Here is a 49,670-nt window from a genome sequence, read left to right as displayed (position 1 = left end):
TGGGCGGAGGCGTGGGGCTCGGGGTACGGCACGGCGGGAGGGGCCAGTGGTGGCCGCCCGCGACCGCCACCGCCGTCGGGCCGTCCGGGCCGGTCGAGGCGTAGGCGCACGCGTCCGCCGACGCCGCGCCCGCGGGGGCGCCCACGAAGATCCACGCCAGCGTCATCGGCGTCAACAGCCGTATGAGGAAGGCGGATCGGGTCCGTTCGGATCGATGCACGACGGAGATCATGGGCCCGCGTACGCCGGTGCGCGCCGAAGCCCGTGGGAATTGCCCCGAAGGAGGGGATCGCGGCGGGCGCGGATTGACCGACACGGCTGTGACCGGGGAGGCGGTGCGCGGGACGCGGTGAGCGGGCGGGTGGCCGAGGTACGTCGCACAATCAGGGAGGAAAGGGGCGGACCGGTGGAACACGTCGGGCCGTCCCCGCTGTGTCCGTGCTCTCCGTGCGACCCGGTCGAACCGCCCCAATAGCCTCGATGTCCCATCGAAGACCACACGCCGTGACCGGGAACGGACGGTCAATTTCCGTTTCTGCTCGCTCTGTTGGCGGACGATCAGTAGCCTCGGCTCGAACACCGGATCGTCCGCACCCGCCGCCTACGCCTTGGAGAGCTACATGGAGCGTCCCGCCTGGGCCCCACGGAGCATCGACGTCTCCGTACCGAGCGTGTCCCGCATGTACGACTTCTACCTGGGCGGATCGCACAACTTCGAGGCCGACCGGGAGGCGGCGCGCACGGCGATGGAGCACATGCCGGGGCTCCCCAAGATCATGCAGGCGAACCGGGCGTTCATGCGCCGCGCGGTGCGCTTCGCCGTCGAGGAGGGCATCACGCAGTTCCTCGACATCGGCTCCGGCATCCCGACCTTCGGCAACGTCCACGAGGTGGCCCAACAGGCGGACCCGGGCGCGCGGGTGGTGTACGTCGACCACGATCCGGTGGCGGTCGCCCACAGCCAGGCCGTCCTCCAGGGCAACGACACGGCGGACGTCGTCGCGGGCGATCTCCTCAAGCCCCGGGAGATCCTGGCGAGCCCTCAGGTGGAGCGGCTGATCGACTTGAACCGGCCGGTCGCGCTTCTCCTCGTTGCCATACTGCACTTCGTGGAGGACGCGGACGACCCGTACGGTGCGGTGGCCGAGCTGCGCGACGCGCTGGCGCCGGGCAGTCTGCTCGTTCTCACGCATGCCGCGTTCGAGGGAGGCCCGCTCCCGCAGGAGCGGGCCGAGGGCGTCGTGGACGTGTACAAGAACATCCGCAATCCGCTGATCATGCGCTCGCGCGACCAGATCGCGCGGTTCTTCGAGGGGTACGACATGGTGGAACCCGGACTGGTGCCGATGCCGGACTGGCGGCCCGACACGGTGACCGGGGACGAGGACCCGTATGCCTTCTCCGGGTTCGCCGGCGTGGGGCGTTCGGCGTGAGTGCGGAGCCGGGGGGACCGGAGGACAGACTGCGCAGGTTCGCGACGATCTGGAGCCGGGCCGTGTTCCCGGCGACCTCGACGTCGCTGACCCGGCCGGAGTTCGAGGAGCAACTGCTGCCGCTGGCACGGCGGTTGAGCGACGCGTTGCGGGCCAGGGCGTTCGACGCCGCCGTGGCCAGGGAGATCGGGGCTGCGCTGATCGCGGTCCACTGCACGGACCCGGAAGCCCTCAGCCGCACGCTCGACTGCGTCGACGCCTATCTGGTGCTCTACTGCGGTGACCCGGACGCCTCCGCGCAGACGCAGGAGGCGCTCAGAAGCCGTTCATCGCGGCTCCAGCACGCGATGGCCGCCGGATTCGCCAAGGCGCTCAAGGAACGCACGCTGGCCGAGCAGGAGTCCATCTCCCAGGCCGCGTTCCACGCCCAGCGCATGGTCGCGCAGGCGCTGCACTCCAGCGAGGCCCGGTTCCGAGCCGTCTTCGAGGGCGCGGCCATAGGGATCGGCATCGCGGACCTCGACGGCAAGATCCTCGAGGTCAACGGCGCGCTGCTGCGGATGTTCGGCGGCTCCGAGCAACTGGTGCGCGGTCGCCTCATCACCGAGTGGACCCACCCCGAGGACGCGCCGCACATCTGGCGCCTGTACGACGAGTTGGTCCGCGGTGAACGCGACCACTACCACGTCGAGAAGGCCTTCTACCGGCCTGACGGAACGGTCCTGTGGACGAACCTCACGGTGTCGCTGCTGCGGGACGCGGACGGCCGCCCGCAGTACCAGCTCGCGCTGATGGAGGACACCACCGAGCGGCGCCTGCTGAACCTGCGGCTGCGCTACGAGGCCACCCACGACGCGCTCACCGGGCTGCCCAACCGCACCCTGTTCTTCGAGCGGTTGGAGAAGGCGCTCGCGGCGGGCGAGGGCCAGCGGTTCGGCCTGTGCTACCTCGACCTCGACGGCTTCAAGACCGTCAACGACAGCCTCGGCCACGCGGCAGGCGACCGGCTCCTCGTCGAGGTCGCGGACCGGTTGCAGACCTGTGCGACGGCGCCCGGCGAGATGGTCGCGCGGCTCGGCGGCGACGAGTTCGTGGCGCTGATCACCGGGGCCGACACCGAGCGCGGAGTGGACGAACTCGTCGGCCGCATCATGAACGCGCTGGTCACCCCGATCAGCGTCGACGGACGCGAGTTGACCGTGCGCGGCAGCATCGGCGTCGTGGAGGGGCCGGTCGGGGAGCGCGGACCGGCGGAGGTGCTGCGCAGCGCCGACATCACGATGTACCGGGCCAAGTCCGCGGGCGGGAACCGCTTCGAGGTCGCGGACCCCGAGGCCGACGCCCGCGCCATCACCCGCCACGGGCTGACCACGGCACTGCCCATGGCTCTTGACCGGGGCGAGTTCTTCATCGAGTACCAGCCGCTGGTGCACCTCGGCGACGGCACCGTGCACGGCGCCGAGGCGCTGGTGCGCTGGCTGCATCCGCAGCACGGTGTCCTCGGCCCCGACCGCTTCATCCCGCTCGCCGAGCACACCGGGCTGATCGTGCCGCTGGGGCGCTGGGTGCTGGAGGAGGCCGTGGGACAGGCACGCGCATGGCAGGAGCGGCACGCACGGACCGGCCCGATGCGCATCAACGTCAATCTGTCGCCCTGCCAGCTCACCCATCCGGGTCTGGTCTCCGACACCGTCGACATCCTGGAGGACGCCGGTCTCGAACCGGACGCGCTCTGCCTGGAGGTCACGGAGTCGGCGCTCATCGGGGCGGACGACGACCTGCTCAAGCCGCTGCGCCGACTGGCCGAGATGGGGGTGGACATCGCCCTGGACGACTTCGGCACGGGCTACTCGAACCTCGCCAACCTGCGCCGGCTGCCCGTGAGCATCCTCAAGCTGGACCGTTCCTTCACCCAGGGCATGCAGCAGTACCCGGCCGACCCCGTCGACCTCAAGATCGTCGAGGGGATCGTCTCCCTCGCCCACAGCCTGGACCTCGCGGTCACGGTCGAGGGCGTGGAGACCGGCGCCCAGGCCGAGCAGTTGCGGATCCTCGGGTGCGACACGGCCCAGGGCTGGTACTACGCCCGTCCGGGCCCGCCCGACCGCCTGCACGAACTGGCGCTGGCGGACGCGAGGGGCTGAACCGCCACCGCGTACGGGCCGGGCCGGGGCTCGCGCCCCCCGCCTCAGCGCTCCAGCAGCATGCGCTGCAGCTCCCGCGCCGCCCGAGGCGGTGCCACATCGCTGCGGTGGGCCAGCGCGATCGTCCGGTGCAGTCCGGGCGAGGCCAGCGGGGTCACGCGCAGATTGCGCCCGGACCGGGTCGCGACCATGCGCGGCACGACGGCGACCCCCAGCCCCGCCCGTACGAAGCCGAGGACCGCGTCCATCTCGCCGCCCTCCACGGCGAAGTCCGGCTCGAAGCCCTCGGCGCGGCACGCGGCCACGGTCAGCTCCCTCAGGTCGTAGCCGTGCCGGAACATCACCAGGCGCTCGCTCTGCAGATCCGCGATATGGACCGTACGACGGCCGCCGCCGGGCCGCGGGGCCTCCGGCGAGGACACCACCACGAGGTCCTCGCGCAGCAGCTCCACCGTGGTCAGCGCGGGGGAGGCGGTGGGCAGCGGCAGTACGACCAGGGCGAGGTCGAGGGCGCCGCGCGCCAGTTCCCGGACGAGATCGTGCGAGCCGCCCTCCTCGATCAGCAGCCGGATGCCGGGATAGCGGTCGTGGAAGGCGCGCAGCACGTCCGGCAGCAGCCCCGTGCACAGGCTCGGGGTGGCGCCGAGCCGCACCCGGCCGCCGCGCAACTGCACCAGCTCCTGCACCTCGTGCCGGGCCGTGTCCGCGTCGGCGAGGATGCGCCGGGCCAGCGGCAGCAGCGCCTCGCCCGCGTCCGTGAGCGTGATGTTGCCGCGTGCCCGCAGGAACAGATCCGCTCCCAACTCCCGCTCCAGCGCCTTGATCTGCTGCGAGAGCGAAGGCTGGGCGACATGCACCAGGTCGGCGGCCCGGGTGAAGTGCCGGGTCTCGGCGACCGCCACGAAGTACTGAAGCTGTTGGAACTGCATCCTGCAATCATAGGTGCTGGCTATCGAAACAAGCCGGACCATGTCTTGGACCGATGGGGCCCTTCGGCCCTAGCGTGCTGACCCATGGCTCTGGCAACCCGGACGGACCGACGGCCGTCCATGGCCCGCAGCGTGTGGGGCAGCACCGTCGGCAAGAAGACAGTGATGGCGGTCAGCGGCCTGATCATGCTGCTGTACCTCGTCGCCCACATGATCGGGAACCTCAAGATCTACTTCGGGGCGGGCGAGTTCAACCACTACGGCCACTGGCTGCGCACCGTCGGCGAACCGTTCATGCACTACGAGTGGACGCTGTGGCTCATCCGCGTCGTCCTGGTCGTCGCGGTCGTCGCCCACGCGGTCTCCGCGTACCAGCTCAGCCGCCGCGACATCAAGGCGCGCCCCAGCAAGTACGTGCACGCCCGGCCCCGGGCGAGCTACGCCACGCGCACCATGCGCTGGGGCGGGATCATCCTCGGCCTGTTCGTCGTCTGGCATCTGCTCGACCTGACCACCGGCACCGTGCACCCGGGCGGCTTCCAGGAGGGGCACCCCTACCAGAACGTCGTGGACACCTTCTCCACCTGGTACGGCAATGTCATCTACATCGTCGCCATGCTGGCGCTCGGCCTGCACATCCGGCACGGCTTCTGGAGCGCGGCCCAGACCCTCGGGGTCGGCAGCCGCACCCGCGACCGTGCCCTGAAGACCATCGCCAATGTCCTCGCAGCGCTGCTCACGGTCGGCTTCATCGCCGTGCCCGTGGGCGTCATGACCGGAGTGGTGAGCTGATGACTGCGTCCGCCGAATACTCGGACTACGCGACCGGAGCGCCGGTCGTCGACACCAAGGCCCCCCAGGGGCCGATCAACGAGCGCTGGGACACCCGCCGTTTCGAGGCCAAGCTGGTCAACCCGGCCAACCGGCGCAAGCACACCGTGATCGTCGTCGGCACCGGCCTCGCCGGTGGCTCCGCCGGCGCCACGCTCGCCGAACAGGGCTACCACGTCGTCCAGTTCTGCTACCAGGACTCCCCGCGCCGCGCCCACTCGATCGCCGCGCAGGGCGGCATCAACGCCGCGAAGAACTACCGCAACGACGGCGACTCCATCCACCGCCTCTTCTACGACACCGTCAAGGGCGGCGACTTCCGGGCCCGCGAGTCCAACGTCCACCGCCTCGCCCAGATCTCGGTGGAGATCATCGACCAGTGCGTGGCACAGGGCGTCCCGTTCGCCCGCGAGTACGGCGGCCTCCTCGACACCCGCTCCTTCGGCGGCGTCCAGGTCTCCCGCACCTTCTACGCCCGCGGCCAGACGGGCCAGCAACTGCTGCTCGGTGCCTACCAGGCACTGTCGCGCCAGATCGCGGCGGGCACCATCGAGATGCACCCGCGCACCGAGATGCTCGACCTGATCGTCGTCGACGGCCGGGCCCGCGGCATCGTGGCCCGCGATCTGATCACCGGGCGGATCGACACCTACTTCGCGGACGCGGTCGTCCTCGCCTCCGGCGGCTACGGCAACGTCTTCTATCTGTCGACCAACGCGATGAACTCCAACGCGACCGCCATCTGGCGGGCGCACCGCCGCGGCGCCTACTTCGCCAACCCCTGCTTCACACAGATCCACCCCACCTGCATCCCGCGCACCGGCGACCACCAGTCCAAGCTCACCCTGATGAGCGAGTCGCTGCGCAACGACGGCCGGATCTGGGTGCCCAAGGCCAAGGGCGACGACCGGCCGCCGAACCAGATCCCCGAGGACGAGCGCGACTACTACCTGGAGCGCATCTACCCCTCCTTCGGCAACCTCGTGCCCCGTGACATCGCCTCCCGCGCCGCGAAGAACGTGTGCGACGAGGGCCGCGGGGTCGGCCCCGGCGGCCAGGGCGTCTACCTGGACTTCGCCGACGCCATCCGACGCATGGGCCGGGCGAAGGTCGAGGAGAAGTACGGCAACCTCTTCGACATGTACGAGCGGATCACCGCGGAGAACCCGTACGAGGTGCCGATGCGGATCTACCCCGCCGTGCACTACACGATGGGCGGACTGTGGGTCGACTACGACCTCCAGACCACGATCCCCGGCCTGTTCGCGATCGGCGAGGCCAACTTCTCCGACCACGGCGCGAACCGCCTCGGCGCCTCCGCGCTGATGCAGGGCCTGGCCGACGGCTACTTCGTCCTCCCGTCGACGATCAACGACTACCTCGCCCGCAACCCGCACCATGACGAGGTCACGGCCGAACACCCCGTAGTCCAGGAGCTGTTGGCAGAGACCGAGGACCGGCTCCACACACTGCTCGCCATCGACGGAGACCGCACCCCCGACTCCTTCCACCGCGAACTCGGCGAACTGATGTGGGAGTTCTGCGGCATGGCACGTACCGACGCGGGTCTGCGCAAGGCACTCGAGCGCATCCCGCAGATCCGCGAGGAGTTCTGGCGGCGCATCAAGGTCCCTGGCACCGGCGAGGAGTTCAACCAGTCGCTGGAGAAGGCCAACCGCATCGTCGACTACCTCGAACTCGCCGAGCTGATGTGCCTCGACGCGCTGCACCGCGCGGAGTCCTGCGGCGGCCACTTCCGCGAGGAGTCGCAGACACCCGACGGCGAGGCCGCCCGCCAGGACGACAAGTTCTCCTACGCCGCCGCCTGGGAGTTCACCGGCACCGGCGAGGCCCCCACCCTGCACAAGGAAGACCTGGTCTTCGAGTACGTCCACCCCACCCAGCGGAGCTACGCATGAAGCTCACCCTGCGCGTCTGGCGGCAGCAGAACGCCGCCGCCGAAGGCGCCATGTCCACGTACGAGGTGGACGGGATCTCCTCCGACATGTCCTTCCTGGAGATGCTCGACACCCTCAACGAGGAACTCATCCTCAAGGGCGAGGATCCGGTCGCCTTCGACCACGACTGCCGCGAGGGCATCTGCGGCGCGTGCAGCCTGGTGATCAACGGCGACGCCCACGGCCCCGAGCGCACCACCACCTGCCAACTGCACATGCGGTCCTTCAAGGACGGCGACACCATCGACATCGAGCCCTGGCGGGCCGCGGCCTTCCCGGTCGTCAAGGACCTCGTGGTCGACCGCTCGGCCTTCGACCGCATCATCCAGGCCGGCGGCTACGTCACCGCCCCGACCGGCGCCGCGCCCGAGGCCCACGCCACGCCCGTACCGAAGGCGGACGCGGACTTCGCCTTCGAGCACGCCGAGTGCATCGGCTGCGGTGCCTGCGTGGCGGCCTGCCCGAACGGCGCGGCGATGCTCTTCACCTCGGCGAAGATCAACCACCTCAACGTCCTGCCGCAGGGCGCGCCCGAACGCGAGAGCCGCGTCCTGGACATGGTGGCGCAGATGGACGAGGAGGGCTTCGGCGGCTGCACCCTCACCGGGGAGTGCGCCACCGCCTGCCCGAAGGGCATCCCGCTGGTCTCCATCACCAGCATGAACAAGGAATGGCTGCGCGCGACCCGCAAGTCGGGCCGCCGCTAGCAGGAGACTGGTCGGCGCCGCTGCCGCAGGCGGCGCACGGCCGTATCACGTTCGCCGACAGGGGGCGGACGGGCGGGACCGGGCGTGGTGCTCGACCTCGGTCCCGCCAAGTACACCTACCGTGGCAACCCGATGGAGAACAGACGTTCTCCCTACGGAGGTTGCCATGACGCACGCACCGCGCCCGCCGTTCCCCCCGTTCACCCGGGACACCGCCCTGGAGAAGGTGCGGGCGGCGGAGGACGGCTGGAACTCACGCGACCCCGAGAAGGTCGCCCTCGCCTACACGGCCGACTCCCGCTGGCGCAATCGCGCCGAGTTCATCAACGGCCGCGACGAGATCGTCGCGTTCCTCACCCGCAAGTGGCGGCGCGAGCTGGAGTACCGGCTCATCAAGGAACTCTGGGCCTTCGACGGCGACCGTATCGCCGTGCGCTTCGCCTACGAATGCCATGACGACTCGGGCACCTGGTTCCGCTCCTACGGCAACGAGAACTGGGAGTTCGACGGCGACGGTCTGATGCGCAGGCGCCACGCCTCCATCAACGACCTTCCGATCACGGAGTCGGAGCGCCTGTTCCACTGGCCGCTGGGCCGCAGGCCCGACGACCACCCGGGCCTGAGCGAACTGGGCCTGTGACGGCGCGGGAGCCGTGGAAGTGCGGGGAGCCGTAAGAGTTCCATCAAAGGGGTGAACATCCCCGTAAGGGACCCGTCAACGGAAGTCGAATCCGGCCGGAAACACGCTTCTCTCGAACCGTTGCTGTCCCATTCGAACTCATCCCAGGAGCTCACGATGGCCGATCTGGCCTTCGTCATCGCCACGGTCGCGGTCTTCGCGCTGGTGGCCCTCGCCGCCAAGGGGGTGGCGAAGCTGTGACCGTCGAGAACATCGTCGGCCTGGTCGTGGCCGTCGCCCTGCTGGGCTATCTCGTCCTCGCCCTGCTCTTCCCGGAGAGGTTCTGAGAGCCCGATGAGCCCCGTACTGGCCGGTGTGCTCCAGTTGCTCGCCCTGATGGCGGCACTGAGCCTCGCCTATGTCCCCCTGGGCACCTACATGGCCAAGGTCTACTCCTCCGACCGGCATCTGCGGATCGAGAAGTGGATCTACCGGGGGATCGGCGTCAACCCGAACGTCCGGATGAGCTGGCCCGCCTATCTGCGCGGCGTCCTCGCCTTCTCTGCGGTCGGCGTTCTCCTTCTCTATCTGCTCCAGCGGCTCCAGGGCGTCCTGCCCCTCTCGCTCGGCTTCCGGTCCATCGAACCCGCGCAGGCCTTCAACACCGCCGCCTCCTTCGTGACGAACACCAACTGGCAGTCGTACGCCGGTGAACAGGCCATGGGCCATGTCGTGCAGACCGCCGGGCTCGCCGTGCAGAACTTCGTCTCCGGGGCCGTCGGCATCGCCGTGGCCGTGGCCCTGGTCCGCGGCTTCGCCGCCACGCGCGCCGGCGCCCTGGGCAACTTCTGGGCCGACCTGGTCCGCGGAGTCGTCCGCATCCTGCTGCCGATCGCGATGATCGCCGCGATCGTCCTGGTGGCCGCGGGCGCCCTGCAGAACTTCTCCGGCATCCACGCGGTCGGCCAGTTCCTCGGCGGCTCCCAGCAGTGGAACGGGGGCGCGGTCGCCTCGCAGGAGGCCATCAAGGAGCTGGCCACCAACGGCGGTGGCTACTTCAACGCCAACAGCGCGCACCCCTTCGAGAACCCGACCCCCTTCACCAACCTCTTCGAGATCTTCCTGATCCTGGTGATCCCGTTCGCACTGACCCGGACGTTCGGCATCATGGTCGGCTCGGTCCGGCAGGGCTACGCGATCCTCGCCACCATGGTCACCATCTGGGTCGGCTTCGTCGCCCTGATGATGTGGACCGAGTTCGCCCACCACGAAGGGGCGCTGCGGCTCGCGGGCGGCGCGATGGAGGGCAAGGAGGTCCGCTTCGGCGTCGGCGCCTCCTCGATCTTCGCGGTGTCCACCACCCTCACCTCGACGGGAGCGGTCGACTCCTTCCACTCCTCGTTCACCGGGTTCGGCGGTGGCATCGCCCTGCTCGGCATGATGCTCGGCGAGATCGCGCCCGGCGGCGTCGGCTCCGGTCTCTACGGCATCCTGATCATGGCGATCATCGCGGTGTTCATCGCCGGTCTGATGGTCGGCCGCACCCCCGAGTACCTGGGCAAGAAGATCCGCACCCGGGAGATCAAGCTCGCCGCCGTCTACATCCTGATCACCCCGGCGCTGGTCCTCGTGTGCACCGCGGTCTCCATGGCCCTGCCCTCGGCGCGGCACTCGATGCTCAACCCCGGCGCGCACGGGTTCTCCGAGATCCTGTACGCCTTCACGTCCGCCTCGAACAACAACGGCTCGGCCTTCGCGGGCCTGAACGCGAACACGGACTGGTTCAACACCATGACCGGGCTCGCCATGCTGTTCGGCCGCTTCCTGCCGATGGTGTTCGTCCTCGCGCTCGCCGGATCGCTGGCCGAGCAGCAGCCGGTACCGGTCACCGCGGGCACCCTGCGCACCGAGAAGCCGCTGTTCACCGGGCTGTTGGTGGGCGCGATCCTGATCATCGTCGGGCTGACCTACTTCCCGGCCCTCGCACTGGGCCCGCTGGCCGAGGGGCTGGCGTCATGACCACCCGTACCAAGAACCCAGAGGTTCCCATGCCCACCGTCACTCCGAGCCGGGCCCCGCACAGCGATGTCCCGAGCGGGCGCAGGTTCGCCAAGGGCCGTGTCGGCGCGGGCCTGTTCGAACCCCGCCAACTGGTCAGGTCGCTACCGGACGCGCTGCGCAAGCTCGATCCACGGGTGATGGTCACCTCGCCCGTGATGTTCGTGGTGTGGATCGGCGCGGTGCTGACCACGGTCTTCTCCTTCCGGACCCCGAGTGACCGGTTCGGCTGGGCGATCAGCGCCTGGCTCTGGCTCACCGTCGTCTTCGCCAATCTGGCGGAGGCCGTCGCCGAGGGCCGCGGCAAGGCCCAGGCCGACACCCTGCGCAAGGCCAAGACGGACACCCTGGCCAGGCGGCTGACCGGCGACCGCGAGGAGCAGGTCCCCGGCACCGAGCTGCGCATCGGTGACCTGGTCGTCTGCGAGGCCGGTGACATCATCCCGGGCGACGGCGATGTGATCGAGGGCGTCGCGAGCGTCGACGAGTCCGCGATCACCGGCGAGTCGGCGCCCGTCATCCGCGAGTCCGGCGGCGACCGGTCCGCGGTCACCGGCGGTACGAAGGTGCTGTCCGACCGGATCGTCGTCAAGATCACGACGAAGCCGGGGGAGACCTTCATCGACCGGATGATCGGCCTGGTCGAGGGCGCGGCCCGGCAGAAGACACCCAACGAGATCGCGCTCAACATCCTGCTGGCGGCGCTGACGATCGTCTTCCTCCTCGCCTGCGCCACGCTGCCGCCGTTCGCCGAGTACGCGGGCACCCGTCTGACCCTGGTCGTCCTGGTGGCCCTGCTCGTCTGCCTCATCCCGACGACGATCGGCGCGCTGCTGTCCGCGATCGGCATCGCCGGAATGGACCGGCTGGTGCAGCGCAACGTCCTCGCCATGTCCGGCCGGGCCGTCGAAGCCGCCGGTGACGTCTCGACCCTGCTGCTCGACAAGACCGGCACCATCACGCTCGGCAACCGGCAGGCATCCGCGTTCGTGCCGGTGGGCGGCGCGAGCGCCGCCGAGGTCGCCGACGCCGCCCAGTTGTCCTCGCTGGCCGACGAGACCCCCGAGGGCCGCTCCGTGGTCGTCCTCGCCAAGCAGAAGTACGAGCTGCGCGAGCGCGACCAGGGCGAGCTGGCCGGGGCCGAGTGGATCGCCTTCACCGCCCAGTCCCGTATGTCCGGCGTCGACGTGGACGGCCGCAGGATCCGCAAGGGCGCGGCCGGTTCGGTCATCGCCTGGGTACGGGAACGCGGCGGCGAGGTGCCGAAGGACGCGGACGCGGTCGCCGACCGGATCTCCCAGCAGGGCGGCACCCCGCTGCTCGTGGCCGTCGAGGACGCGGACGGGGCCCGGGTCCTGGGCGTCATCCACCTCAAGGACGTCGTCAAGGACGGGATGCGCGAACGGTTCACGGAACTGCGCCGCATGGGCATCAGGACCGTCATGATCACCGGCGACAACCCGCTGACCGCCAAGGCCATCGCCGAGGAGGCGGGCGTCGACGACTTCCTCGCCGAGGCCACCCCCGAGGACAAGATGGCGCTGATCCGACGGGAGCAGGCGGGCGGCAAGCTGGTCGCGATGACCGGTGACGGCACCAACGACGCGCCCGCGCTCGCCCAGGCGGACGTCGGGGTCGCGATGAACACCGGTACGTCGGCCGCCAAGGAGGCCGGCAACATGGTCGACCTCGACTCCAACCCGACCAAGCTCATCGAGATCGTGGAGATCGGCAAGCAGTTGCTGATCACCCGCGGCGCGCTGACGACGTTCTCCATCGCCAACGACGTCGCGAAGTACTTCGCGATCATCCCGGCGCTGTTCGCCGCGGTCCATCCGGGCCTGGACAAGCTCAACATCATGCGGCTGTCCTCGCCCGACTCCGCCATCCTCTCCGCGGTGATCTTCAACGCACTGATCATCATCGTGCTGGTGCCGCTCGCCCTCAGAGGCGTGCAGTACAAGCCGGTGAGCGCCGACCGGATGCTGCGCCGCAACCTCGGGATCTACGGCCTCGGCGGACTGGTCGCCCCCTTCGTCGGCATCAAGATCATCGATCTGCTCATCTCCCTCCTCCCCGGGCTGCACTGATGCGGAATGCGCCTGTACTGATGCGAAAGCGTGCTGAATCGCCATGAACAACTCCCTCAGGAACACCGCCCGGTTGCTCGGCGCGGGCCTGCGCGCCCTGCTCGTCCTGACCCTGGTCACGGGCGTCGTCTACCCGCTGGTCGTCACCGGCGTCGCCCAGGCGTTCTTCCCCGGCAAGGCGAACGGCTCCCGGGTCGGCGCGGACGGCAAGGTCGTCGGCTCCTCGCTGATCGGGCAGTCGTACGACCTGCCGTCGACGAAGGGCGACCAGCCCCCGGCCCCCGACCTGAAGTGGTTCCAGGGCCGCCCGGCGCACGGCCTCGGCACCAACACGGTCAACACCCGGTACAAGCTGCTCGTGTCCGGAGCCACCAACCTCGCCGCCGACACCAAGGCGCTGCGCGAGCAGGTCGAGGCCGCCAGGGCCGCGGTCGTCGAGGACAACTCCGTGCCGGGCTACACGGTCGAGCCGTCGGACATCCCCGCCGACGCGGTGACCTCCTCCGGCTCGGGCCTGGACCCCGACATCTCCCCGCAGTACGCGCGGATCCAGGTCCACCGGGTCGCCGTCAGGAACGGGCTGCCGGTCGAGCGGGTGGCGAAGCTGGTCGAGGAACACACCCAGGGCCGCACCCTCGGCTTCATGGGCGAACCCCGCGTGAACGTCCTCGCGCTCAACACCGCCCTCCGGGACCTCACGGCCTAGGGTCTTTCGTTTGGATCAGGCCGGATCAGGGAGCGGGGTCTGGTGCCGTACATCGCAAGGCGGAGGAGGGCGGCAGGGCGGAGTCCTGCCAACCGACGACAACGCGGCTGGGGGTCCCCCCTGCTCGAAGAGCTTGGGGGAGCGGCACCAGACCCCGCGAGCCCGGCGTGATCCAAACGAGAGGCCCTAGCACTGACCGCCCGCGCGTCGCACTCCCTCGCCTGCCGTAGTCCGGGACGCGGCCCCGGCCCCGGCGGGTGACACTGTTGCCGACCGTCCGCCCAGCCGTGATGAGGTCCCGATGGCGTATGGCCTGGCACGTCGTGAGCTGAGCCCCCGGGTCCCGCTCCGCCCGGGGGAGGGGGAGCGGGACCACCTCACGAGCCTGGAAGGCCTGGCCGCGCTGTCGCTGGACGCGCTCAGCTCGGTGGCGTACGGCCCCGAGGCGATCGTGCTGGGCCTCGTCGCCGCCGGGACCGGCGCGCTGACCGCGACCCTGCCCATCACCCTGGTGATCACCTTCCTGCTCGCCGTGCTCGTGGTCTCGTACACGCAGGTGATCGCCGTCCACCCGGACGGCGGCGGCGCCTACGCCGTCTCCAAGAAGGACCTGGGCGCGAAGGTCAGCCTGCTCGCCGCGGCCAGCCTCGTCGTCGACTACGTCCTCACCGTCGCCGTCAGCCTCGCCGCGGGCACCGACGCCCTCGCCTCCGCCTTCCCCGCGCTCGCGGGCCACAAGCTCGTCATCTGCCTCATCGGCCTTGCCGTGCTGACGGCCGTGAACCTGCGCGGCGTCACCGACAGCGCCCGCGTGCTGATGCTGCCCACCGCGCTGTTCATCGCGGCGATCGGCGGTGTCATCGTCGTCGGCCTGCTCCGCGCGCACCCGGCCGCCGTCGTGGGCACCGCACAGTCCCACCCCGCGCACGAGGCGCTCGGGATCCTGCTGGTCCTCAAGGCGTTCTCCTCCGGCTGCTCGGCCCTGACCGGAGTGGAGGCCATCGCCAACGCCGTCCCCACCTTCCGCACCCCACGCGTCCAACGCGCCCAGCGCACCGAGCTGATGCTGGGAGCGATCCTCGCGCTCCTGCTCATCGGCCTGGCCTTCCTCATCCACCGCGACCATGTGGCCCCCCGCGGGCAGGTCACGGTACTGGCCCAGCTCACCGCCGGTTCCTTCGGCACCGGCCCGGCCTACTACGCCACCAATCTCCTGGTGACCCTGGCCCTGCTCCTCGCCGCGAACACCAGCTTCGGCGGGCTCCCGGTGCTCATGAGCCTGCTCGCGCGTGACAACCGGCTGCCCCACCTGTTCGGGCTGCGCGCCGAACGGCCCGTCTACCGCTACGGCGTGGTCGCGCTGGCGCTGCTGGCCGCCCTGCTCCTCACCGCGGTCGACGCGAGCACCCACCGGCTGATCCCGCTCTTCGCGATCGGCGTGTTCATCGGCTTCACGCTCAGTCAGCTCGGTCTCGTACGGCACTGGGCCACCGAACGCCCCGCCCACTGGAAGCCACGCGCACTGATCAACGGCACCGGGGCGCTGCTCACCACCGTGGCCACCGTCATCCTCCTGACCACCAAGTTCCTGCACGGCGCCTGGGTCGTCGTGGTCGCGATCCCGCTGATGATGCTGCTGTTCGCCCGCATCCAGCGCTACTACGCGGAGGTGGGGCGGGAGTTGGAGCTGGGCCGCACCCCGGGTCCCCCGGCCCTGCGCGAGCGCAGCCTGGTGATCGTGCCGCTCGGCGAGGTCAGCAAGCTCGCCCGGCACGCCGTGAGCACCGCGCTCGCCTTCGGCGGTGACGTGGTCGCGGTCGCCGTCCACTCCGACCCCGACCGGGCGCGGGCGCTCCAGGAGGCGTGGCAGCGCTGGAACCCGGGCGTACGCCTCGACATCATCGACAGCCCGCACCGTTCGCTGGTCCAGCCGATCGTCGAGTACGTGGAGCGCGCGGCCGGGGACGGCCGGCAGGTCGCCGTGCTCATCCCGGAGGTCGAACCCCGCCATCGGCGCTACGAGATCCTCCAGAACCAGCGGGGTCTGCTGCTGGCCCACATCCTGCGGTCCCGTACGGACGTGGTGGTGTGCATGCTGCCGTACCGCCTGAGCGTATGAGCGCGGCGGTGGCCCGCTCAGGCCTCGGTGGCCCGGTCAGGCCTCGGCGGCCCGCCGCCGGGAGGCCTCGATCTCCGCGTACGCCTGGTCGCGGCCCTCCCAGTGGGAGCCCTCGACCGACTTGCCCGGCTCCAGGTCCTTGTAGACCTCGAAGAAGTGGGTGATCTCCAGCCGGTCGAAGACGGGGACGTCCCCGATGTCCTGCACGCCCTCGTAGCGCGGGTCGTGCGCGGGGACGCAGAGCACCTTCTCGTCCGGGCCCGCCTCGTCCTTCATGACGAACATCCCGACGGCACGGCACCTGATCGCACAGCCGGGGAAGGTGGGGTCGCCGACCAGGACGAGGGCGTCCAGCGGATCGCCGTCGCCGCCCAGCGTGTGCTCGATGTAGCCGTAGTCGGCCGGGTACCGGGTGGAGGTGAACAGCATCCGGTCCAGGCGGAGTCGGTGCAGTTCATGGTCCATCTCGTACTTGTTGCGCGAGCCTTGGGGGATCTCCACGATCACGTCGAACTCCACGACGGCCTCCTTGCGTTGCCGGTGAGCCGCTCAACAGCCTTGCGTACTCGGCCTGTTCAGCCGGTCCCGGAGCCTGCGCAGCTCGTCCGCGGGGCGGCCGAGGCCGTTCAGCCGCAGCCGCGCGGCCTCGGTCCACGCGTCGGCGTGCGCGGTGAACGCCAGGTCCATCGCCTGGCGCACCATCCACTGGTCGTACGCCAGCAGCCGACCCGCGTGCGCGCGTGCCGCGGCGAGATCTGGATACGTCATCGGCAGGCTGTGCAGGCGCCCGCTGAGCCGGTGCAGGGCCACGGTGTGCCGCCCGCACGTCCGCGCGGCCTCCGCGCGCACGGGTCCGGGCTCGCCACAGGCCGCCACCGCGAGGTCGGCCCCCACCTGGACGGTGACCGCCTCGTCCAACAGGGCGGTCAGGGCCCGGAGCTGGGCCTGGTGCGAGGCATCGTCGGTCGCCGGACGACGGCGACCGAACAGCCGAACGAAACGATGTCGCACGTCTCCAGTGTGCCCCCGGCCCGGCACACCGGCACCCGGACCGGCCCTGAGCCGGTCCGGCTGCCGGTGGGACCGTGGCCTCGCCGGGCGCAGCTCGGATGGGATGTCGTCGTCCAGGCCGTCGAGGTGTGGGCGAGGACGCCGGTGAGTGCGTCCATGTGGACGGCGAGCCAGCCGGAGTACGTCCGGCTGGACCTGGCGTCTCAGCGCCGACCGCTAGAACTCAAGGCCGCCAGAAGAAGGGGCCTACGCTTGTCGCTGTCCCGGCGGACGTCTCGGCGTAGTGGCAGTTTCGGGAGTAGAGGGCCGAATGGTGAGCTGTCGCGCGTAGCCCGGCAAGGGGGAGCCAACGAGACGGCCACACCTGACGTCGCAAGCATTCGACGGGGACGCCTCCTCCGGTCGGGGTGGGATGACGCGCGTCCAGGTCTGGGCGGCGGCGGTGGCAGCCTGTGTCAACGAGCCGACAGTCCGGCGCCGGTCGCCGCTCGTGATCATCGAGGACAGCGTCGCTCTCTCCGCTCGGCCGCCTCGGCCTGGCGGCGGAACTGGCTGGGCGAAGCGCCATAGGTATTCCGGAAAGTACGGGCGAATGCGCTCGGGTCGTGGAACCCCCAGCGGGCGGCGATGGCCTCGACCGAGTAGTCCCGTTGGTCGGGACGGGACAGGTCGTCGCGGCAACGCTCAAGCCGTCGGCGGCGAATCGATCCTGAGACCCCTTCGCGCTGTTCCTTGAACAGGGTGTACAGCGTACGCAACGATATGTGATGGTGTTCCGCCATCTGGCGTGGTGTCAGGTCCGGGTCCACCAATCGGTGTTCGATAAAGCTGTTGATCTGCCGGAGCAGCGCCTGGGACCGGACGGGAGCCCTGACGTCTTCCTCCTGGTCACATTGCTGGGCCATGCAGGAGACAGCGAGTTCCAAGGCTATGTCGCCAAGACCGGTCAAGTCGCCGGGCCGGCAATCGGGACCATTGCCCGCGACAGAGACCAGGATGTCGGACAGTACGGCCGGGAAGCCGACGCCGCCCCGGACGGGCCGAGCCAGAAGGCGTTGCGCTTCTCGTGACGGCAGGGGCCACGCGGTCTTGGGGATCTGCAGGACGAACACTTCGACGTCGCCGCCGTCCATCCCGGATCCGGATTCGTAAGGGAGCGAGGTATCCCAGAGTGCCATGTCCCCTGCCTGCAGCTCGGCTTCCGCGCCGTTCTGGGAAAACCACGCGGAGCCCCTCGACACCAGCCCCAACTGGTACTGCTCAGGATCACCGCGACGGATCAGCGCCGGCGTGCGCTTGGAACGCAGCAGTGAGTAGATGAACCTCGTCAACTGTGCGCGGCCCGGGTCCAGGACAGCGCCTTCGGCGTAGAAACCGTCCGGATCGCGCGGCATGAACGTCGAAGGCATCAGTGCATTCGACACCGCGTCACAGGGTCACCCGCTCATCACCGAAGACGGACTGTGGGGCCCGCAGACCAAAGCTCAGGTCCAATGGTTCCAAGGACTTTTCCATGTCCAACCCGACGGTGTCGTGGGCCCGTTCACAGGGGACTACGTCCTCTACTACGGCGACCAGTACTACGGCGGGACCAGCGGCTACTGCTTCACCTACGTACCGAGCGACTCCGGCCTCTTTGAATGACCTCCTTCTCGGTCCGGGGCCGAGGAATCTCCGCCCGACGGCCGCCACCTTTACGGGTGGCGGCCGGCTCCGGCCGGGGTTCCTGCTCAGCGGGGCCGCGCCGGGACCGCTCGCAACTCTTCCCTCCGGCGACAGCAGAGCTGAAGCACACGTGGTTCGTCGCAGGGCGACGTCCGCCGTCAATTCCCCTCCGGCCCGAACCGGCGCTTGTATGCCGTCGGTGTGATGCCGGTCTCGCGGCGCATCAGCGTGCGCAGATTGGCAGCGGTGCCGAGCCCGCTGCGTCGCGCGACCACCTCGAACCGGGACTCGCCTCGCTCGATCAACCGGCACGCCAGGGCAAGCCGTTCTCCCGTGAGCCACGTCAACGGCGTCGTGCCCAGTTGCGCCTGAAAGCGGCGATGCAGCGTTGCCGGACTGACCGTCGCACGTGCCGCAAGGTCAGCCACAGTGAGCGGTGAGTCCAACCGTTCCTGGGCCCAGGCCAGGACAGGCGCCAGGGACTCGTCCGGCAGGTCGGGCATGGGACGCTCCACGAACTGCCGCTGCCCACCGTCCCGTTGCGCCGCGAAGACCAGTCGCCGGCTCACGGAGTTGGCGACTTCCGCACCGTAGTCGCGGCGAACCACATGCAACCCGAGATCGAGCGCAGCCGCACTCCCTGCCGCGGTGAGGATGTCTCCGTCATCCACGAACAGCACGTCTGCTTCGAGCTGGACGGAGGGGAAGCGCGCTCGGAAGGAATCAGCCCACTGCCAGTGCGCGGTGGCCCGGCGCCCGTCGAGGACTCCGGCCTCGGCCAGTGTGAAGGCGCCGCTGCAGAAGCCGATCAGGCGGGCACCGCGGGCGTGTGCCCGGCGGACGGCATCGAGCACGGCGGGACGGCGGGGCACTTCGATGTCCGGGCGGTTGGGGACGATCAAGGTATCCGCGGTGTCGGCCGCTTTCAGGTCGGCGACTCCCGTGAGCGTGAAGAATCCGTCTCGCATCAGGGTGCGGGGCTCGGGGGAACAGAGCCTGAAGTCGTAGAGATCATGGCCGATCTCTGGTCTGCGCAGGCCGAATACCTCGGTCGCGCAGCCGAGCTCGAAGGGGTTCGAGTTCTCGTCCACGATCACGACGATCCGGTGTACGCCCGCCGCGTGAGCTGTGTGCGAGGATTCTTTCGCCATATGCAATTCCTAGCACTCACGGCGGCTATGAGAAACGGCTCAGGATGAGCCCATGAGCAGCGAACCCATCCCCCTCAGCAAGGCTCTGGCCTCCTTCGATGCCCTGTGGAGCCCCCGCATCGTCACGCGTGTCAACGACTATGACGTCCGCATCGCCAAGGTCGAGGGCGAACACATCTGGCACGTCCACGACGACACTGATGAGTTCTTCCTGGTACTCGATGGCGAACTGCACATCTCCTTGCGCGGGCCCGACGGGGAGCGCACGGTCCTGCTCCCGCAGGGGGCGGTCTTCACCGTCCCCCGAGGCACAGAGCACAAGCCGTACGCCCCGTCCGGCGCCGCGATCCTCATGTTCGAACCCACCGGAACACCGACCGTGGGCGATCGCCACGACGAGATCCCAGAGCACGTCGACTCAACGACCGGACACGCGCTCAACACCTGACCTGACACGCTTCGGACGAGGCGGTGGCCGCGGCCGGACTTGTCGCGGCGCAGTGCCCGGGAGTGAACCCGTGGAGTGTTCCGGTGCCTTGGCGTCCGGCCATCAAGGCCGCGCAAGAGACCTGTTGGCGGACCAGCGCGACCACTGTTACCTTTCCGGAGGCCGTGCGAGAAGACGAGGAGGTGGTACCCGTGAACGCAGTACCGACATGGGTGCTCCCCTCCAGGGTCACGGTCGGGCGACAGGTCGTCCGGGAGCGCCGTTCATGAGCACTCCCGAAAGGCACGACCATGCACTTCACGTCTGAACAGCGTTTCGACGACGGTGTCCTCGAGCGTGAATTCACCCTCGGCGAGATCCCCGGCATCCTGTGGACGCCCGCGTCCACGTCCGCACGTGCGCCGCTTGTCCTGATCGGCCATCCTCCGCTCGGACTGCGCAAGATGTACTCCCGGCTGGCGGAACGGGCCCGGCACTACGTGGCGGAGTACGGCTTCGCCTCGGCCACCATCGAACTGCCCGGGAGCGGTGAGCGGCCCCGTTGGGCCGCCGTCGAGCAGGCCCGCGCCGACCTGCGCCGGGCTATGGAAGCCGACGAGCCGGTCGGCGGCGAGATCATCGACGCCCTCGTCCTCCCGCTCGTCGAAAAGTCGGTCCCAGAGTGGCAGGCAGCCCTGGACGCTCTCCTGTCGCTGCCCGAGATCGGCGGCCCGGTCGGGTACGACGGGGGAGTGATCTCCATCGGCATCCGGCTGGCGATGGTCGAGCCGCGCATCGTGGCCGCCTGCTTCTTCGCCGGGAGTCTTGTGCCCGCCGCCATGTTCGAGGAGGCCCGCCAGGTCACCATTCCGCTGCAGCTCCTGCTGCAGTGGGACGATGAAAGGAACGACCGGCAGGCGGCCCTGGACCTGTTCGACGCCTTCGGCTCCAAGGAGAAGACGCTGCACGCCAATACGGGCGGGCATACCGGCGTCCCGCAGTTCGAGGTCGACGCCGGGGCCCGGTTCTTCGCCCGGCATCTGAGGTGAGCCGGGTCGTCAGACCACCAGCCGACGGTAAGCCGTGTCGGCAGGTCCCGGCGATCCCCTTCTGTCTGTGCCGCGGCCTCTGCCAACTCGGACGTTGTTGGTAAATCCGCCCCGCCGGATCTCATCCAGCGGGGCGGAGCGCTGCGAAGGGTGAGATGCGGGTACGGGCGAGCGGTCTGCCGGTGAGGCTGCACTCGCGCAGCTCCGAGCCCTCCGGCCCGCTGCATTCCCAGCAGTCCGCCACGTACTGACGGGGCATCCGCGCAGCAACTCGCCGCTGGGCGACGACAAGTCCAGCGCTACGGGTCTTCGTGCCAGGGCGCGTTCCTGGACGCCCGCCGTGCGGACCTCACCCGCACCGCCCGTCGGCGGCAGGTGCGACGAGGGATCAAGGAGCTCCCTGCGCGACCAAACTGGCCGTTGAACCCGGCTGGCGGGCGCCACCGACGCCAGGTGGGCGTCGCCTCTGGCGTGAGCCTTGGACCCGGCTCGTTGGGTCAGGTGCGGGGACGGGCTGTGCCCATCTCGGACATGAAGCCCGCCGGGTCGCTGTCGGATCCGCGGATCATCTCGTGCATTTCCCACGCGCCGGAGTCGTTTCTGGTGAACTCCGCGAGCCAGGTCGATCTCGCGTCTGCTACGCCCGAGAAGTCGTCGACGAGCAGTTCCTGGTAGCCCTCGGCGATCACCACTCCGGCGTTCGACATGTCGCCGAACGTGCGGGGCTCCGGCTCTTGATGGATGACCACCCCCACCACCACCCGTGAGTAGGCGGTGGACAGGCGGTCGAACTCCAGGGACATCACCTCGACGAACCCGAAGCCCATGCCGGTCTGGCTGTGACGGTTCATGTTGATCGTGCCGTCGGGCGAGCGGCTGTCGTAGTGCACGACGTACACCGGCCTGCCGAACGGATCGTCCACGGAGTACGTCGCGGCGACGATATCGAGATGACGCGGGGACTCACCCAGCGGGCTCGGGTCCCACTTCAGCCGTATTTCGACCTTTCCCAGCCCCTTGCCGACAACCCCCACTGGCTGTCCCCTCCCTAGACTTCGCCCGCCATGCCGAACCTCCGCACCGCTTCAAGTATGCCCTCTGGCCTGCCTCTTGATGCAGCCTTAACGTCACTGGTCCGCGGCGGCCGGCTGCTGGGCATCCCCTGTCAAGGGCGCCCGCTGGTGGGCGGCGCTCCGCAGGCGAGCTCAGTCGGGTGAGCCCTCGCCCTGCGCGCTCTCGAACGCGGCGCTTGGCGGGGGTGTCGGTGATGCCGCCGATTCGGTCTCGGGCCGCTTCGCGAGCGTCTGCGAGTCCGTCACGAGTGTTCTCCCGGGAACCTGTCTTCCTGCCGGCGCGTCTTGAGGCAAGCCGCCACCGTGTCCTCCCAGTCGATGCGGTAGCCGTGCACCGGGCCCAGCATCTTCTCCGGCCTCATGAAGGTCTTCGTCGCGATCGGTGCCATCAGTCGGAACAGCGTCCTGGCCACCGGTCCCGCCGCCTTCTGGTTGTTGGTCTTGGCAGCATCCGACGCGATCTTCTCGACCCGAGGGCGGCGCCGCCGCTCGTAGGCGGCGAAGCCGGTCGCCAGGTCAGGTAGGTCGCGTAGGCAGCGGGCCAGTTCGCCCGCGCTCTCGACCGCCAGCGAGACGCCCTGTCCCGAGCTGTTGGACGGCGCGTGCGCCGAGTCGCCGACCAGGGCCATCCGCCCCCGGTACCAGTGCGGGACGGAGGGCATGATCTCCAGCCCGGGAAGCACTCGATCTTCTCGGCCGCAGCCTCCCGCAGGATGTCCCGGGCCGGCAGGTTCTCGGCGTGCAGCTCGCGCACCCTCCGTAGCCACTCGGTGTTGCTGAACCAGCCGGTGCCGCCTCTGCGGATACCAACCGCTTGCCGCACTCGACCGGGATGCCGACCACCCGCAGCCGCTCGTTCAGTACGCGCAGGAGTTCCGAGCGCCGCATCACCCTGCCGGGTGGCAGGCCGGGCACACCGCCGAACGCGGCCAGGGTGCGGTCGCGGCCGTCCTCGATCACCATCCGCTGGATCGGCTGGCCGATCGCCCGATCGACGCGATACGCACCCGCGGACTGCCCGTGCGCAGCTCGCAGGTGCCCTCGGATCGGGGTAGAGATGGCGGGTGTCGACGCGGACGACTTGGGTGGGCTTCCGGTGACGGTGAAGAGAGCGACGCGAAGGGACTCAGGGATGTCAGGGACAGGGAGGCGGGGAAGTTGCCACGGATGAGCCTGGACGAGGCCCGGCGGCGCTTCGCCGAGGCCCGGGTCGCGCGGCTCGCGACGGTGGACGCCTCGGGGCGCCCTCACCTCGTACCCGTCGTGTTCGCACGGCGCGACGACGCCACGATCGTCATGGTCGTCGACCGCAAGCCGAAGCGCTCACCACGGCTGAAACGGCTGGACAACATCGCCGTCCACCCCGCCGTGTGCCTGCTGGCGGACGCGTACGACGAGGACTGGGCCCGCCTGTGGTGGGCACGGGCCGACGGGAGCGCGCGGACCCTGCCGCCCTACGCGCCCGAGGCGAGCGACCGGACGGTGTACGAGCGGGCGGTCGGCCTGCTGGCGGAGAAGTACCCCCAGTACCGGGACGACCCGCCGGACGGCCCGGTGGTCGAGGTCACCGTCGACCGCTGGAGTGGCTGGAGAGCCGCATGACCAGGGGTGTCGGGGTCCGTGAGACGCCTGTCGCAGCAGGCGCCTAGTAGGTTCCTTCGTCGCGCCGGTACGTCCCTTCGTCACCGCGCTGATACGCCCCTTCGTCGCCGCGCCGGTGCGCCCTGTCGTCACGTCGGAAGCGACGCCCACCGCCGTCACGGTCGCGTGAGCCGCGCGCGTCCCGGTGGCGGCGGCGCCGCGCCTTCAGGAGCGTGGCCAGGCCCAACGAGAAGAGCAAGCCCAGCGCGAGCCCGGTACAGAGCAGGGCGAGCAAGGTCATGTTGACGTACTGACCGGCGAACGACACCTGGTGCCGGGGGCCGGTCAGGTTGCTGAAGATCAAGACGGCGGCGATCGCGGCCGTGATCAGCATGAGGAGCAGTCCGATGAACCTTCTGAACATCCCAGTCATCTCCCCAGAGATCCTTATAGCCCTTGTGTATCCATACCGACATATGGGCGATAACTGCACAAGTCGAGAGGCTCGGGTGCGGACGGGTCAGTCGCCGTCCTCCAGTCGGAAGCCCACCTTCAGACCGACCTGGAAGTGGTCGATCTCCCCGTTCTCCAGATGGCCCCTGACCTGCGTGACCTCGAACCAGTCCAGGTTGCGCAGGGTTCGCGAGGCGCGGGTGATGCCGTTGCGGATCGCCTGGTCGATGCCGTCCGGCGAGCTGCCGACGATCTCGGTGACCCGATAGGTGTGGTCGGACATGCCGGCGCTCCTCTTCTCGTGGCGTGCGTCTCGCGGTTCTCCTGGCGTGCGTCTCGCGCGCCTCGCGCGTCACTCCACCGTGCCGTACGGCGAGGCGGACCGCGAGGCAACGCGACCCTTGACCCCCGGCATTGGTCCATACCAAAATCGGGGCACCCCGTACGAGCGTTGCGCTCCTCCCCCACGTCGGGCCCCCTCGCCGCTTGCCCGCAAGGCTGAACAGGACCCTCCGTGAGACATCGCCTCCTCGCCCTCGTCTGCGTATCCACGTCACTCCTCACCGCATGCTCGGTCCTCCCCGACGGCGGGCCGGGACGGCGCACGGTCACGGTGTGGCTGATGAAGGACAGCGCCTCGGCGGCGTTCCTCGACCGGTTCACCAAGGAGTTCGAGCGGACCCACGACGATCTGCGGCTCGACATCCGCATCCAGCAGTGGACCGGGATCGGCGAGAAGGTCCAGGCGGCGCTCAAGCGGGGCGACGGCGACGGCCCCGATGTCATCGAGGTAGGCAACACCCAGGTCGCGCAGTACGTGGACGGGGGCGGACTGCTCGACCTGACCCTGGAGTCGATGCGCGACTGGGGCAGGGACGACTGGCTCCCCGGACTCGCCCAGCCGGGCAGCTACCGCGGACACCAGTACGGCATCCCCTGGTACGCCGCCAACCGCGTCGTCATCTACCGCAAGGACCTCTTCGCGCAGGCCGGTATCGCCGAGCCGCCGAAGACGCGCGAGCAGTGGCTCACGGACACGGCGAAGCTCAACACCGCCGGGAACCAAGGGATCTACCTGGCGGGGCAGGACTGGTACACCCTCTCCGGCTTCATCTGGGACGAGGGCGGCGACCTGGCCAAGCAGTCCTCGGCCGGGAGATGGGAAGGCACCCTCGACACCCCCGCCGCAGCGCGCGGCATGCGGTTCTACCAGCAACTCCACGCGCTGGGCGAAGGGCCCGTGGCCGCCGACGAGGAACACCCGCCGCAGTCCGGGGTGTTCGCGAAGGGGCATGTGGCGCAGATCGTGGCCGTGCCCGGACTCGCCCAGGCCATCGTGGACAAGAACCCCGAACTCAAGGACAAGCTGGGGTACTTCCCGGTCCCCGGCAAGACGGCCGACCGGCCCGGTGCCGTCTTCACCGGCGGCTCCGACCTCGTCGTCCCCAAGAACACCGGCGACCGCCGGGCCGCCACCGCGGTCGTCGCCGCGCTCACCAGCGCCACCTGGCAGAGGGACCTGGCCCGCACGATGGACTACGTGCCCAACAAGACGACCCTGGCGGAAGCCGTCGCGGGCGAGGAGGGCGCCGCAGCCATGGCCGCGGGCGCGGCCCACGGCCGGGCGACGCCCGCCGCGCCCGCCTGGGCGGCGGTCGAGGCGGACAACCCGATCAAGACCTGGATGACCAGGGTGCTGCAGGGCGCGGACCCGGCGGTCGAGGCGACAGCCGCCTCACGCCGTATCACCCGCACCCTCGGCGAGGGATGATCGCACGGCGCGCGGGCCGTCGTCAGCGCGCCACGCTCAGGGACAACGCGAACCGTCGCTCCTCGTCCGTCCACCAGTGCGTCAAGTCCAGCCTGGCGGCGGTCAGTTCCTGACGTACGCGCTCCTCGCGGAACTTCGCCGACACCTCCGTGCGCAGGTCCTCGCCCGCCGCGAAGTCGACCGCGAGACCGAGCGCGGGGATCTTCACGGTCTGGGTCGTGCGCGAGCGCAGCCGCATCTCGATCCACTCGTGCTCGGCGTCCCACAGGGCCACATGGGTGAACGCGGCGGGGTCGAAGTCGGCGCCCAACTCGCGGTTGACGACGGTCAGGACGTTCTTGTTGAACGCGGCGGTCACCCCGGCGTCGTCGTCGTACGCGGCCACCAGGACCGACGGGTCCTTCACCAGGTCGGTGCCGAGCAGCAGGGCGTCCCCGGGCTCCAGCAGGGACCGTACGGCGGCGAGGAACGCGGCGCGCTCGGCCGGGACCAGATTGCCGATCGTGCCGCCCAGGAAGGCGACCAGGCGTGGACCGGGCGTGCCCTCCGGCAGGGTGAGGCCGGTGGTGAAGTCCGCGATGAGCGCGTGGATGTCGAGGTCCGGCCGCTCGGCGAGCAGCGCCTGCCCCGCCTGGCGCAGCGCGCTCTCGCTGACGTCGACCGGTACGTAGGAACGCAGGCCGGTGAGCGCGTCCAGCAGGTGCCTGGTCTTCTCGGAGGAGCCCGAGCCCAGCTCGACCAGGGTCCGTGCGCCGGTCGCGGCGGCGATCTCCCCGGAGCGGGCGAGCAGGATCTCCCGTTCGGCGCGCGTGGGGTAGTACTCGGGCAACTCGGTGATCTGCTCGAACAGTTCACTGCCGTACGCGTCGTAGAACCACTTCGGTGGCAGCGTCTTGAGTACGGGCCCGCCCCCGTCGTCTCCGGGGTCGAGGGACTGAGGGAGGGTGAGGCCGTGCAGGACGTCGTCGCGCAGCGCGGCGTCCGTGGCGTCGAGGGGCAGGGTGCGGGTCACGCGGAACGGGCTCACGAGCCTGACTCCTTGGGTGGTGGGGGTGGCATGGGATCGCGGGGGGCGTGGAGGTCGTGGGGGTCGTGGGGGGAGGTGCCGCCGGGGTCGGCGGCGGGGTCCTCGGCGGGGTCCTTGAGAGGGGTCAGCAGGACGTCGGTGCGGCTCGCCGTGAGCAGGGTGCGGTCGGGGACCTCCTGCCAGCGCGGGTCGTCGTCGTAGGGCTCGGAGGCCACGACGACGGCGGGCTCCCCGAATCCGGGGTCGGTGAGGTACCAGAGGGTGTCGCCCCAGGCGGTCGCCGCGATCGTCTCGCCGTCGGTGAGCAGCAGGACGAGCCGGGAGCCGGGGGCCGCCGCGGCCACCTCCTGCACCGTGTCGGCCAGCGCCTGTCCCTCCTGGTCACCGTCGCGCAGACGGTGCAGCAGCAACGCCCAGATGAACGCCGCGTCACAGCGCGCCTCCAGCGACAGCAGGTCGACCGGGGGCAGCGACCGGGTGAGCGCGGCCATCGAACGGGGCCATCCGGTGACGGCCCCGTTGTGGCTGAACAGCCAGGGGCCCGCGGCGAACGGCGCCGCCGCGGCCTCCCCGTCGGCGCCGCCCACGGTCGCGTCCCGTACGGCGCCGAGGAAGGCACCGGAGCGGACGACACGGGCCAGATCGGCGAAGGACTGGTCGCCCCACAGGGGGCCGGACCGGCGGTAACGAGCCGGTACCGGGTCTCCCTGCGCATACCAACCGACGCCGAAACCATCGGCGTTGACGGTCCCGTGGCGCTGCCGCCGCGGGGCCCACGCCTGGCGGTAGAGGCTGTGCGGCGGTTCCACGAGAAGCCGCCCCAGCGGCTCCTCGGGTCCCAGGTACGCGAGATGACGGCACATCAGGCGTCCCGTGCCGTTCGGAATCCGGAGAAGATCTGCCGCCGGACCGGATAGTCCCAGTTACGGAACGTGCCCCGGCAGGCCACCGGGTCCACGGCGAACGAACCGCCCCGCAGCACCTTGTACTCCGGCCCGAAGAACACCTCGGAGTACTCCTTGTACGGAAAGGCGGTGAACCCCGGGTACGGCAACAGGTCGCTCGCTGTCCACTCCCACACGTCACCCATCAACTGCCGCGCCCCCAGCGGTGATTCCCCGGCCGGGTAACTTCCTGCGGGCGCGGGGCGCAGATGCCGCTGACCGAGGTTGGCGTGCTCGGGCGTCGGGTCGGCGTCGCCCCAGGGGTAGCGTCGGGAGCGGCCCGTCTCCGGGTCGTGGCGGGCCGCCTTCTCCCACTCGGCCTCGGTGGGCAGCCGACGCCCCGCCCAGCGCGCATACGCGTCCGCCTCGTACCAACACACGTGCAGCACCGGCTCATCGGGCGGTACGACCTCGGTGACGCCGAACCGTCGCCGCAGCCACTGTGCGCCCTCGCGGCGCCAGAACAGCGGTGCCCGAAGGCCGTGCGCGCGGACATGGTCCCAGCCCTCCGGGGTCCACCAGCGTGCGTCGTCGTAGCCCCCGTCCTCGATGAAGGCCTGGTAGGCGGCGTTCGTCACGGGGGTGGTGTCGATGTGGAAGGCCGGGACCGCGCGCTGGTGCGCGGGGCGTTCGTTGTCCAGCGCCCAGGGCTCGGTGGAGGTGCCCATGGTGAACGGGCCGCCGGGCACGAGGACTTCGGCCGGGCCGGAGTACGCGGGCGCGGGCGCGGGGTCCGGCGCGGTGAGCACCTGCGGCCCCTTGCGAAGCTGATGGGTGATCAACATCGTCTCGTCGTGCTGCTGTTCGTGCTGGGCGATCATGCCGAAGGCGAACCCCGCCTCCGTCAGCCGCCGCCCCTGGAGCGGTGTGCTCTCCAGCACGTCCAGGGCACGGCCGCGCACCTCGGCCGCGTAGCGGCGGGCTTCGTCGGGCGGCAGCAGCGGCAGGGAGGGCCGCTCGGCGCGCGGATGCTCGAAGGCGTCGTACAGTCCGTCGATCTCGGGCCGCATCGCCGCCCGCCCCGCGACCGTGCGCAGCAGCCACAGCTCCTCCTGGTTGCCGATGTGCGCGAGGTCCCAGACCAGCGGTGACATCAACGGCGAGTGCTGGGCCACGAGATCGGGTTCGTCGACGCAGGTGGTCAGCAGCGCGGTGCGGGCACGGGCCGTGGTGAGCGCGTCCAGGGCCCGCTCGCGCAGGGCGTCCGGGTCGAACGGCGACGTCTCGTCGGTCATGTGCGGATGTCCTTCCCGTAGACCCTGGGCAGCAGATCGTCGGCGGGGCAGCGGCCCCGGGCCACATAGCGGTCGGTGAACTCCAGGACGGCGCCAAGGACTTCACCGGTCGCGCCGAGCCGGGGCAGCGCCTCGATCGCGGCGGTGAAGCAGAGGGCGGCGACCTCGTGCAGCTCGGGGTCGGTCAGGCCGTCGCGCGCGGCGGCGACCCACAGCGGATTGCCCGGGGGAGGCTGTGAAGCGGCCCGCTCCGCAAGGCGTTTGACCGCCCGGTAGGCGGTCTCGGCCGCCTCGGGGTCGTCGAAGAGCGCGGCCGTCACGGCGAGCGGCACGACCCATCCGTCGTCGCCCGGCTGGGCGTCGATCATACGGAGTTCGAGATGGCCGCGGGGCCGGACGGGCGGGAACAGGGTCGTCAGGTGGTAGTCCAGGTCGCCGCGGCCCGGAGGGCGGGCGGAGCGGGTCCAGGCCCGGAAGGTCATGCCCTCCGGCACCCGCCACGGCCCGCTCTCGGCCCGGACGCACATCACCGGTGCGTCCAGCACATGCCGGGCCCAGGAGCCGCGTGGGTCGCCGTTCATGCGCGGCGCGCAGGAGCGCCCCGGTTCCATGGCCGCCCACAGGGACTGCCGTGTCGAGCGCCAGCCCGTCGGGAGGCCCCGGGCCACGGGGGAGTTGGCGAACGCGGCGACCAGCACCGCGCCCAGATGGTGTGCCAGCCACCAGCGCCGCCCGTACCCGAGCGGCCCCGGCTCCTCGTATCCCGCGTCCAGACAGACCTGGACGGAGGCGGAGGAGCACATCATGCACCGGCCCTCGGGACCGGTGCGGTCGAGGTAGCTCTCCATGGCGTCGTAGCGCGGCTCGCGAAGGTAGCGGCGCGGGGGGTTCCAGGGATCGTGGCCGTAGCCGCTGAGACCGAGCCCCGCGGTGCGGAGCAGGGTGCGGACGGCGTCGAGGTCGGCGGAGACGGACCCGACGCACTCCATCAGGGAGGCGGCCGGAGCGGAACTCAGCTCCAACTGGCCGCCGGGTTCGATCGTGAGCGCCGAACTCAGGGGCAGGGTCCGCAGCGCCGTGTAGGCCGCTTCGAGACGTTCGGACGGGACCGGGAGCCGCGGGTCACGCAGCTCATGGACGAACCACTCCACTTCGACACCGAGTCGGCGGGGCGGTCCGGTCTTGAAACAGATGCCGTGGATCAGCGCCTCCACCTCGGCCTCGGTGACGGCGGAGCGGGACTCCGTACTGTCACTCACCGCATCGGACATGTCAGGGATCCTCCTGAGATTCCACGATGTCGCCGACCCGCGGTCGGATGCGCCGGGCCGGTGTCGCCCGTCCACCCAAGGCCCTCGTACGGAATCCGACAAGGGTGCGCAGTGTGCGTTCCCAGCGACCCGGCCGCTGTTCAGCCGGTCCCGGAACGGCGGTCACCGGACGGGGAAACTCCGTTGCGACGCAGGACCAGCATCGCTCACCATGCGTGCATGAGCACGATGGGGGAGGTCGCGCACGGCGGCCTCACGGCGCCCACGGGGGTGGCGCCGTGAGCGCACGCCTGCGCGGGATCGCACAGCAGACACAGGAGATCGTCGAGGCGGGCGGCTACCGCAGGTCCGACGGGCGTACGGTGCCTCTCGCGGCGGCGGTCGAGGCCGCCCGCGCGGGCACTCGGATGTTCGGGCCGGGCCCGGTCCCCGTGCCGCGGATCGGGCCGCGGACCGCGGTCGTCACGGCCTTCGAGGTCACCGGGGAGAGCAGTCTGGAAGCGGCCCACCGCCTCGTCACCCGATCGAGTGATCCGGTGGCCGTGCTGAACTTCGCCTCCGCTCGCAACCCCGGCGGCGGCTTCCTCAACGGGGCGCAGGCGCAGGAGGAGGCCCTGTGCCGGGCCTCCGCGCTGTACGCGTGCGTCCGTGAGGCGCGGGAGTTCTACGACCACCACCGCGAGCACCGCGACCCGTTCTACACGGACCGTGTCATCCATTCACCCGCCGTCCCCGTCTTCCGCGACGACCGCGGGAACCTGCTCGACACGCCGTACGAGGTCGGCTTCCTGACCGCCGCGGCACCGAACGCGGGCGTCGTACGGCAGAAGAGACCGGACCGTGTGGCAGAAGTGCCGCGCACCCTCGCGGCCCGCGCCGAACGCGTCCTGGAGACAGCGGCTGCCTGTGGCTACGGACGGCTGGTGCTCGGCGCCTGGGGCTGCGGCGTGTTCCGGAACGACCCGGCGCAGGTGGCCGGGGCGTTCCATGAACTGCTGGTCGGGGGACGGTTCGAGGGCTGCTTCGAGGAGGTCGTCTTCGCCGTCCTGGACCGCACGCGAGGGACGACGACACGCGCCGCGTTCGAACGCGTATTCGCCAAGGTGGGCGCGTCGATACCCGGCTGAACCGATACCCGGCTGAACCCCGACCGTCCTCGGACCTGAGGCCTCAGACCTCAGGCCTCGGACCTCAGGCCTCAGTTCCAGCCGTACCGCTCCCGCAGCCGCTGCCGCACGAGGTCGAACCGCATCCGGTCCAGGGCGCACGCCTCCCGCCGCATACCGCCGTCGTGCAGACGCAGTACGCGGTCGACGTCCACCCAGGAGTCGCGCCCCGTCCGGTCCCAGGGCCCACTGCCGATCGGCACGTAGTCCCGCTCGCCGTCATGCCGCTTGCTGGTCAACTGCACGGCGAGCAGCGTCCCGGCGGCCTCCCGGGCGACCACGAGCACCGGACGGTCCTTGCCGCGCCCGTCGTTCTCCTCGAACGGCACCCAGGTCCACACGATCTCACCGGGGTCGGGATCGCCGTCGTGCGAGGGGGAGTACTCGGTCCGTACGCGGCCCACGTCCCGCGGGTCGGCCTCGGTGGTCGCGGACGAGCCGTAGCGGCCGGGGATGTCTTCATCGGTAAAGGCAGTCACGCGGCTCCACGGTAGAGCCTCGCCCGCGCATCGCGAAGACCGGGTCGGCGTGCCGTACGACGACAGCGGCGTCAACCCGCCCCGCGGGCACGGCCGTTGCCGAGACGACGACCGGTGCCCGATCCGTGCTGCCCGGGTTCGGGTCTACTGGGGCGGGGTGTCGTCCTGCTGCGACCGCATCCGGTCCTGGGCCGTCTGCTCGCCCTGGTCGATCTGATCCGAGTACCTGCCCTGGGTCCTGTCGTCGATGTAGTCGCCGCCCTTGTCGATGCCCCTGCTCTCCTGTTCCTCGTGGCCCTTCAGCAGATGCCTGAGCTTGTCCATCACAGACATCATGTCCTCCTTGGTGGGTCTGCCCCCTGCCTCCAGAATCGCGGTCCCGTGCCCGGGGTGCATCTGGTGGCGGACGACGGCCGGACAGGACGGCCGGGACAGGAGAGAAGGGCCGCGCTACTGTCGCCGTAGGCGTCCGCTCTGCCAGGGACCGGATCGGCTTCGGACCTGCTCAGCCATGGACCTGCCACTGATGCCGTCGACAGGGGGCCAGGTATGACCACCGCACGGGACCTGTTGATCGTCGCCCTCGACGCCGCTCCCCGCCGTCCCGTGGAACAGGGCGACCTGTCGCTCGCGCTCGCGGGAGCCGAGCTGATCGACCTCATGGACGTCCGGGCCCTCCTCCTGGACGGAGACCTCATCGTGCCGAGCGATCCGCCCGTGACGGACGACCGCCTGCTGGCGCAGGCCGGGTCCTCGCTCGTGCGGCAGCCGCCGTACGAGTCGGTCGAGGACTGGCTGTGGCGCCGGGGCCGCGGCCTGTCCGCCACCTACCTGGCCGGATTCGAGGAGGAGGGCCTGCTCACCCGGCCGCAGCGCCGCTGGCTGCCGTCCTGGACCGGGGAGGCGGCGCTGGCCGACTCGCTCGCCCGGCGCGAGGCGGCGGACCGCTGGGCCGCGCAGGAGCCCGTACTCGCCGCCCTGGCGACGGCCGTGGGGATCCGCGAGACACCGGCCGGCGAACTCCCGGAGGAGACCGGCGCGGCGACGCCGACCGTACTGGCCGCCGTCGACGACGCGGTGACGGAACTGACCGCCGTACGACAGCGGCGCGCCGTGGAGAAGGCGGCCTTCGACAACGTATGGAGAGGGCCCTGAGGAACAACGTCCGGCGAGGGGCCCTGAGAAGGAGTGGGCGGTCAGCGCCCTGACCGCCCCCCGGGGCCCGAGGTCAGTGACCGCTGCCCTCGCCCTGCGCCTGCTGCGCGGCGACCGCCTTGCGGACCTCGTCCATGTCCAGCTTGCGGGCCTGCCCGATGAGGTCGTCCAGCGCGTCCTGCGGCAGCGCGCCCGGCTGCGCGAACACGGCGACCTGATCCCGGACGATCATCAGCGTCGGGATCGACTGGATGCCGAAGGCCGCCGCCAGCTCGGGCTGCGCCTCGGTGTCCACCTTGCCGAACACCAGGTCGGGGTTGGCACCCGCGGCCTTCTCGTAGACCGGCGCGAACTGACGGCACGGCCCGCACCAGGACGCCCAGAAGTCGATCAGGACGAACTCGTTGTCCTGGACCGTCCGGTCGAAGTTCTCCTTGGTGAGCTCCACGGTGCTGCTCATGGTGTGTATCCCTGCTTCCTGGTGTTCGGTTCGCTTCGTCAACACCGACGCCGCGTCCATGTATTCCGCGCGTGTACCCGTGTGGCCACCGCGCACACCACCCTCCAGACTGGCCCCATGACGGAAACGGATCCCATCGCTTACGACGTCGTGGTGCTCGGTGCCGGGCCCGTGGGGGAGAACGTCGCGGACCGCACCCGTGCGGCCGGACTGTCCACCGCGATCGTGGAGAGTGAACTGGTCGGCGGCGAGTGTTCGTACTGGGCCTGCATCCCCAGCAAGGCCCTGCTGCGCCCGGTCATCGCCCGCGCGGACGCCCGCCGTGTCCCGGGCGTCGGCCAGGCGGCGGGTGGTTCCCTCGACGTGCCCGCGGTCCTCGCCCACCGCGACGCCATGGTCTCCGGCTGGCAGGACGACGGCCAGGTCGCCTGGCTGGACGGCATCGGCGCCGACCTGTACCGGGGCCACGGGCGGCTGGCCGGGCCGCGCAGGGTCACGGTGACCGGCCCCGGAGGCGAGGACCACGTCCTCACCGCCCGGCACGCGGTGGCCGTGTGCACCGGCAGCGGCGCGCAGTTGCCCGACCTGCCGGGGCTCGCCGAGGTCAGGCCCTGGACGAGCCGCGAGGCGACCAGCGAGAAGTACGTCCCCGAGCGGCTGATCGTCGTCGGTGGCGGTGTGGTCGCGGCCGAGATGGCCACCGCCTGGCGGGCCCTCGGCTCCCGGGTCACCGTGCTCGTCCGCGGCAAGGGCCTGCTGACCCGCATGGAACCCTTCGCCGGGGAACTGGTCACCGAGGCGCTCACCGAGGCCGGTGCCGACGTCCGTACGGGCACCTCCGTCGAGTCGGTCCGGCGCGAGGGGGACACCGTCGTGGTCGTCACGGACACGGGCGACCGTCTGGAGGCCGACGAGATCCTCTTCGCCACCGGCCGGACACCCCGCACCGAGGACATCGGCCTCGACACCGTCGGCCTGGAACCCGGTTCCTGGCTGACGGTCGACGACACCCTGCGGGTGACGGGCAGCGATTGGCTCTACGCGGTCGGCGACGTCAACCACCGCGCGCTCCTCACCCACCAGGGCAAGTACCAGGCGCGGATCGCGGGCTCGGTCATCGCGGCCCGTGCCGCACAGGTGCCGCTGCTGGAGACGGACGCCTGGGGCGCCCACGCGGCGACCGCCGACCACGCCGCCCTGCCCCAGGTCGTCTTCACCGACCCGGAGGCCGCCTCCGCCGGACTCTCCCTCGCCGAGGCGGAACGGGCGGGCCGCCGGGTCCGCGCGGTGGACGTCGATCTGTCGTCGGCGGCGGGCGCGAACCTGTACGCCGACGGCTATCGAGGCCGCGCCCGCATGGTCGTCGACCTCGACAGTGAGACCCTGCTGGGCGTCACCTTCGTCGGCCCCGGCGTCGGCGAACTGATCCACTCCGCGTCGGTCGCCGTCGCCGGAGAGGTCCCGATCAGCCGCCTGTGGCACGCGGTGCCCTCGTTCCCGACGATCAGCGAGGTCTGGCTGCGCCTGCTGGAGGCCTACCGGGGCTGACCGGGTACGCGAAGACGGCCCGTGCCCGCCCCGTCGGACACGGGCCGCCGCCGACCCGCCGCGCGCGGCGGGTCACTCCTGCGGGACCTCACCCGCGAGCGCCGAGGCGATCCGCAGATGCGGCCGTGCCTCGTCACCGCGCCCCTGACGCTCGAGCGTGCGCCCCAGCATCAGCCGGGCGTACCGCTCCACCGGGTCACGCTCCACGATGGTGCGCAACTCGGCCTCTGCGCGCCGGAGTTGAGCCGAGTGGTAGTACGCCCGTGCCAGCAGCAGCCGCGGCCCGGTCTGCTCCGGCACCTCGTCGACCAACCCGTCCAGGACCCGCGCCGCGGCGTAGTAGTCCTTGGCGTCGAAGAACATCCGCGCCCGCTCCCAGCGCTCCGCGGGCGTCCCGTGCTCGTAGTACGTCGTGTCCACTCGAGACCTCCTTCGCCCGCACAACGCCACGGGTTGGTTGAACATTCCACGACTGCCCCTCGGCCCCGAGGCCGCCCGCTCAGGCGCCCGGCAGCGGGCGGACCGTGAGGATCTGCTCGGCATGCCCCAGCGGACCGGCGATGTCGTGCAGCACGGTGCTGGTGACCCCTTGGCCGGTCGGACCGAAGGTGACGGAGGTGTCGAGCCCGGTCCAGCGGCCCTCGGGCCGACGGTGGAGGTGGATCGTCAGGTCCACGTTGGGGAACATCCACGCCGTGGGCGGCTGCCGTACGGCGATGCCGTTGGCGGTGTCGACCAGCGAGACGTACGACGCGACCGGGCCGGTCTCCTCCCCGGCGACCAGCCCGAGAGGAGTGGTGACCCAGGCCGTCGCCCGCCCCGGCTGCGGCGGCATGACGGGGCGGACGTCCACGGAGGCGATGAAGCCACCGGGCCACAGATCGCGCATCCGCCAGGAGTCGAGCCCCTCGGGAGAGGGGAGCCGGCCGTCGGGACCACCCGCTATGGCCGCGGTGTCCACGGTGGCGAGGCACCAGGCACGCGCCCGCACCACCGGACGGTCGGCGATACGGACGACGGCTTCGAGGAGCTCGATCGTGCGGCCGGGCCGGACGGTCTCCACCTGGATCTCGCACTCGTCGAGGGCGAGCCGGCCGAGGATGTCGAAGCTGATCCGGGACAGCAGCAGGTCATGATCGGGGCGCGCGGCCAGATGACGCTCGATCGCATGCGTGACGAGACCACCGAGCGGACTGAAGTGCTGCTCGTCGGTGTCCCAGGCACCACCCGCGTGGGGCGTGGGCTTGTAACGGTGCTCGTCTATGCGTTCGTAGTAGCTCTCGGTGGCCGCGGTGGCAGTGTTCAACGGACGCCTCTCCTCAAACCGCAACGGTCGCTTCTCCCGTGTCGAGCACGGGGGTTGGGAGCAGTCTGACGCAGAAGGCGGCATGGACGGATGGCGGGTCGATCTTCGTCGGGACCATCGGGACCACACGTCGCCCCCCGCACGGCCGGTCGGGCCGCACGGGGGGCGTGGGGGAGGACGACGTCAGAGCTGTGTCGGATCCAGGGCGACGGGGAGCCGCTCCAGCCCGCGGAACGCGGGGAAGGGAACCTTGAGCCACTCCGCCTCCCGCGCGGGAGCGACGAGGTCGACCCGAGGGAACTTCTCGAAGAGCGTGGTCAGCGCGATCCGCATCTCCATCCGGGCCAGGGGCGCACCGAGGCAGTAGTGCGGTCCGCTGCCGAAACCGAGATGAGCGCTCTGCAGCCCCTTGCGCTCCACGTCGAACGTGTCCGGCGACTCGAACTTCTCCGGGTCCCGGTTGGCGGAGGACACCGCCACCTGGACGAGACATCCCTTGGGAATGACCGTGTCCCGCATGGGGATGTCCTCGAGCGCGTGCCGGAACGTCGCGTTCTCCACCGAGCCCTCGAAGCGAATGACCTCCTCGATCGCGTTCGGCAGAAGGTCCGGATCCGCCAGCACCTTCTCCAACTGATCGCGATGGGTCAGCAGATTGAACACGGCATTGCCGATGAGATACGCGGTCGTCTTGTGCCCGGCGAAGAGCAACACCCAAAGCGTGGAAAGGAGTTCGCCGTCGGTCATGGCGCCCTGCTCGTCCTGCGTGCGGATCAGGGCGCCGAGCAGGTCATCGGAGGCGTTCTCCCGCTTGCGCGCGATGAGTTCGGCGAAGTAGTCCCGCAACGCCCCCTCCGCCACCGCCAGTTTGTCCTTGTCCGCCTTGCTGAACCCCGTACGAGCCACCACGGCGCACCACTTCTGCACGTCCTCCCGCTCGTTCTCGGGAACACCGACCAATTCGCAGATGACGATGAGCGGCAGCGGAAACGCGAACGACGCCAGGAGATCGACGGGTTCCGTCGTGACGCACTTCCCCAGCAGTTCATCGGTGATCTGCTGAATACGGGGCCGCAGGGACTCGATACGCCGTGGGCTGAACGCACTGTTGACGATGCGCCGCAATCGCGTGTGCTTGGGCGGGTCCGAGAAGAGCATGTTGTCGTCGAGCGCCACGGACGAGTCACCGAAGATGGTGTGGTAAGCGTCCATGGCCGCGTACATGTCCTTGCTGATCCGCGGGTCCGTCAGCGCGGCCTTCGCGTCGTCGTACCGCGTGATCAGATAGGTGTCCACCCCGTGCGGCGGAGACAGATGACAGACCGGGGCCGACTCGCGCAGACACGCGTACACCGGATAGGGATCGGCGCGATACTCCGCTGAGCCGCGCGATGCCGCCGAGATCGCCTCCGCTGTCGAGTCCGTGGCGTCCCGTTCGTCGAGCTGAGTCATTCTTCAGCCTTCCTGAATGGCTTCCGCCCCGGCCGCGGGACGGCGGATACATGAGATGCCCTCAGTCACTCCCCGGCCGAATCTCGCTCGTAAACGCGGTTCGCCCGATCGCATCCACGCGCACATCACCCGAGCGGCGCTGCGAAGGCCTTGCCCTGTTCGGGTGGTTACTGCGTCCTGCCCCGCGCTGCGTGGCACAAGGACAGGGAGTGCGTCATGGAAACCCTCGGCCGCTGCGCCACAGAGATGCTTCCCGCAGAGGAGAACACATGATGAATGATCGCGGCAATGACCACGTGCCCGTCCTGATCGTAGGGGGGTCACTCGTAGGCCTGTCCGCGTCTGTTTTCCTCGGGCGCGTCGGAATCCGGCATCGTGTCGTCGAGCGCCATGCCGCCACTTCCGCGCATCCACGCGGTCGCGGCAACAACATGCGGACGATGGAGCTGTTCCGCACCGCCGGGCTCGAGCCGCATATCCGCAAGGCCGCGGCCACGTTGTCGGGGAACCACGGAATTCTCCAGGTGGACACCCTGCACAGCGGGAACCAGCGCTGGCTGTCGGGACGGATCACCGGCCGTGCGCCGGAGGCCGATGTGTGCTCGACGGTCCGCTGCGCGTGCAGCCAGAACGATCTGGAACCCGTGCTGCTCGAAGGCGCCCGCAGCCTCGGCGGGGACGTGCGCTTCGGCACGGAACTGCTGTCCTTCACCCAGGACGACGACGGTGTACGGGCTCTCGTGCAGTCCAGGGAATCCGGTGAGACCCGCACGGTGCACGCCGACTACCTGCTGGCCGCCGACGGTCCCCGCAGCCCGGTGCGCCAGCGGCTCGGGATCGAGCACTCGGGACCGGGTGACCTGTTCCACAACATCAGCGTCACCTTCCGCAGCAAGCTGCTGCGCGAGGTGACCGGAGAGCAGCGCTTCGTCGTCTGCTACGTCACCGACCCCGACGGCGAGGGCGTGCTGCTGCCCGTGGACAACGAGGAGCAGTGGGTCTTCCACGTGCCGTGGTTCCCCGAACGCGGCCAGACCGAGGAGTACTTCACCGACACCCGGTGCATCGAGCACATCCGGGCGGCGGTCGGCGTCCGTGACCTGGACGTCGAGATCACCGGACGCGCGCCCTGGCACGCGGCGGACCGCGTGGCCAACAGCTATCAGGACGGCCGCGTGTTCCTCATCGGCGACTCCGCGCACGAGATGCCACCGACCGGGGCCTTCGGCTCCAACACCGGTATCCAGGACGCGCACAACCTCGCCTGGAAGATCGCGGCGGTGCTGCGCGGCTGGGCGGACCCGAAGCTCCTGGACAGCTACGAGGTCGAGCGCCGCCCCGTGGCGCAGGCCACCAGCGCGCGGGCGACGGTGCAGGCGGCGCGCGAACAGCACCCCGGCTACACGGTCAGGACCACGTCCACGGAGGTCTCCGACCTCATGACCACGGCGCTGGGCTACCGGTACGTGTCCGACGCGGTCGTCGGCGCGGCGGCGGACGAGCCCATCATCCCGGACCAGTTGAACCTGCGGGCCCAGCCCGGCACCCGTGCACCGCACATGTGGGTCACGCGCGACGGCGTGACCGTGTCCACCATCGACCTGTACGAGCGCTCCTTCGTGCTGCTCTGCGGAGGCCCGCGGTGGCGTCGGACCGGCCGGACCGTCGGCGCACGGCTCAACGTCCCGCTCGACGCCTACCTGGTCGGTGACACCGCGGAGTGCGACCTGCGCACCGGCGACGGCCCCGACTGGCCGTCGGTGTACGGCACGACACAGCACGGCGCGGTCCTCGTACGGCCGGACGGCTTCGTGGCCTGGCGGTCCGACGCCGAACCGGCGGACGGGGAGAGGGAGTTGACCGACGCCCTGCTCAAGGTCCTCGGACGCTGACCGCCCCACGACCCGTAAGCACACGTCAACTCTGCTGGCGCTACCCAGGATTGGGGTAAGTCCATGACACCACCGCGCACGGCCGCGGCTCCGATGGCGGACACGGAGAACGGCACATCGGCATCAGGCGATGCGCGCACGGCGCGCGTGGACGTACACCATCACTACACCGCGCCGGAATGGATCGACTGGGCGGAGCGGAAGGACATCATCCGTCGCGAGAGCCTGCCGCCATGGACCCGGTGGGACGCCGGCACGGCTCTCGCGATGATGGACGAGGCGGGCATCAGGACCAGCGTCTTCACCGTCGCCATGCTGGGACGCCTCCAGGAACCGAAGCTGCGCAAGGAGAGCGCGCGCATCGCCCTGCAGTCCGCCAGGGACCTCGCCGACAGCCACGGCGACCGCTTCGCGTTCTACACCCCCGTCTTCCTCGAGAGCCCCGATCTCTCGCTCTGGTCGCTCACCCACGGAATGGACGAACTCGGGGCGATCGGCGCCAGCGTCCGCACCAGCGTGAAGGGCGTCTATCTCGGGCACCCCTCACAGGACCGGATCCTCGCCGAACTCAACGAACGCTCGGCCGTGGTCAGTACACACCCGATGGAGGTCCCCGGCGGGGAGGGCGGACTCGAAGGGGTCCCGCCCTTCCTGTGCGACTTCCTGATGGACACCACCCGCGCGGCCCTCAGTCTCATCGTCAACGGGACCCTGGACCGCTACCCGAACATCACCTTCATCCTGCCGCACGGCGGCGGCTTCCTGCCCTACATCGCCGGCCGGGTCGAGGTGTTCGGCCACCATCTGGAGCCCAAGGTGGAGCCGGCCCAGGTGCGCGACTACCTGCACCGCTTCTACTACGACACGGCCGGTCCCATGTCCCCTTCGGCCACCCCGAGCCTGCTGGCCGCCGTGGGTTCCTCCCGGATCCTGTACGGCACCGACTGGCCGCCCACCCCCGCCCATCTGGTCACGGGCGTCACCACCCCGGCATTCGACAGCGACCCCGCTCTGGACGAGCAGCAGCGCCGTCACATCAACCACGACAACGCGCACCGACTGCTGCCCGCCCTTGCCGCGGCCCGCGCTCGCCACGTCTGAGGCGTGGCCCACGCGTTCCGCTAGTGCCCCGGCAGGCAACGCTCGCCCCGTCGCGACGCCCGGCACGTACTGTCGCCGCACCGGACGAAAGCCCACGTACGTCCAGTACGAGGGCTTCCGTCCGGCACACCGAGAGCACGCACCGGACGCCGCTCCTCACGGGCAAACGTTGCCTGCCGGGGCACTACGTACCGGTCCGGCCGCCCGTCGCCGACCGCCGCGCCAGGAGAGGGCCGCAGGCGGTCAGGACGGCGGCCATGACCAGGACCAGGGGGAGCGTTCCGGCCCACGCGGGCGCGGCCCGGCGCAGCGCCAGGGCAGCCGCCGCGCCCGCGATCAGCGCCCCGAACCGGGCCGGGACCCATCGGTCGGGCCTCGCGGAGGCCCTGCCCACGCCCCGCACGATGTAGGTGGCGAGCGTCCCTGTCAGATACGTCGTCGGCGCCGCGGCCCGCCCGGCCGCCACCATCGCCGCTGCCTGCGCGCCCATCGCCAGCGCCGCCCCGCACTGCAACGCGTCCCGGGCCACCGCCCCCGGCGCCCCGCCCGAGGCCGCCCAGACGCCCGCGCCCACCGCGAGCAGCGCGACCTCACCGGCCAGGCAGAGCAGCACGCGGGGCGGCCAGTACGCGGGGACGCCCTTCCGGCCGTGGGTCACCCAGGCGACCACCGTCGCGCCCGCGCCGAACCCCGCCAGCGCCAGCAGTGCCGCGGTGACGCCCGCGCCGCTGGACCGGCCGATCGCCATGCCCAGCAGGGCCAGATTGCTCGTCATGACACCGGCGAAGACATGGTCGAGGGCCGTGAAGGAGATGGCCTCCACCGCGCCGGACGCGGCCACCAGCACCACCACGGCGACGCGCAGCGCCCGCCCCGGCTCGCCGTCCCGTTCCGTACCGCCGTCCGCAGGTCCCTGGCGCGCCGCCATCACCGCTCCTCCCGACGTCCCGCGCCGATCGTAGTCAGCCGGGTGCGGTGGGTGAGGGAGGGTGAAGGGGTGCCGGGGTGCCGGGGTGCCGCTACGGGGCGTACGGGTCGGGTGCGGCGCCTGTTACGGGCGGGGCCAGGGGCGACCGGCGATGCGTTCGATGCTGATGTTGAAGCGCTTGAGGTAGCCCGCGAAGGCGGCGATGTCGTCCTCCGGCCAGTCGGCCATGACCTGGTCCAGGCTGTCGACGATGCCCGCGCGCTCCTCCTCCAGCGAGCGTTCGCCCTTGTCGGTGATGCGGAACTTGCGGGCCATGCCGCCGTCCGGATCCGGGATGCGCTCGACGAGACCCGCGCGCATCGCGGCGGCGGTCTGGCGGTTGAGGGTGGAGGCGTCGAGCCCGAAGGCGTCGCTCAGTTCACCGATCGACATCGGCCCCTGCACGTCTATGCGGCTGAGCAGGATGTAGGCGCTGCGCTCCAGCGTGCTGTTCTGGAGACGGCCGCCTCTCTGGTGCAGGAAGCTGTGGCGGCTGAGCAGCATCTGCTCGTACTCGACCTCGTGCGTCGGCCTGTTCATGTGCGTGAGCCTCCTGCTTCGTGCGGCCGTCGCACTCCGTCTCTCCAGCGCGCGGCACCTTTCATCCTCTCACGCAGCATGTACGCACCACATCATATGGTCGATGCATATCGTGTGTACGATGCACATCCTTGTCTCCCTGTTCCCGAAAGACATCCGAGGAGTCCCCCTATGGGCGCCCCCCAGTCAACAGCCCGCCCAGGCGGCGTGGTCGCCACCCTGGCGCTCGCCGGTATCACGGCGGCGATCATGCAGACCCTGGTCACGCCGCTGATCGCGAAGCTGCCGCAGATCCTGCACACCACGTCCTCGAACGCGGCCTGGGTGATCACGGTCACCTTGCTGGTGGCGGCGGTCTGCGTCCCGGTGTCCGGGCGCCTCGGCGACCTGCTGGGCAAGCGCCGCATGCTGCTCGTGTGCTGTGTGCCCCTGGTGGCGGGCTCGGTGGTGTGCGCCCTCTCCTCCTCCGTCGTGCCCATGATCGTCGGGCGTGGGCTGCAGGGCATGGGCATGGGCATGCTGCCCCTCGGTATCGCCCTTCTGCGGGACGTGGTCCCCGCGGAGAAGCTCAGCTCCTCCATCGCCCTGGTCAGCGCTTCCATGGGCATCGGTGGCGCCCTCGGCCTGCCGATCGCCGCGGCGGTCGCCCAGTACGCGAACTGGCGCGTCCTGTTCTGGGGCTCCGCGGTCCTGGCCGCCCTCGTCTCGATACTGATCTGGTTCCTGGTCCCGGACGTGCCGGCCGGCGCCAAGGGGCAGCGCTTCGACGTTCTCGGCGCCCTCGGTCTCGGCGTCGGCCTGGTCTGCCTGCTGCTCGCGGTCTCCAACGGGGCCGACTGGGGCTGGGGTTCGGCGACCACGATCGGGCTGTTCGTCGCCGCCGTCGTGGTGCTGGTGGTCTGGGGCCTGTGGGAGGTGCGTACCAAGGAGCCGCTGATCGACCTGCGGACCACGGCCCGCCCCCGGGTGCTGATCACCAACGTGGCCTCGGTCTTCATCGGCTTCGGTATGTACGCCAGCATGCTCGTGCTGCCGCAGTTGCTGCAGTTCCCCAAGGCCACCGGCTACGGGCTGGGGCAGTCGATGCTGGCGGCCGGTCTGTGGATGGCGCCCGGCGGGCTCATGATGATGGTCGTCTCCCCGCTGGGCGGGAAGCTCACGAACGCACGCGGGCCGAAGTTCACCCTCATCAGCGGTGCCCTCGTCATCGCCGCGGGCTACGGCGTGTCCATGGCGCTCATGGGCTCCGCCTGGGGGCTGATGCTGGTCGGTATCGTCACCAGCAGCGGTGTGGGCCTCGCCTACGGTGCGATGCCCGCGTTGATCATGAGTTCCGTTCCGCTCTCCGAGACCGCCGCCGCCAACGGCTTCAACACGCTGATGCGTTCGCTGGGCACCTCGATCGGCGCCGCCGTCATCGGCGTGATCCTCGCCCAGATGACCACCACCATGGGCGGCTACACCTTCGCCTCCGAGAGCGGCTTCCGTACCGCGCTGCTGGTCGGCGGCGCTCTCGCGCTCGTCTCCGCGGGCATCGCGGCGCTGATCCCGGCCGCGCGCCCCGCCGGTGCCGAGCAGGCCGTCGCGCCCGAGCGTGCCGGGGCCGAGGCCTGACCGGCCTCCGGTGCGGTGAAGCCGTACGCGCTTCACCGCACCGGAGAGGTTCAGTTCCCTTCGGCCAGGACCGTCACCTCCGCGTCGTACGCCACGGCCAGCCGCCCGTCGGGCGCCACCGTCAACGCGCCGACCCCGGAGGTCACCACCCCGTCGGGGCCGATCTGTTCACGGGTGGTCAGGTCCCACATCCGGATCCTGCCGTCGTCGCTGCCGGTGAGAGCGACCGTGCGGCCGTCGATGACGGCGGTCGTCAGCGCGGAGGCCTGGACGTCGTGGACGGCCAAGGGCTCGCCCATGGCCGTACCGGTCGCCAGGTCCCACATCCGCAGGACCGCCTTGTCGCTCACCTCCCAGGTCGTGACGAGGACCGGGCGGCCGTCGAGGACGACGATCGCCACCCCGTCGAGGAACTCCTCGTCCTCGCTCTCGTCCTCGCGCTCGTCGTCGTCCTCGTCCAGCGCCTCCAGGACGGTGAAGCGGGTGCCGACCTGGGTGCCCGTCGCCGGGTCCCACGCCAGGACCACACCGCAGGCATCCACGGTGACCACGACGGACCGGCCGTCCAGCCGCGCGAGGACCACGCCCTTCACGCCGTCGACATGGCCCGGCAGCGGCCCGTGCAGCAGGCGACGGGTGGTCAGGTCCCAGAAGTGGACCTCTCCGCTCAGGCCGCCGGTGATCAGGACAGGGCGGCCGTCGACCTGTGTCGTCGCGAGGGCATCGGCGCCGCCGTCGAGCGTCAGCGGTTCTCCCAGCGGGGCTCCGGTGGCCGCGTCCCACAGCCTGACGTCCTCGTTGTAGGCGCCGGTGACCACCGTGAGGCGGCCCTCGATCTCCGTCGTCACCACCGACCGCAGCATGTTCCCGTGGCCGACGAGCGGTTCACCGACCGGCTCGCCCGTGGCCAGGTCCCATATGCGGCCCGTGCCACCCTGGTCCACGCTGACGAGCAGAGCGCGGCCGTCCAGCTCCGTCGTCGTGAGCGCGGCCACGGAGTCGTCATGGCCGGACGCGGGGGCGGACGGGGGCGCGTCGACAGGCGGTTCCCACACCCGGAGCTTCCCGTCGGCGCAGGCGAGGACGGCGAGGAGTCGCCCCTCGGCCTCGGCGACGGCCACCGCGGAGACATAGCCGACGGACCCGGTGAAGACGGACCCCAGCTCCTCGCCGGTGGCCAGGTCACGGATCCGGGCCACGCGGACCGGGCCGCCGGTGACCACGAAGGGATGACCGTCCGACCGTGCCAGGGCCACCCCTTGGGCCCAGTTGACGCCACCCGGGAGCGGCGCGCCCACCTGCTCGTCGGTCGCCAGGTCCCAGACGACGACGTCGCCGCCGAAGCTGCCGGCGATCCCGACCGTGCGGCCCTGCACGACCGCCGTCGTCAGACACTCCACCGAGCCGTTCCGGAGGTCGAGCGGCCCCTGGACCTGCTTGCCCTTGGCGAGGTCCCAGAACCGTACGCACCCCTTGTCGTCGCCCACGAGCGCCACCGTGCGGCGGCCGACCACCGCCGTCGCCAGCGCGCGTACCGTCGTGCCGCCGACCAGAGCCGTGCCGACCTGCTTGCCCGTGGTCAGGTCCCAGACCCGTACGGCTCCCCGGTCGTCGCCCGTGACGGCCACGGCACGGCCGCGGACCACGGCCGTCGCCACCGCGGTCACCCGGTCCGGGTGGTCGGCCAGAGGCGGGTGGACGAGCCGACGAGCCGTCATGTCCCAGACGCGTGCCGTCCGGTCGCGGCTGCCGCTGACCAGCAGCGTACGGCCGTCCACCACAGCCACGGCCAGGGAGGTCACCTCGGCCTCGTGCCCCCGTAGGGCCGAACCGCTCTCCTCTCCGGTGAGCAGGTCCCACACCCGGATCACGCCGTCCGCGCCGCCGGAGACCGCGACCGGACGGCCCTCGACCGTGGCCGTGACCACGGTGGTCACATCGCTCTCATGGGCGGCCAGGACGAAGCGGAACCCGCCGAGTTGTGTGCCGGTGGACCACTCGACGCGGTTCCACCGAGGGGCGGGGGCGTCCGGCAGCGGTACCGCGCTGATCCGCGACGACAGCGCGAGGTCCCCGCGGCGCGCGGCGTCCAGCGCGAGCACCTGGCGGCGTACGGCGGCGGAGGCGGGGCCGTGCACCTCGGCCGACGTCCGGTACACATCGGCGACCGCGCCCGTCGCCAGGTCGAGCAACGGCATGACCGTGGCCGGGTCGGCGGTGACCAGGAACCGGGCGTCGTCGGTCAGCACGCCGCGCAGATGGAGGGTGGCCTCGTAGGCCAGGCTCGGGTCCGCTCCCTCGGCGGCGGCCCGCAGTTCGCCGACGGCCCCCTCGGCGTCGCCGGACTCGAGGAGGATCGTGCCGAGTACGAACCGGGCCCGCTGCACGTGCCGGTGCTCCGGCGCCTCGGCGACGGTACGCAACCGCCGTTCGGCTTCCCGCAGGTCGCCCTCCGCGTGGTACATCCGAGCCACGTCGATCGCCACCGCCGCGGCGAGGTGGGGGTCCGGGTCCGCCTCGGTCAGCGCCTCCAGACACGCCCTGGCCTCGTCGTACGCGCCGAGTTCGGCCAGCACCTCGCTCAGTGCTATGCGTGCCCGCTCCGCCATCGCGGGGCTGTCGACGCCCGTGGCCTCCTCGTACAGCTCGCGGGCCGCGGCGAGGTCACCCGCGCGCTGCGCCAGCACGGCGAGGTCGAACGCGGCGCGCAGGGCGACGGACGCCTGCCCGGACGCGTGCGCCCGGCGCAGCAACGGCAGCGCGCGCTCGTCCTGTCCGGCCTCCACGTGCATATGGCCGAGGGCGACGGCGGCGTTCACCGCCACCCGCTCCACGCCGGAGTCGGCGGCCAGGGCGAGATGTTCGGCCGCCCGTTCGAGGTCGCCCGTCCGTGCGTAGATCACGCCCCGGTGGTAGGCGACGTCCCCTTCGGCCTGCGCTCCGACGAGGGCCAGCGCGCGGTCCAGCGCCGCGAGTGCTTCGGCGTAGCGGTCGTTCACCGTCTCCCACAGGCAGGTGAAGATCTCGGCCCCCGCCACCATGTCGGGCTGCCCGCCGGCCCGCGCGGCCTCGGCCAGCCGCATCGCCTCCTCGACCTGGCCGTCCAAAACCAGCTGGTCCAACCGCTCCGTCAGACTCGCGTAGGTCATGCCCATCGTCGCCAGCGTGCCCTGGAGCGCGTCGAGGTTCTGCCTGAGGCGCCGCTCCCGTCTCCTGCGCAGCCAGCCTCCGCGTCCGCTCGCGTCGTTCATCGACCCTGTTCCTCCCCGTCGTGCCCTTGACCGGTGCGCAGCGTACGCCTGGCGGTCCCGGTGCGCCTGGCCCTTCGTCAAGTCGCCTGCCAGGCAACGATCTTGACACCGCATCGGGGCCGGAGAACACCCCGATACACGAGCGAACCACGCGGACGTGGCGTCCGCCCCGGCGGGCGCGTTCGCGTCATCCGCGCGCCCCGGAACGGAACCCGATCAGGTTTTCATCCGTACTTGTGATAGAGGCCCGACAGCGATGTCTGCGACGATGGATCTTGCTCGTGTGCGGGGCCCTCGGGTACAGGGCCCGCGTGCGCGGGCGCGAAGAGAGCCGACGGCAGGCCGTCGGGACGCAAGGCGCGGGGCGAACGCGGATCCGCACGGGGGCGTCGCCGACGCACTGGGGAGGGCATGTGGAGAGGTACTACCGCCGTTCGACGGTGTTGTCCGTGCTGCCCTTCGCCATGATGGCCGCGGTCGGCGCGGCCGATGTCGCCGCCGGACCCTCCCTCGGCTTCCTGCCCCTGATGTCCCTCGGCCCGGCCTTCGCCTCGCTGGTGGGCGGCTGGCGGCGCACCGCGGGCATCGGCGTGATCGCGCTGCTGCTCTGCGCGGGCCTCGGCTGGTACGAGGAGCTGTCCGACGTCCGGCGCGGTTCGATGACCATCGCCTCGGTCATCGGCGTCACCGCGGCGGGGCTCGTGGCCGTCTCCATGCGCCAGAAGCGGGAGGCGGAACTCGACAGCGTCCGCTCGATCGCCGAAGCGGCGCAGCGCGTGCTGCTCAAGCCCGTGCCCCGGCTGGCCGGGCAGCTCCGTGCGGCCGTCTCCTACATGTCCGCCGTCGCCGAGGCGCGGATCGGCGGTGACCTCTACGAGGTCGTCGCCACCCCGCACGGCGTACGGGTCATCGTCGGCGACGTCCAGGGCAAAGGGCTGGAAGCGGTGGAGACCGCGGCCGTGGTGCTCGGTGCCTTCCGCGAGGCGGCCCCGGACGAGACGGACCTCGCGGAGGTCGGGCGCAGGCTGGAGCGGGCCGTCGACCGGCAGTTGGACGGCGAGAAGTTCGTCACCGCGATCCTCGCCGAGGTGCGAGGCGAGGAGGCCACCTTCCTCAACTTCGGCCATCCGGCACCCCTGCTGATCCGCGCCGACACCACCGTCACCTGGCCCGAACCCCCCGCCTACGCGCTGCCCCTCGGACTGGGCGCGCACGGGACGGTGCGCCCGGAGCCGTACCGCACCGACTTCCTCCCCGGTGACCAACTGCTCCTGTACACCGACGGGATCACCGAGGCCCGCGACGAGGACGGCCGGTTCTACCCCTTGGAGGACCGGGCCCACCTGCTCAAGGACAACGATGCCGAGTCCGCGCTGGAGACCCTGCGCCAGGACCTGCTGCACCATGTGAACGGCCCGCTGCACGACGACGCCGCCATGCTCCTGCTGCGCCACCGCCCGCACCACGGCGGAACGACCCCGGACGCCGGGCTCCCGTAACGCCCCTCGGGCGTCCGGTCACTCCTTCGGCGTGCCCCGGAGCGCGGGGTCCCGTTCCGTCTTCGATGCTGGGCTGCGGGGAGATGACCGCCGTCCGGGGCGCCCGCCGCGCCGTGGTGCTCCACGGACCTGGCCGCCGGAAGGGGCGGAGTGCGGATGAGGCTTGTCGTCGATCTCAACAGATGCCAGGGATACGCGCAGTGCGTGTTCTTCGCGCCGGACGTCTTCGCCCTGCACGGCGAGGAAGCGCTCGTCTACGACCCGCACCCCGACGAGGTGCAGCGGGAGCGACTGGCCCGCGCCGTCGCGGCCTGCCCGGTGCAGGCGATCACGGCCGAGGGACTGGACGGCACGGGCGAGACGGGCGAGACGGCCGCCGGGACCGGGGAGGCGGTCCTCCATGGCCGGTGACGACTTCCTGCGATGGCTCAGACGCGAGGGCCGGATCGTGATCGTCGGCGCCTCGCTCGCGGGACTGCGGGCCGCCGAGACCTTGCGCGCCGAGGGGTTCGCCGGTTCCCTCACGCTGATCGGTGACGAGCCGTACGAACCCTACGACCGCCCGCCGCTGTCCAAGGCGGTGCTCCTCGGCAAGGCGTCCCCGCACCACACCGAGCTGCCCCGGCGCCGGGAGATCGACGCCACCTGGCGGCTCGGCGTGGCGGCGACCGGCCTGGACACCGCGGCCAAGCGGGTGCGCCTCGCCGACGGCGACGAGGTGGCGTACGACCGGCTGCTGATCGCGACCGGCGTACGGGCGAGACCCTGGCCGAGGGAGTCGGAGGCTCGGCTGGACGGGGTGTTCGTCCTGCGCACCCGCGACGACGCGGTCCGCTTCCGGCGGCGGCTGGACTCCTCGCCGGGCAGGGTGTTCGTCATCGGCGCCGGCTTCACCGGTTCGGAGATCGCCTCCGCCTGCCGGGAGCGGGGCATCGCGGTCACCGTGGCGGAACGCGCGGACGCGCCGCTGGTGGGAGCCCTCGGCGGG

The 49,670-nt window shown here is 70.8% G+C and carries 47 protein-coding genes and 1 pseudogene (1 of these 48 only partly in view); 25 read left to right on the top strand and 23 right to left on the bottom strand.

The window, feature by feature from the left end; translation table 11 throughout:
• Positions 1-220, bottom strand: a pseudogene (locus tag NGF19_RS16155) (hypothetical protein); the annotation flags it as partial.
• Positions 221-620: 400 nt separating this feature from the next.
• Between NGF19_RS16155 and NGF19_RS16150 the strand changes: the two are divergent.
• Both NGF19_RS16150 and NGF19_RS16145 read left to right on the top strand, forming a co-directional pair.
• Entirely contained in the window at positions 621-1,433 is an 813-nt protein-coding gene (locus tag NGF19_RS16150) for an SAM-dependent methyltransferase (protein WP_252425612.1), read from the top strand.
• Entirely contained in the window at positions 1,430-3,577 is a 2,148-nt protein-coding gene (locus NGF19_RS16145) for a putative bifunctional diguanylate cyclase/phosphodiesterase (protein ID WP_252425611.1), read from the top strand. The genes NGF19_RS16150 and NGF19_RS16145 overlap by 4 nt, the downstream gene beginning before the upstream one ends.
• A 44-nt stretch (positions 3,578-3,621) precedes the next feature.
• On the opposite strand, the gene NGF19_RS16140 is transcribed toward NGF19_RS16145, so the two are convergent.
• On the bottom strand, positions 3,622-4,506 hold the full coding sequence (locus tag NGF19_RS16140; protein WP_252425610.1) for a LysR family transcriptional regulator: 885 nt from the start codon (positions 4,504-4,506) through the stop codon (positions 3,622-3,624).
• Between the two features lie 120 nt (positions 4,507-4,626).
• On the opposite strand from NGF19_RS16140, the gene NGF19_RS16135 reads away from it, so the two are divergent.
• The 9 genes from NGF19_RS16135 to NGF19_RS16095 all read left to right on the top strand — a co-directional run bounded on the left by NGF19_RS16135 (position 4,627) and on the right by NGF19_RS16095 (position 15,594).
• A complete protein-coding gene (locus NGF19_RS16135; protein WP_252425620.1) occupies positions 4,627-5,298 on the top strand; it encodes a succinate dehydrogenase in 672 nt (223 codons plus the stop codon).
• Positions 5,298-7,256, top strand: coding sequence for a fumarate reductase/succinate dehydrogenase flavoprotein subunit (locus NGF19_RS16130; RefSeq protein ID WP_252425609.1), 1,959 nt, complete (start codon positions 5,298-5,300; stop codon positions 7,254-7,256). Before NGF19_RS16135 ends, NGF19_RS16130 begins: the two co-directional genes overlap by 1 nt.
• Positions 7,253-8,002, top strand: a complete 750-nt coding sequence (locus tag NGF19_RS16125; protein ID WP_252425608.1) for a succinate dehydrogenase/fumarate reductase iron-sulfur subunit — start codon at positions 7,253-7,255, stop codon at positions 8,000-8,002. The genes NGF19_RS16130 and NGF19_RS16125 overlap by 4 nt, the downstream gene beginning before the upstream one ends.
• A gap of 166 nt (positions 8,003-8,168) precedes the next feature.
• Positions 8,169-8,642 (top strand): nuclear transport factor 2 family protein, encoded by a 474-nt coding sequence (locus NGF19_RS16120; RefSeq protein ID WP_252425607.1) that lies wholly within the window; start codon positions 8,169-8,171, stop codon positions 8,640-8,642.
• 236 nt (positions 8,643-8,878) lie between these two features.
• Positions 8,879-8,968, top strand: a complete 90-nt coding sequence (kdpF, locus tag NGF19_RS16115; protein WP_252425606.1) for a K(+)-transporting ATPase subunit F — start codon at positions 8,879-8,881, stop codon at positions 8,966-8,968.
• Between the two features lie 7 nt (positions 8,969-8,975).
• On the top strand, positions 8,976-10,640 hold the full coding sequence (gene kdpA / locus NGF19_RS16110) for a potassium-transporting ATPase subunit KdpA (RefSeq protein ID WP_252425605.1): 1,665 nt from the start codon (positions 8,976-8,978) through the stop codon (positions 10,638-10,640).
• On the top strand, positions 10,637-12,769 hold the full coding sequence (gene kdpB, locus NGF19_RS16105; RefSeq protein ID WP_252425604.1) for a potassium-transporting ATPase subunit KdpB: 2,133 nt from the start codon (positions 10,637-10,639) through the stop codon (positions 12,767-12,769). The genes kdpA and kdpB overlap by 4 nt, the downstream gene beginning before the upstream one ends.
• Before the next feature lie 43 nt (positions 12,770-12,812).
• A complete protein-coding gene (locus tag NGF19_RS16100; protein ID WP_252425603.1) occupies positions 12,813-13,475 on the top strand; it encodes a potassium-transporting ATPase subunit C in 663 nt (220 codons plus the stop codon).
• 301 nt (positions 13,476-13,776) lie between these two features.
• Positions 13,777-15,594, top strand: coding sequence for an APC family permease (locus tag NGF19_RS16095; protein ID WP_252425602.1), 1,818 nt, complete (start codon positions 13,777-13,779; stop codon positions 15,592-15,594).
• Positions 15,595-15,630: 36 nt separating this feature from the next.
• On the opposite strand, the gene NGF19_RS16090 is transcribed toward NGF19_RS16095, so the two are convergent.
• The 3 genes from NGF19_RS16090 to NGF19_RS30985 all read right to left on the bottom strand — a co-directional run bounded on the left by NGF19_RS16090 (position 15,631) and on the right by NGF19_RS30985 (position 18,029).
• On the bottom strand, positions 15,631-16,113 hold the full coding sequence (locus tag NGF19_RS16090) for an inorganic diphosphatase (protein WP_252425600.1): 483 nt from the start codon (positions 16,111-16,113) through the stop codon (positions 15,631-15,633).
• A gap of 30 nt (positions 16,114-16,143) precedes the next feature.
• Positions 16,144-16,605: a hypothetical protein gene (locus tag NGF19_RS16085; RefSeq protein WP_252425599.1), complete on the bottom strand. Its 462-nt coding sequence runs from the start codon at positions 16,603-16,605 to the stop codon at positions 16,144-16,146.
• A 494-nt stretch (positions 16,606-17,099) separates the two neighbouring features.
• On the bottom strand, positions 17,100-18,029 hold the full coding sequence (locus NGF19_RS30985) for a helix-turn-helix domain-containing protein (RefSeq protein WP_252425598.1): 930 nt from the start codon (positions 18,027-18,029) through the stop codon (positions 17,100-17,102).
• Here NGF19_RS30985 and NGF19_RS30685 point away from each other — a divergent pair.
• The gene (locus tag NGF19_RS30685) at positions 17,998-18,249 is read left to right on the top strand and encodes a peptidoglycan-binding domain-containing protein (RefSeq protein WP_289735071.1); all 252 of its coding nucleotides are present in this window, start codon (positions 17,998-18,000) and stop codon (positions 18,247-18,249) included. The genes NGF19_RS30985 and NGF19_RS30685 overlap by 32 nt on opposite strands.
• Before the next feature lie 179 nt (positions 18,250-18,428).
• Here NGF19_RS30685 and NGF19_RS16070 read toward each other — a convergent pair whose 3' ends face one another.
• Entirely contained in the window at positions 18,429-19,421 is a 993-nt protein-coding gene (locus tag NGF19_RS16070) for a GlxA family transcriptional regulator (RefSeq protein ID WP_252425597.1), read from the bottom strand.
• Positions 19,422-19,473: 52 nt separating this feature from the next.
• On the opposite strand from NGF19_RS16070, the gene NGF19_RS16065 reads away from it, so the two are divergent.
• Both NGF19_RS16065 and NGF19_RS16060 read left to right on the top strand, forming a co-directional pair.
• Positions 19,474-19,869 (top strand): cupin domain-containing protein, encoded by a 396-nt coding sequence (locus NGF19_RS16065; RefSeq protein ID WP_252425595.1) that lies wholly within the window; start codon positions 19,474-19,476, stop codon positions 19,867-19,869.
• Between the two features lie 290 nt (positions 19,870-20,159).
• On the top strand, positions 20,160-20,897 hold the full coding sequence (locus tag NGF19_RS16060; RefSeq protein WP_252425594.1) for an alpha/beta hydrolase: 738 nt from the start codon (positions 20,160-20,162) through the stop codon (positions 20,895-20,897).
• Positions 20,898-21,394: 497 nt separating this feature from the next.
• Here NGF19_RS16060 and NGF19_RS16055 read toward each other — a convergent pair whose 3' ends face one another.
• Positions 21,395-21,931 (bottom strand): TerD family protein, encoded by a 537-nt coding sequence (locus tag NGF19_RS16055; protein ID WP_252425593.1) that lies wholly within the window; start codon positions 21,929-21,931, stop codon positions 21,395-21,397.
• Positions 21,932-22,212: 281 nt separating this feature from the next.
• On the bottom strand, positions 22,213-22,653 hold the full coding sequence (locus NGF19_RS16050) for an FAD-dependent oxidoreductase (RefSeq protein ID WP_252425592.1): 441 nt from the start codon (positions 22,651-22,653) through the stop codon (positions 22,213-22,215).
• Between the two features lie 475 nt (positions 22,654-23,128).
• On the opposite strand from NGF19_RS16050, the gene NGF19_RS16045 reads away from it, so the two are divergent.
• Positions 23,129-23,572 carry a TIGR03668 family PPOX class F420-dependent oxidoreductase gene (locus NGF19_RS16045; protein WP_252425590.1) on the top strand — a complete coding sequence of 148 codons (444 nt, stop codon included), beginning with the start codon at positions 23,129-23,131 and terminating at the stop codon, positions 23,570-23,572.
• Positions 23,573-23,615: 43 nt separating this feature from the next.
• Here NGF19_RS16045 and NGF19_RS16040 read toward each other — a convergent pair whose 3' ends face one another.
• The gene (locus NGF19_RS16040) at positions 23,616-23,984 is read right to left on the bottom strand and encodes a hypothetical protein (RefSeq protein ID WP_252425589.1); all 369 of its coding nucleotides are present in this window, start codon (positions 23,982-23,984) and stop codon (positions 23,616-23,618) included.
• A gap of 87 nt (positions 23,985-24,071) precedes the next feature.
• On the bottom strand, positions 24,072-24,287 hold the full coding sequence (locus NGF19_RS16035) for a dodecin (protein WP_252425588.1): 216 nt from the start codon (positions 24,285-24,287) through the stop codon (positions 24,072-24,074).
• Between the two features lie 231 nt (positions 24,288-24,518).
• Here NGF19_RS16035 and NGF19_RS16030 point away from each other — a divergent pair, with 231 nt between their 5' ends.
• Positions 24,519-25,775: an extracellular solute-binding protein gene (locus NGF19_RS16030; protein WP_252425587.1), complete on the top strand. Its 1,257-nt coding sequence runs from the start codon at positions 24,519-24,521 to the stop codon at positions 25,773-25,775.
• A gap of 22 nt (positions 25,776-25,797) precedes the next feature.
• Here NGF19_RS16030 and egtD read toward each other — a convergent pair whose 3' ends face one another.
• Genes egtD through egtA form a run of 4 tightly spaced genes read right to left on the bottom strand, consistent with a single transcriptional unit; the run spans position 25,798 to position 30,252 of the window.
• Complete coding sequence (egtD, locus tag NGF19_RS16025; RefSeq protein ID WP_252425586.1) at positions 25,798-26,802, bottom strand: L-histidine N(alpha)-methyltransferase; 1,005 nt, start codon at positions 26,800-26,802, stop codon at positions 25,798-25,800.
• On the bottom strand, positions 26,799-27,665 hold the full coding sequence (gene egtC / locus NGF19_RS16020) for an ergothioneine biosynthesis protein EgtC (RefSeq protein ID WP_252425585.1): 867 nt from the start codon (positions 27,663-27,665) through the stop codon (positions 26,799-26,801). Before egtC ends, egtD begins: the two co-directional genes overlap by 4 nt.
• On the bottom strand, positions 27,665-28,981 hold the full coding sequence (egtB, locus tag NGF19_RS16015; protein ID WP_252425584.1) for an ergothioneine biosynthesis protein EgtB: 1,317 nt from the start codon (positions 28,979-28,981) through the stop codon (positions 27,665-27,667). The genes egtC and egtB overlap by 1 nt, the downstream gene beginning before the upstream one ends.
• Positions 28,978-30,252, bottom strand: a complete 1,275-nt coding sequence (gene egtA / locus NGF19_RS16010) for an ergothioneine biosynthesis glutamate--cysteine ligase EgtA (RefSeq protein ID WP_252425583.1) — start codon at positions 30,250-30,252, stop codon at positions 28,978-28,980. The genes egtB and egtA overlap by 4 nt, the downstream gene beginning before the upstream one ends.
• A gap of 278 nt (positions 30,253-30,530) precedes the next feature.
• Between egtA and NGF19_RS16005 the strand changes: the two genes are divergently transcribed.
• The gene (locus NGF19_RS16005) at positions 30,531-31,379 is read left to right on the top strand and encodes a TIGR02452 family protein (protein ID WP_252425581.1); all 849 of its coding nucleotides are present in this window, start codon (positions 30,531-30,533) and stop codon (positions 31,377-31,379) included.
• A 71-nt stretch (positions 31,380-31,450) separates the two neighbouring features.
• On the opposite strand, the gene NGF19_RS16000 is transcribed toward NGF19_RS16005, so the two are convergent.
• Entirely contained in the window at positions 31,451-31,897 is a 447-nt protein-coding gene (locus NGF19_RS16000; protein WP_252425580.1) for a type II toxin-antitoxin system PemK/MazF family toxin, read from the bottom strand.
• A 144-nt stretch (positions 31,898-32,041) separates the two neighbouring features.
• Complete coding sequence (locus NGF19_RS15995) at positions 32,042-32,233, bottom strand: antitoxin (protein ID WP_372505664.1); 192 nt, start codon at positions 32,231-32,233, stop codon at positions 32,042-32,044.
• Between the two features lie 213 nt (positions 32,234-32,446).
• Here NGF19_RS15995 and NGF19_RS15990 point away from each other — a divergent pair, with 213 nt between their 5' ends.
• Positions 32,447-33,052 carry a GOLPH3/VPS74 family protein gene (locus NGF19_RS15990; protein WP_252425579.1) on the top strand — a complete coding sequence of 202 codons (606 nt, stop codon included), beginning with the start codon at positions 32,447-32,449 and terminating at the stop codon, positions 33,050-33,052.
• Positions 33,053-33,125: 73 nt separating this feature from the next.
• Here the strand turns inward: NGF19_RS15990 and trxA are convergent, their stop codons facing one another.
• Entirely contained in the window at positions 33,126-33,572 is a 447-nt protein-coding gene (trxA, locus tag NGF19_RS15985; protein ID WP_289735065.1) for a thioredoxin, read from the bottom strand.
• Between the two features lie 57 nt (positions 33,573-33,629).
• On the opposite strand from trxA, the gene NGF19_RS15980 reads away from it, so the two are divergent.
• The gene (locus NGF19_RS15980) at positions 33,630-35,060 is read left to right on the top strand and encodes a dihydrolipoyl dehydrogenase family protein (RefSeq protein ID WP_252425577.1); all 1,431 of its coding nucleotides are present in this window, start codon (positions 33,630-33,632) and stop codon (positions 35,058-35,060) included.
• A gap of 72 nt (positions 35,061-35,132) precedes the next feature.
• On the opposite strand, the gene NGF19_RS15975 is transcribed toward NGF19_RS15980, so the two are convergent.
• The 3 genes from NGF19_RS15975 to NGF19_RS15965 all read right to left on the bottom strand — a co-directional run bounded on the left by NGF19_RS15975 (position 35,133) and on the right by NGF19_RS15965 (position 37,818).
• Positions 35,133-35,480 (bottom strand): tetratricopeptide repeat protein, encoded by a 348-nt coding sequence (locus NGF19_RS15975; protein WP_252425576.1) that lies wholly within the window; start codon positions 35,478-35,480, stop codon positions 35,133-35,135.
• Positions 35,481-35,559: 79 nt separating this feature from the next.
• A complete protein-coding gene (locus NGF19_RS15970; protein WP_252425575.1) occupies positions 35,560-36,366 on the bottom strand; it encodes a thioesterase family protein in 807 nt (268 codons plus the stop codon).
• A 183-nt stretch (positions 36,367-36,549) separates the two neighbouring features.
• The gene (locus NGF19_RS15965) at positions 36,550-37,818 is read right to left on the bottom strand and encodes a cytochrome P450 family protein (RefSeq protein ID WP_252425574.1); all 1,269 of its coding nucleotides are present in this window, start codon (positions 37,816-37,818) and stop codon (positions 36,550-36,552) included.
• A gap of 272 nt (positions 37,819-38,090) precedes the next feature.
• Between NGF19_RS15965 and NGF19_RS15960 the strand changes: the two genes are divergently transcribed.
• A complete protein-coding gene (locus NGF19_RS15960; protein WP_252425618.1) occupies positions 38,091-39,710 on the top strand; it encodes an FAD-dependent oxidoreductase in 1,620 nt (539 codons plus the stop codon).
• Between the two features lie 63 nt (positions 39,711-39,773).
• Positions 39,774-40,811, top strand: coding sequence for an amidohydrolase family protein (locus NGF19_RS15955; RefSeq protein WP_252425573.1), 1,038 nt, complete (start codon positions 39,774-39,776; stop codon positions 40,809-40,811).
• A gap of 184 nt (positions 40,812-40,995) precedes the next feature.
• Here NGF19_RS15955 and NGF19_RS15950 read toward each other — a convergent pair whose 3' ends face one another.
• Both NGF19_RS15950 and NGF19_RS15945 read right to left on the bottom strand, forming a co-directional pair.
• The gene (locus tag NGF19_RS15950) at positions 40,996-41,739 is read right to left on the bottom strand and encodes a DUF1275 family protein (protein WP_252425571.1); all 744 of its coding nucleotides are present in this window, start codon (positions 41,737-41,739) and stop codon (positions 40,996-40,998) included.
• Positions 41,740-41,862: 123 nt separating this feature from the next.
• The gene (locus NGF19_RS15945) at positions 41,863-42,318 is read right to left on the bottom strand and encodes a MarR family winged helix-turn-helix transcriptional regulator (protein ID WP_252425570.1); all 456 of its coding nucleotides are present in this window, start codon (positions 42,316-42,318) and stop codon (positions 41,863-41,865) included.
• A 171-nt stretch (positions 42,319-42,489) separates the two neighbouring features.
• On the opposite strand from NGF19_RS15945, the gene NGF19_RS15940 reads away from it, so the two are divergent.
• Complete coding sequence (locus NGF19_RS15940; RefSeq protein WP_252425568.1) at positions 42,490-43,932, top strand: MFS transporter; 1,443 nt, start codon at positions 42,490-42,492, stop codon at positions 43,930-43,932.
• A gap of 50 nt (positions 43,933-43,982) precedes the next feature.
• On the opposite strand, the gene NGF19_RS15935 is transcribed toward NGF19_RS15940, so the two are convergent.
• Positions 43,983-47,183, bottom strand: coding sequence for a tetratricopeptide repeat protein (locus NGF19_RS15935; protein WP_252425566.1), 3,201 nt, complete (start codon positions 47,181-47,183; stop codon positions 43,983-43,985).
• Positions 47,184-47,647: 464 nt separating this feature from the next.
• On the opposite strand from NGF19_RS15935, the gene NGF19_RS15930 reads away from it, so the two are divergent.
• From NGF19_RS15930 to NGF19_RS15920, 3 genes are all read left to right on the top strand, one after another.
• The gene (locus tag NGF19_RS15930) at positions 47,648-48,682 is read left to right on the top strand and encodes a PP2C family protein-serine/threonine phosphatase (RefSeq protein WP_252425617.1); all 1,035 of its coding nucleotides are present in this window, start codon (positions 47,648-47,650) and stop codon (positions 48,680-48,682) included.
• A gap of 156 nt (positions 48,683-48,838) precedes the next feature.
• The gene (locus NGF19_RS15925) at positions 48,839-49,093 is read left to right on the top strand and encodes a ferredoxin (protein WP_252425564.1); all 255 of its coding nucleotides are present in this window, start codon (positions 48,839-48,841) and stop codon (positions 49,091-49,093) included.
• Positions 49,083-49,670: the beginning of an NAD(P)/FAD-dependent oxidoreductase gene (locus tag NGF19_RS15920; RefSeq protein WP_252425562.1), read on the top strand. 807 nt of this gene lie beyond the right edge of the window; only the first 588 of its 1,395 coding nucleotides appear in the window; its start codon is at positions 49,083-49,085; the stop codon falls past the right edge of the window. Before NGF19_RS15925 ends, NGF19_RS15920 begins: the two co-directional genes overlap by 11 nt.

The organism is Streptomyces macrolidinus (assembly GCF_023887685.1).
In the GTDB taxonomy this organism is placed as follows: domain Bacteria; phylum Actinomycetota; class Actinomycetes; order Streptomycetales; family Streptomycetaceae; genus Streptomyces; species Streptomyces macrolidinus.
The sequence above is the reverse complement of the archived record's forward strand: the minus strand, read 5'-3'. Positions and strand labels throughout refer to the sequence as shown.

Excerpts from the sequence above, each read along its gene's own strand:
- NGF19_RS15990 (WP_252425579.1), top strand. The coding sequence starts at position 32,447 with ATGACCACCGCACGGGACCTGTTGATCGTCGCCCTCGACGCCGCTCCC.
- NGF19_RS15935 (WP_252425566.1), bottom strand. The coding sequence starts at position 47,183 with ATGAACGACGCGAGCGGACGCGGAGGCTGGCTGCGCAGGAGACGGGAG.
- NGF19_RS15955 (WP_252425573.1), top strand. The coding sequence starts at position 39,774 with ATGACACCACCGCGCACGGCCGCGGCTCCGATGGCGGACACGGAGAAC.
- NGF19_RS16130 (WP_252425609.1), top strand. The coding sequence starts at position 5,298 with ATGACTGCGTCCGCCGAATACTCGGACTACGCGACCGGAGCGCCGGTC.
- NGF19_RS30685 (WP_289735071.1), top strand. The coding sequence starts at position 17,998 with ATGAACGTCGAAGGCATCAGTGCATTCGACACCGCGTCACAGGGTCAC.
- NGF19_RS16150 (WP_252425612.1), top strand. The coding sequence starts at position 621 with ATGGAGCGTCCCGCCTGGGCCCCACGGAGCATCGACGTCTCCGTACCG.
- NGF19_RS15960 (WP_252425618.1), top strand. The coding sequence starts at position 38,091 with ATGAATGATCGCGGCAATGACCACGTGCCCGTCCTGATCGTAGGGGGG.
- NGF19_RS16135 (WP_252425620.1), top strand. The coding sequence starts at position 4,627 with ATGGCCCGCAGCGTGTGGGGCAGCACCGTCGGCAAGAAGACAGTGATG.
- trxA (WP_289735065.1), bottom strand. The coding sequence starts at position 33,572 with ATGGACGCGGCGTCGGTGTTGACGAAGCGAACCGAACACCAGGAAGCA.
- kdpB (WP_252425604.1), top strand. The coding sequence starts at position 10,637 with ATGACCACCCGTACCAAGAACCCAGAGGTTCCCATGCCCACCGTCACT.
- NGF19_RS15925 (WP_252425564.1), top strand. The coding sequence starts at position 48,839 with ATGAGGCTTGTCGTCGATCTCAACAGATGCCAGGGATACGCGCAGTGC.
- NGF19_RS16100 (WP_252425603.1), top strand. The coding sequence starts at position 12,813 with ATGAACAACTCCCTCAGGAACACCGCCCGGTTGCTCGGCGCGGGCCTG.
- NGF19_RS16120 (WP_252425607.1), top strand. The coding sequence starts at position 8,169 with ATGACGCACGCACCGCGCCCGCCGTTCCCCCCGTTCACCCGGGACACC.
- egtA (WP_252425583.1), bottom strand. The coding sequence starts at position 30,252 with ATGTCCGATGCGGTGAGTGACAGTACGGAGTCCCGCTCCGCCGTCACC.
- NGF19_RS15965 (WP_252425574.1), bottom strand. The coding sequence starts at position 37,818 with ATGACTCAGCTCGACGAACGGGACGCCACGGACTCGACAGCGGAGGCG.
- NGF19_RS16040 (WP_252425589.1), bottom strand. The coding sequence starts at position 23,984 with ATGACTGGGATGTTCAGAAGGTTCATCGGACTGCTCCTCATGCTGATC.
- NGF19_RS16125 (WP_252425608.1), top strand. The coding sequence starts at position 7,253 with ATGAAGCTCACCCTGCGCGTCTGGCGGCAGCAGAACGCCGCCGCCGAA.
- NGF19_RS15995 (WP_372505664.1), bottom strand. The coding sequence starts at position 32,233 with ATGATGTCTGTGATGGACAAGCTCAGGCATCTGCTGAAGGGCCACGAG.
- NGF19_RS16065 (WP_252425595.1), top strand. The coding sequence starts at position 19,474 with ATGAGCAGCGAACCCATCCCCCTCAGCAAGGCTCTGGCCTCCTTCGAT.
- NGF19_RS15940 (WP_252425568.1), top strand. The coding sequence starts at position 42,490 with ATGGGCGCCCCCCAGTCAACAGCCCGCCCAGGCGGCGTGGTCGCCACC.
- NGF19_RS16070 (WP_252425597.1), bottom strand. The coding sequence starts at position 19,421 with ATGGCGAAAGAATCCTCGCACACAGCTCACGCGGCGGGCGTACACCGG.
- NGF19_RS15950 (WP_252425571.1), bottom strand. The coding sequence starts at position 41,739 with ATGGCGGCGCGCCAGGGACCTGCGGACGGCGGTACGGAACGGGACGGC.
- egtB (WP_252425584.1), bottom strand. The coding sequence starts at position 28,981 with ATGACCGACGAGACGTCGCCGTTCGACCCGGACGCCCTGCGCGAGCGG.
- NGF19_RS15930 (WP_252425617.1), top strand. The coding sequence starts at position 47,648 with ATGATGGCCGCGGTCGGCGCGGCCGATGTCGCCGCCGGACCCTCCCTC.
- NGF19_RS15980 (WP_252425577.1), top strand. The coding sequence starts at position 33,630 with ATGACGGAAACGGATCCCATCGCTTACGACGTCGTGGTGCTCGGTGCC.
- kdpA (WP_252425605.1), top strand. The coding sequence starts at position 8,976 with ATGAGCCCCGTACTGGCCGGTGTGCTCCAGTTGCTCGCCCTGATGGCG.
- NGF19_RS16035 (WP_252425588.1), bottom strand. The coding sequence starts at position 24,287 with ATGTCCGACCACACCTATCGGGTCACCGAGATCGTCGGCAGCTCGCCG.
- NGF19_RS16060 (WP_252425594.1), top strand. The coding sequence starts at position 20,160 with ATGCACTTCACGTCTGAACAGCGTTTCGACGACGGTGTCCTCGAGCGT.
- NGF19_RS16140 (WP_252425610.1), bottom strand. The coding sequence starts at position 4,506 with ATGCAGTTCCAACAGCTTCAGTACTTCGTGGCGGTCGCCGAGACCCGG.
- egtC (WP_252425585.1), bottom strand. The coding sequence starts at position 27,665 with ATGTGCCGTCATCTCGCGTACCTGGGACCCGAGGAGCCGCTGGGGCGG.
- NGF19_RS15945 (WP_252425570.1), bottom strand. The coding sequence starts at position 42,318 with ATGAACAGGCCGACGCACGAGGTCGAGTACGAGCAGATGCTGCTCAGC.
- NGF19_RS16095 (WP_252425602.1), top strand. The coding sequence starts at position 13,777 with ATGGCGTATGGCCTGGCACGTCGTGAGCTGAGCCCCCGGGTCCCGCTC.